Below are 51076 nucleotides of genomic sequence, written 5' to 3'. Positions count from 1 at the left end.
GCGGCTGTCAAGGATGGCCGTCGCTCTTTGCCATCCCGTCCTCCGCAGCTGCCAGGCCGTCCTTGACGGCCGCGAGCACGGTGTCACGCTAGACCAGTACGGGCGATCACACGTTCTTATGGTTGCTACGATCCACGGTCAGTACGCCTCAATTCTTCATCGCCGGAATTGTTTCCATCGGCTGCTGCTGACCCTGCTGCATCATAGCGAGCGCCTTGTCGAGCGCTTCGCGCAGGGCGATGGCGGCGGCCGGGCTGCAGCGGATGTGTCCGGTCTGGATCACGTCGACCCGCACGCCCGGGCCGACCGGCAGCAAAAGGTTCGCGGCGAGCTCGATCTGGATCGCGCCGTTGTGGTGGCCGAAGCAGGAGACGCCGTCGAAATAGATGAACGGCGCCCGCTCGGCGCTTCCTGTGGAGATGGTCACGCCCCCTGGATTGGTCGCCGGCGCGTCGGGGTCTGCCATGAGGTTCCTCGTCGTTCTTTCAAACAGATAGACCCGCAGCATCGTTGCTTCGCACGCGCCTGTCGAGCCCCGAATGACGCCTGACATTTTTGCGGAAGCCACCAGAACGGTCTAAAAGGTGACCATGTCAAAATCGCAAAACACGACGCTCCCGTTCGACGCGCTCGTCGAGGTCATCAAGGGCCGCCGCTCCGATTATGGTCATATCAGCGGGCTCAAGCTCGACCGCGCCGCGCCGGGCGAAGTCTGGTCGAGCCTGCCCTACCGTCCTGTCTTCGTCGGTGACACCGAGACCGGCGTGCTGCATGGCGGCGTCGTCACCGCGATGCTCGACGAGAGCTGCGGCATGGCGGTGCAGCTCGCGCTCGGCGGCACCGGCCCGATCGCAACGCTGGATTTGCGCATCGACTACCAGAGGCCAGCGACGCCCGGACTCGACATCAAAGCGCATTCGATCTGCTATCGCACCACGCACTCGATCGCGTTCGTGCGCTCCACCGCCTATCAGGAGTCGGAGGACGATCCGGTCGCAACCGCGACCGGCTGCTTCATGATCGGCGCCAACCGCGCCAACATGCTCGCCGACCGCGCGACGGACCATCGCAGCATCCCGGCGCTGGACGCGCCCGAGGATCCGGCAGGCCCGTTCGTCAACAGCCCGTTCGCGCGCTGTCTCGGCATCCGCATCCAGGACGACGGTACGCTGATGATGCCGTTCTCGCCAAAGATCATCGGCAACCCGATCCTGCCCGCGATCCATGGCGGCATGACCGGCGCATTCCTGGAGACCACCGCCATCATCGGCGTGACGCGCGAGCTCGGCACCTCCGCGCCACCCAAGCCGATCGGGCTGACCATCAACTATTTGCGCTCCGGCCGCGCGCTCGACAGTTTTGCCAACGCCTCGATCGTCAAGCAGGGCCGGCGCATCGTCGCGTTCGAGGCAAAGGCCTGGCAGGACGACCCGGACAAGCCGATCGCATCCGCCTTCGGCCATTTCATGCTGCGGCCGACGCCTGGAAGCGACGAGGAATAGGCGCATTGGGGCTTGACGATCGGGGCGCGCGCCACAACGATAACGCGGTCTCCCAGGAGCGGTATCCGATTGCGGCACCCGATCGACATCATCGCCATGTTCGCCGCCATATGGCTGTTGGCGTCGATGGTGCTGGACGCGCTGACGCCGAAGGAGCTGACGGCGGTCATGATCGGCATCGCGATCGGGCCCGCTGTCATCATCACCGCGATCTTCTATTATCTGCGCTTTCCGCGGACCGATTTCGCGGTGCTGTTTGCCGCGCTGTGGCTGATCTCGGACATCGCCATCGAGTTCATTTCGCCAAAACCGCTGCCGAATTTCCTCGTTGTCCTCGGCTTCGTGCCTGCGCTGCTGGTCGGCGCGGTGCTGCACTGGCAGCGCTTTGCGCGCCGGCACGAACGACTGGTGTGGCCTTCGGCAAGATGAAGCTGAGACGCCCCGCTCTCACGCGCCCCCAATCGCGAGATCATAGGCCGCGATCGTCGCGTGTGCGCGCGCAGCGACATCGGCTGCGGTCATGCCCGGCTTGTAGAGGCTGCTGCCAAGGCCAAAGGCACGAACGCCGCTTTTGACGTATTCGGCAAAGTTCTGGTCGGAGACCCCGCCGACGGCGGCGATCATTGCGCTGGCGGGCAACACGGTGCGGATCGCGGCAATGCCCGCGGCACCCAGCACGCTGGCCGGAAAGAATTTAAGGCTCGATGCGCCGGCGCGTGCCGCAAGCAACGCCTCGGTTGGCGAGAACACACCGGGCATGGTCACCATGCCGTGCTCATGCGCACGCGCAATCACCTGCGTGTCGACATTCGGGGCCACCAGCAGCTTGCCGCCGGCCTCATTGAGCCGGTCGACGTCGGCGGTCGTGAGCACCGTGCCTGCGCCGACCAGAACACCGGCCGGCGCGCGCTTGACCGCGATCTCGATCGAGCGGAACGGATCAGGCGAGTTCAGCGGAATTTCGATCGCGGTCATGCCGGCCTCGATCAGCACGCTGACGATATCGTCGGCCTCGTCGGGCTTCACGCCGCGCAGGATTGCGACCAGCGGACGCTTCATGGTCGGAAATGGCACGCTCATGCGAAGGATCCTTCTATCTCGCCCAGATGGCGCGCGCCGCCATCGCAAGGCCGCGGCGCACCGCCTCGTCGGCGTCGATCGGCTCGACCGCAACGCCAAGTGTTTCAAACGCCAGCCGATACAGCATCTCCAGCCGCCCCGATGCAACCAGCCTGATGCCGCTCTGCGGCCGGCCGTGCGCGAGTCCCGCCGCGAGCTCGATCCCGATCAGGGTGCCCGAGATGGTCTCGCGCGCCGCAGCCGGCGTGCCGCCGAACAGGAGCTGCCGCGACCGCACCTGGAACAGAAGATTGGCCGCGGATGCCGGGGTCTTGAACCCAGCCGCAACCGCTGACCTGAACGCCTCACGGTCTTCCGTGTCATCGGCACCGGCGACCGCGTGCGAGAGGATCGTCTCGCGCGAGACGACGCTGAAGAGCTCGCCCGTCATGAAGGTGGCAAAACGCGCAACCGTTCCGCCGCTGACGCTGACCCATTTCGAATGCGTGCCGGGCATGCAGACCAGCGCTTCGCCGGCAGCATCGAGACCGAGCGCCCCGAGCAACTGGGTTTCCTCGCCTCGCATCACATCCGGTGCGCCGGCGTCACGCTGCGCAATTCCCGGCAGAATGCGAATGTCGCGCGACTGTCCGGCAACCGGAACCGCGCGCGCGAGGATCGCAGCAAGCGGCGCCGGGGTATCGACATAGCCGGCTTCAACCCAGCCCTGGCGGGCGCCGGCCATGCCGCAGATCAGCACAGGCAGCTCGCTTTCCGCACCGACCGCATCCAGATGCGATTGCAGCACGGCGGCAAAACCTGACTTGGCCGATGCCATCATGCCTTCGCTGCTGCGGCGCTCAGCCAAAACCCGGCCGTCGCGGTCGACCAGCCAAAGCCGGAAGCTCGTGGTGCCCCAATCCACCGCGACATAGGCAGCTTCCGTCATGATACCCCGCGTCCCCTGATCTGATCGTCTGGTCCTGACATCATGGCTCGCCTTGTCTCACCGCCAAGACATCGTCTCGCGACAATGAGACGATCACTCGTGCATCCGTCCCCCAGATATCGACTATTGCTCGCGCAAACCAGCCCTTTCTCGCCCGGCTGCATGCCCGCATCGCTGGCACACCGCTTGCTCATTTGCCGGAACCGCGCAGCCAAGACGCGTCAACAACTGAACGAGGAAACACCATGGAGATCGGCTATTTCACGATGCCTTCGCATCCGCCGGAGTGCGGCTTGAAGGAAGGAAACGACTGGGACCTCCAGACGATGCGCTGGCTCGACGAGCTCGGCTACCAGGAAGCCTGGATCGGCGAGCATCACACCGCGCCCTGGGAGCCCAATCCCACGCCCGACCTTCTGATCGCGCAGGCGCTGTTGCAGACCAAGAACATCCGCATCGGGCCGGGCGGCTTCCTGTTGCCCTATCACCACCCGGCCGAGCTCGCCAATCGCGTCGCGATGCTCGATCACCTCTCGGAAGGGCGTCTGAATTTCGGCGTCGCGGCCTCGGGCCTGCCGAGCGACTGGGCGATGTTCAACGTCGACGGCATGAGCGGGCAGAACCGCGAGATGACGCGCGAGGCGCTGGAGATCATCCTAAAACTCTGGACCGAGCCTGCGCCCTTCACCCACAAGGGCAAATACTGGACGGTGACCAAGCCGGACACGATGTTCGATTTCCTGAAACCCCACATCAAGCCGGTGCAGGCGCCGCATCCGCCGATCGGCGTCGCCGGCCTGTCGAAGAACTCGGACACGCTCAAGCTTGCCGGCGAGCGCGGCTTCATCCCGATGAGCCTCAATCTCAATCCGGCCTATGTCGGCAGCCATTGGGACTCCGTCGAGATCGGCGCCGCCAAGACCGGCCGCAAGCCGAACCGCAGCGATTGGCGGCTGGTGCGCGAGGTGTTCGTCGCCGACACCGACGAGGAGGCCTGGAAGCTCTCGACCGGCGACATGATGGGCCGGATGATGAGCGAATATTTCCTGCCGCTGCTCGGCCATTTCGGCTTCAAGGACTACCTGAAGCACGCACCCGAGGTACCCGACAGCGACGTCACCGTCGAATATTGTGCCAAGCGCAACTGGATCGTCGGCTCGCCCTCGACCGTGGCCGAGAAGATCGAGAAGATCTACGAGGAGGTCGGCGGTTTCGGCGTGCTCCTGGTGTTCGGCTTCGACTACAAGCACAAGCCGGAAGCCTGGCACCACTCGCTGGCGCTGCTGAAGAACGAGGTGATGCCGCGGCTGAAACATCTTGGCAGCGCGCGCAAGGCGGCGTGACGACAGCGCGGGTGCGGGACGACCATTCCGCACCCGCTCTCATTCGTGGAGATCATGCGTGACCATCGATGCAAAAGACTTCAAGCAAGCGATGCGGCAATGCGCCGGCGCGGTTGCGCTGGTGACGGTCGGTACTGACGACGGCAAGCGCACCGGACTGACGGTGACCTCGGCGTGCTCGCTGTCGGACAATCCGCCGTCGCTAATCGCCTGCGTCAACCGCAATGCCAGCGCCCATGCGCGCATCCGCGAGGACGGCGCGTTCGCGGTCAACTTCCTCAGTGAGGACCACGCGCTGCTGGCGCTGACCTTCAGCGGACAGAAGGGCGTCAACGGCGACGACCGCTTTGCGTTCGGGCAATGGACGCAAGGCGTCACGGGCACCCCGCTGCTGATGGATGCGGTCGCCGCATTCGATTGCGTGCTGGCGCAGGAGTTCGAGACCAAGACGCATTCGATCTTCGTCGGCGAGGTGCGCAGCGTCACGCATTCCGCGCTGGCCACGCCGCTCGTATATCTCCGCAGCGCGTTTCATACACCGCAGGAGATCCGCGATGCCGTCACGCTCGGCGATCTCGACGCGCGGCACCTGAGCTGGAGCGATTTCTCCTAGCCAATGCACGCTTCGCCGACGTTCACCGTCCGAACGCAATCGTCGAGAACCACGCGTCCTTGTTTGCCTTCCGCGCCGCGGCCATCGCAGCTTCGAACTGCGATTTCCGCTCCTTGCTCGCCCGCTTGAAGGCCGCCTTCAGCTCATTGGTCAACTCGGCAATGACGGGCGATCCCTGCGGCGGCGTCCCGTATTCGCGGCCCACCGGCGGCAGCGCTGCCGCATAGTTGGTGAGCGCCCGGGTTGCATCGTCGAACAGTCCGGCGCGGAAGAACTCCAGGAAGGTGCGGATATTGGCGCGGGCCTCCGTGGTGGCCGAGACGTCGGCCGCGATATCCACCACGAGTTCGGCCTCCGCAGCGGAGAGCCGCGGAGGCTTCTTCGCTGCCTGCTCATCGATCCACTTCTGGAAATATTTCAGACCAGGCCCGCCGACGAACATGCGCTTGGTCTCGGTCTGGTAGAGATCGACCCATCGCTGCGCCATCTCGAAATCCTTGAGATGCGTGACTTCGTGAAACAGGGCACCTTGCGCGCGGGTGGGCGTATCGAGATCGGCCTTGTCGATGTCGAAGGCGGTGATCATGCCCGGCTTGAAGCCCGGCTCCTGGCCGGCAGCAGCCCCGTGCCGGGCATCGGAATTGGCGCCTGGTCCGGGATTCTCCGTCAAATTGATCTTCCCGGCCTCTCGCTCGGACGGGCGCTTGTGGAATGCGATCTCGGACTCCCCGACGCCGAGGACATACGCCGCGCGCGTCGTATCTGGGCCCTTCTTGGAGGCTTCGATGCCGCTCAGCGATGGCAGGAATTCGACCTGCTTGAAGGGGATGCCCTTGCGCGCGCGCGCCTCGGCGGCCTTGGCAACGGGATCGTTTGCGCTGGCGGCTTCGACATCGATCCCAGTCGTCGTCTCGAACGCATGCCATTTGTCGCTCTTGTCGAGCGCGACCGCGGCAGGTTCGGCCTTGCCCAGTCGCGCTACCGCGATGGCTTGCAGCCTGTCGTCGTAGCCGCCGGGATCGCCGACCTCGCGCTTGACCAGGATCTGCCTGTCCTGACGGTCGTTGCCGAGCAGCGCGCCATCGAACGCCGAACGCACGACCTCCGGCCCGGGTGTTTCGGGGTCGGGCTTCAGCGCCAGCTGCGGCGAGGTTGCGGCCTGCTGGACGGTGTGCGCCAGCTCGTGCGCCATCAATTGCGAGGCGCCGGATCGAAACCGATCGCGCGCAAAGGCGATGTGATGACCGAATGTAAAGGCCGCCGCACCGAGCGCAGCCGCGGCGCCTTCTGCCGGTGCGTCCTTATGGATGCGCACGCGACCGAAGTCGTGGCCGAAACCCGGCTCCATGACAGCGCGCGTTGCGGCATCCAGCGGCTCGCCGTGCGAGCGCAGGACGTCGCGGACGATGGGCAGCGTCTCGGGCCCGGACGCCGCGCTGGCAGCCACGGCTTGCGACAATACCGGTGCCGGGCCCGCGCCATTCACGATCTGATCGGCCGCGCGATCGGCCTCGTGTTCGAGGGCATCGCCGGTACAGCGCGGACAGGTTCCGCCGCAGGCGCAAGCCGACCGCATCAGCCGTCGCGGCTCTCGTGTCGCGGAACGAAGCGAGGACGTCGGCCGGCGAAGGCCTGAAGCCGGTACGCTCCCCCGTGATGTTGCGGCACGCTTGAACATGATGCGAGCACGCTCCTCAGATCTGACGCATTCGCCAGCGCTACTGCGCGGTGTCGATCTTCAACTGCCTGATCTTGCGATAGAGCGTGGCGCGGCTGAGGCGGAGCGCCTTTGCTGCCTCGGTAACGCGGCCGCCGTGCCTGCGCAGCGCCTCGACGATCGTCGCGCGTTCGGCGGCCATAAGATCCGGCTCACTGGTACGGCCGCCGAACGGCGGCAGATCGAGATCGGTATCGCTGATGACGCCGTCCTCGGCGGTGCAGCCGGCGAGCCGCAGCACATGGCGGAGCTGACGCATGTTGCCGGGAAACGGATAGGCCAGCAGTGCCGACCACGCTGCGGCCGACAGCCTGCAACCCGATGCCTCCTCGACCGCGATGTCGGCGATCACATCCGCCCTGTCGGCGCGCTCGCGCAACGCCGGCAGCCGAATCTCCATGCCGCGCAGTCGGAAATACAGATCGGTGCGGAAGGCGCCCTCCTCCGCCATGCGGCCGAGATCGCGATGGGTGGCGCTGATCAGGCGGATGTCGACGGCTGTGGGCTTGAGCGCGCCGAGCGGCCAGACCTCGCGGTTCTCCAGGACGCGCAGCAGGCGGGTCTGGAGCGCGATCGGCATGTCGCCGATCTCGTCCAGGAACAGCGTGCCGCCGTCGGCTTGTACGATCAGCCCCTTCGAGCCCTCGCGCCGCGCGCCGGTGAAGGCGCCGGCCTCATAGCCGAACAGTTCGGCATCGATCAGGCTCTCCGGCATCGCCGCGCAATTCAGCGCGACGTAATTGCTGCGCGCGCGGCTGCTTGCCGCATGAATGGCGCGCGCGAAGGCATCCTTGCCTACGCCGGTCTCGCCATGCAGCAGGATCGGCAGATTACGATCGCCGATGCTCCTCAGCCGCTTCACGCTTCTGACCAGGCCGGGATCGCTGCCCGCAAGCCTGTTCAAGCCCTCGAACCGGCCCGCGGGAGCCTCGCGGCGCGCGACCGGCTGACGACCGGGCGGTCTTGCGCGCAGCGGCGGCGCCACATGCCCCTGGCCCAGCGGACGACCGTCGGCGCGACGCAGCTCGACAATCTCGTCCATCGCGCGCGCTGCATCGAATTTGACGTAATGCGACAGCTCGATGCCGGATGCGATCAGGCCATCGGTCAGCCCTAGCATCGCGCGCGCCGAACGGCAGGCGCCGACGATGCGGCGGTCGTCGTCATAGGCGACCAGTCCGCTGCCGCCATCACCCGGCACGGTCGCGATCCAGGCGTCGCGGAAATGATTGCGGAAGACCACATCCTCGATCCGCCGGGTCGCCTTCATGGTGACCGCGAGTGCAAGCTGATGAGCCGTTCGGCTCAAATCATCGCGGCAGGAGGTGATGTTCACCGCACCCCCAAGCCGTCCGGCCTCGTCGAAGAGCGGCGTCACCGCGCAGGAGAAAATGCTCCACTGCGCGCGGAAATGCTCGTCACGATGCACCAGGATCGGCTTCTCTTCCGCAAGCGCTGTCCCGAGGCCGTTGGTGCCCTCAAAGGCCTCGGAAAAATTCGAGCCGGTATAGACCTTCCACCGCAAGAAGATCTCGGTGTCGGCCTCGCCCGGCAGCCGGCTCCAGAGCATGGTGGCATTGGGATCGGCGAGGTTGACGCAATAGCCGGCCTCGCGCAGCACGCGCGCGAGATCCTCGAGCTCCGGCGTCGCGAGCCGGATCAGCCGTTCCATCGGTTCGGCGACGTTCCGCACCTCGGCTTCGGTGAGCGTCTGGGGCGGACCCTGGCGGGCGGGATCGAGCTTGTGGTTGATCAGGCAGCGCCGCCAGGAATTGGCGATCCGCGACTCCGCGTCGACGTCGGCCGCGTGAGTGGCGACGGACAGAACCCGGGCGACATGATTCGAGGCCGACAGGCTGGCCATCGCGGACGTCTCCACCCTGCATTATTGCGCAAAGTCTGGCAGTACAGGCGGGGATGTCAATCGGGAACCGGCTCGGCCGAGACACCTCAAACGGCGGGATCGCGATGCCGCAGCGCATGGCTTCCCTCAAAATATCGAAAACAACCCCATGCAAAGGAGTCGACGGCTGCCGGCGTGACGAACTTCGTATTTCACGAAATCATTTGACACGTCGGGCAAATCACTGGCAATATGCCATCATCGAGACGGCTACGAGGGGCGGGCAAAGCGCAACCCATCAATCGCCGCGCCTACTCACCACGCATCGATGCAGGGCCGCTTCTTCCCCGTGCGCTCGGGCGGATTCGGCACGGAGCGCAGGCCCGCCATGATCCAGCGCCGTGTCTCGGCGGGATCGATGACGTTGTCGATCTCGAACACGGATGCAATCGAGACCGCCTTGCCGTTGGCGTAGAGCTCGGCGACCTTGTTGCGATAGTAGGTCTCGCGCTCGACCGGGTCGGCGATCGCCTCCATTTCTTTCCTGAAGCCGAGCCGCACATAGCCTTCGAGACCCATGCCGCCGAATTCGCCGGTCGGCCAGGCCGCGGTGAAGAACGAGGCATGGAAGCCGCCGCCGATCATCGACTGTGCGCCGAGACCATAGCCCTTGCGCAGCACGATGCCGAACAGCGGGACGGTGAGGCTCGCACCTGTCACGAACATCCGGGACACGTGGCGCACGATCGCGGTCTTCTCTGCCTCCGGGCCGACCATGAAGCCGGGCGTGTCGCAGAGCGAGACGACGGGCAAGTCGAAGGCATCGCAGAGCTGGAGGAAGCGCGCCGCCTTGTCGCCGGCATCCGCATCGATCGCGCCGCCGAGATGGCGGGGATTGTTGGCAATCAGGCCGAACGGCTTGCCCTCGATGCGGATGAAGGCGGTGACCATGCCGGCGCCGTAGTCGCGGCGGAGTTCGAGCACGGAGTCCTTGTCTGCGATCAGATCGATCACGGTGCGGATGTCGTAGACGCGCAGGCGGTTCTCGGGAATCGCGCGGCGCAGGAGGCGCTGATCCGCCGCCTGCCATTCGCTCAGCGCGCCCTGGAAATAAGATAGATATTTCTGCGCGACCCGCGTCGCATCCTCCTCGTCCTCGACGAGGATGTCGATGACGCCATTGGGGGACTGGAACGAGACCGGGCCGACCTCGGCGGGATGATACACACCGAGCCCGCCGCCCTCGATCATGGCCGGACCGCCCATGCCGATCGAGGCGTTCTTGGTGGCGATGATGACGTCGCAGCAGCCGAGCATCGCCGCATTGCCGGCGAAGCAATAGCCGGACACGACGCCCACGACCGGCACGAGGCCGGAGAGCTTTGCGAATTGCAGGAAGGATGGACCATCGAGGCCGGTCATGCCGAGACGGTCGGTGTCGCCGGGCCGACCGCCGCCACCTTCTGCGTAAAACACCAGCGGCATGCGCCATTGCTCGGCAAGCGTCAGCATGCGGTCGATCTTCTTGTGGTTCATGTGGCCCTGCGTGCCCGCGAGCACGGTGTAGTCGTAGGCCACCACCATGCAGCGCGCATCGTCGGGGCCGAACTTGTCCGCGTTCACGGTTGCAACGCCGGTGATGAGACCGTCCGCCGGGGTATTCTTGATGAGGTCGTCGAGCTTGCGGCGGCGGCGCTGCGCCGCGATCGCAAGGCTGCCATATTCCATGAAGGAGTTTTCGTCGACGAGCTGCGCAACGTTCTCGCGCGCCGTGCGCTGATTGGTGTTGCGGCGACGCTCGACGGAGGCGGGACGATTTTCGTCAAGCGTGTTGGCCTGGCGCCCGATCAGCTCCGCAAGATCGGGACGGATGTGATCGAGGTCGATCTCGGCTTCCTTGGCGGCGCTGTCGGCTGCGACGTCGAGCGGCTCGAGATAGATGAGCGGCTCGCCGTGCAGCAGTGTGACGCCGTCGCCGGCGGCGAGTTTTGTCACCCGGCCGCCCTGCTCGGCCATCACCAGGTGCTCCATCTTCATGGATTCGATCACGGCGAGCTGCTGGCCGGGGCGCACGATCTCACCTTCCTTCACCTGGATCGTGACCACCGTGCCCTGCAAGGGCGCCGCGACCATCACCGTTCCCTCCGGCACCTCCTGCGCAGCGTGGGCTTGCGCCGCGTGATCGCCGGACTTGTCAGTCGCTGCGAAGAACAGTGGCCGCGCCGCACCGTCGGCCGCTTCCACGAGCTTTCCGATATTGCGATCGATGAAGTCGGTCGCGATGCGGTTGGTCTTGAAGTCGGGATGGGCGAGCACCGCCTGGAGGAAGGGGATGTTGGTGACGACACCATCGATCCGGAACTCACGGAGGGCGCGCGAGGCTTTTGCGACCACGTCGTGCCAGGCCTCGCCAGGCGTATGGACGATGACCTTGGCGAGCAGCGAGTCGAAGGCGGCGCTGGTCTTGTAGCCGGCATAGCCAAAGCTGTCGACGCGCACGCCGGGGCCGGACGGCGGCTCGAACACCGCGAGCACGCCGCCGGTCGGGTGCGTCGCGCCGGTCTCGTCCAGCGTCTCCATGTTGACGCGGAGCTGCATGGCGTGACCGCGCGGCTTCGGGATCGAAGCCTGGTCGAGACCGAGCGAAGCGAGCGAGCTGCCGGAGGCGACCGCGAGCTGGGCGCGGACGAGATCGACGCCCAGCACCTCTTCCGTCACGGTGTGCTCGACCTGAAGCCGCGGATTGGCCTCGATGAAGGCAAAGCTGTCCTCGGCAGCGCCGTCGACCAAAAATTCGAACGTGCCGAGATTGTCATAGGCCGCGTGCGCGGCGAGCTGCCTCGCCGCCTCGATGATGCGGCCGCGCAAGCCGTCGCTGAGCGAGGGGCTGGGCGCCACCTCGATCAGCTTCTGGTGCCGGCGCTGGACGGTGCATTCGCGCTCCCAGAGATGGCTGATCGCGCCATGATGGTCGCCGATGATCTGCACCTCGATGTGGCGCGCCTTGCGGATCAGGCGCTCGGCATAGACACCGTCGAAGCCGAAGGCGGCCTTCGCTTCGGACTGGCAGCGCGCATAGGCCTCGCTGAGATCCGCCGCCTTCTCGACGACGCGCATGCCGCGGCCGCCGCCGCCGGCCATGGCCTTGATCACGATCGCGGCAGCTTTGCCGAGAGAATCGAAGAACGCCTGGATCTCCCCGAGCGAGGACGGCCCGCTGGTGCCGGCGATGATCGGCACGCCGCAGCGTTTTGCCAGTTGACGCGCCGCGACCTTGTCGCCGAACAGCTCGAGCGCGGCCGCCTTCGGCCCGACGAAGGTGATGCCCTCCGTCGCGCAGGCCTTGGCGAAGTCCGCGTTCTCGCTGAGAAAGCCATAGCCGGGATGCACCGCGTCGCAGCCGGCTTGCTTCGCCGTCTTCACGACGCTTTCGATGTCGAGATAGGCCCGCGCGCCGCGGCCGGGAATTTCGACCGCCTCGTCGGCGACGCGGCCATGCAGCGACAGCGCATCGTCGGCCGGAAAGATCGCCACTGTCGCGATGCCGGCATCCGCCGCGGCCCGCGCGATGCGGATGGCGATCTCGCCGCGATTGGCGATCAGGAGCTTTCGGAACGACATTGAGCGGTCTCCATGCCCCGCGCGCGCGAGGATTGGCAGGTTCGAAAGCCCTGCTTCTTCACTTTAGCCGCAGCCGTCAAGGACAACAAAGCGGGAGTGGCGCGCCAGCTCCCGCGAGCCGGAATATCAGCGCGCGGAGCCGGCCTCCATCATGCGAATAATCCGCGCGACGGCAGACGGGACCGGTGCGATGATCGGCACCTCAAACATCGGCTGGAGCTCGCGCGCAGCCTGCGCAAGCGGCCCGCCGCCGATGATCACGGCCTCGGCGCCGTCCTGCGCGACGCATGTCCGGATCGTGTCGGCGAGCGCGGCGCGCTGTCGCGCTGGATCGCGCGCCAGCTCCAGCGGATCACCATCTGCGAAGCAGGCACCGGTCCAGAGCGATCGGAGGCCCAGCCCGTCCGGCAATTGGTCGATCTTCGGTCCAAGCAAGGGCGTCGTGGTTGCGACGCCGAAGCGACGGCCACCCTGGGCGGCCTCCAGCATCGAGGATTCACCGATGCCTGCCGCTGGCAGCGCCACGGCGGCCCTCACCTCGGCCAGCCCGGGATCACCGAACGCGGCGACGATCACGCCGTCGCATGTCTGCTTGCGCGCCTGCGCGATTTCCACGACCTCCGCCGCGGCCGCGTCCAGCGCCTCCGGCGTCACGATCATCGCAGGTGCACGCTTCGCCGTGGCGCCCAGGATATCGAGCCTGTCGGATGCGGCCGACCTTGCGATGGCGACCATCATATCGGTGGTCGCCTGCGAGCTGTTCGGATTGATCAGGAGGATGCGAGGCGCCGTCATGACATACGAACTCCTTGAGGCCTAACACCATATTCCGCATCGAGGAGCAAATCTGACAGCGCGATGCGTCTCGTCAAGCCGGCACGATCACCTTGCCGATCGGCCACAAGGCGATGCCGGCAAGCTTGAGATGCGCCCAGGCGAAAGGAATGCCGACGATCGTCAGGGCGAGGACGATTGCGGTGAGCACATGCCCGATTGCGAGCCACCAGCCGGCCAGCACGAACCAGATCAGGTTGCCGATCACCCCGAGTGGTCCGGTTCCGATGTCGCTCTGGCCGGTCAGCTCGTCACGACGCACGGCCCGCGACCCGAACGGCAGCAGCGTATAGACGGCGATGTTGAATGCGGCGCGCGCCCAGGGCAGGCCGATGATGGTGATCGCCATGATGACGGCGGCCACCAGCCAGCCGAACGCCATCCATGCGCCGCCGATCAAAATCCAGAGAATGTTCAGTAAGATAGAAACAGGCTGCATGGCACGACACCTTTGGCGCGGCGGGGAGACCCAGCTCCATGTAGGTCGCCGGCACCCAATGCGGTAGGTGTCGCCTGCCGCGCCCTGCTCGCGCGAGCATGCCTCCAGTCGGTGATCCGGACGGCGGCTCGCTTACGCCGCCCTTACGCCGGCGACGAAGGCGGTCACCTCGTGCTGGAGCGTCTGGAGCTTCTGCGTCAGCCGGCCGCTCGATTTCAGCACCTCGCCTGCGGCATGACCGGTCTCGGAGGTTGCCTCCGTCACGCCCGAGATGTTTTGCGAGACCTGGTTGGTGCCGGACGCGGCGTCCTGCACGCTGCGGGCGATCGCTTGCGTCGCAGCACCCTGCTCTTCCACGGCGGCCGCGATCGAGGAGGAGATCTCGTTGACCTCCATGATGGTGGTGCGGATGCTCTGGATGTTGCTGACTACCTGATCGGTCTCGGCCTGTATCGCCGAGATCTGCGCACCGATTTCGTCGGTTGCCTTCGCGGTCTGGCTCGCCAGCGACTTCACCTCGCTTGCGACGACGGCAAAACCCTTGCCGGCTTCGCCGGCGCGTGCCGCCTCGATGGTGGCGTTGAGCGCGAGCAGGTTGGTCTGCGAGGCGATCTGATTGATGAGATCGATGACCTCGCCGATCTTGTGGGCCGCCTGAGCCAGCCCCTGCACGGTGTCGTTGGTGCGCTGGCCGTCGGCCGCTGCCTTGTCGGCGACTTGCGCGGCCTGCGCGACGCGCTGGCTGATCTCGGTGATCGACGACGATAGCTCGCCGGCGGCGGAAGCCACCGTCTGCACGTTGCTCGAAGCCTGCTGGCAGGCACCGGCGACGATGCTGGCGCGCGCGCTCGCCTTGTCGGCGGTTTCCGACATGCCTTGCGCGGCCTGCTGCATCTGTTGTGCCTCGCTGAAGACGTCGCGGACCACGGCCTGGACACTGGCCTCGAACTTGCCGGCGAGGTCGACCATCACCTTGCGCTTCTCGGCATCCGCCTTCTGCTTCAACTCCTGCTGCTCGGCATGCATCTGGTGCACCGCCGCGGCATTGTCCTTGAACACGGCGAGCGCCTTGGCCAGCCCGCCCACTTCACCGCGGCGGCTCGTATAGGGCACGTCGAACGCGCTGTCGCCGGACGCGAGCCGCTCCGTCAGCGCGGTGATGTTCGCAAGCGGCCGGGTGACGCTGCGGCCGATCAGGAAGGAGGCGGCGAGAACCAGCGCAAAGACGGCAAGACACACCCATGCGAACGTCATCGCGGTCTGGCGGAACACGGCATCGACGTCGTCGAGATAGATGCCGGTGCCGATGATCCAGCCCCACGGCGCAAAGCCCTTCACATAGGAGATCTTCGCCACCGGCTGCTCGAAGCCGGGTTTGGGCCACAGATAGCTGTAGAAGCCCGCGCCCTGCCCCTTCACGACGTTGACGAAGCCCATGAACAGCGCATTGCCGGCGGGATCCTTCATGCCGGAGAGATCCTTGCCGTCGAGCTCGGGCTTGATCGGATGCATGACCATCCTGGGGGCCATGTCGTTGATCCAGAAATACTCGACCTTGTCGTAACGCAGGCTCTTGATCTCGGCCTGAGCTGCCGCCTGCGCCTGCTCGCGCGTCAGCTTCCCTTCGCTCTCGAGCTTCTGGTAGTGCGACAGGATGCCATAGCCGACGTCGACCATCTGCTGGGTCTTGGCCTGGCGGTCGGCAACCATCTGCGCGCGCATGGTGTAGAGCGCGATCGGCGCCAGTACAATCATCCCGAGGAGACTGATGGCGACAATCAGGACAAGCTTGAAACTGATGCGGGAAAACATTGGTGCTCGCATAGATTGGCAATATTGAAATGCCAACTTATCCCGAACCGCTTAGCAAAGATTTAAGCATTCGGGCTCCATCGCACCCGGCGTCGCCAGGGCTCGTGGCCTCAGGTCGCCGGCACCCCGTGCAAAAGGCGATTGCGATATTCCCCCGGCGAGGCCTTGAACCAGCGCCGGCAGGCGCGGAAGAAGCTGCTCTGGTCGGCGAAGCCGAGCAGATAGGCTGCCTGCCCGAGCGACAGATGCAGCCGTCCAAGATACTGGTCCGCCAGCTCCCGCCGCGTATCGTCCAGAAGCTGCACGAACGAGGTCGCTTCCTCCTCCAGCCGCCGCTGCAAGGTGCGCTCGCTCATGCAGAGCTCGACGGCGACCTCGTCCCGCCGCGGCTCGCCGTCAGGAAGCCGCCGCACGATTGACTCGCGCACTCGAAAACTCGTCAGCGCATGGTCGAAGTGACGCAGATATTCGCCGGCATAACGCTCGTGCAGCTCGGCAAGTTGCGGATTGAAGGTCGGCAGCGCCAGGTCCATGTCTTTGCGCGCGAGCACGACACTGTTGCGCTCGGCATTGAACGAGACCGGGCAGCGGAACGCGGCATGATAGGGCGAGATATCCGCGGGCGGAGGATAGGTGAGCGCGATGGCGCGCGGATTGACGTCGCTGCGCGCGATCCAGCGGCAGAAGCCGATCACGGTGACGAAGATGAACTCGATGCGCTGACGCGGGATCGGCCGGCTGCCGCCGAACAGCACGAAATCGATGCGACAGCAATCGTTCTCTTCCGTCATGCTCATGGTCAGCGCGTCGCTGAGGATGAGCAAGTACCGGTTCAACCGCTCGAAGGCGCCGCGAAGATCCGCGCAGGACATCATGGTGTAGCCGACCACGTCGAACGCCGCCGGCCGCGCGAGATGGTGCTGCGCAAGCGAGAGGGCCGGATTCTTCGACCGCTCGACCGCGAGTTCCCAGAGATGGCTGATCTTCTCGGTGGCGAGCCGTGCGCTCGGGCCTTCCAGCTCCTGCGGATCGATGCCGGCGGCCGCAAACAGGCTCGCAACGTCCAGCCCCTCGGCGGCAAGCATTTCAGCGATGCTCCGCACCCAGACCGCGGCCGTCGTCCGCTTCGACATCCCCAACGCTCCTCCAGCGCTTGTTGATTGATCGGCTCCGCGATTGCCGATGCGCGCGGGCCGCCTGACCGGCGAATATGACACGAAACGGCTGGCCGTGCCACCAAGGCAACGCCTCGCGCGATCGAACCTGAGGCGAGCAGAGCACTGTTATCCCGCAGTCTCGACATTGTCATCCCGGCGGGTTCTTATCTCCGCAAGACGCCATCTTGATGTGAGCATGGAGCCTGCCGTCGGCGGGTGTATCGGAGATCGTCATGGCGGATCTGGAAGGCACCGAGGGCATGCCCTGGCCGCTCGGCTGTTCCCGCAATGAGGCGGACCAGAGCTGCAACTTCGCGCTCTATTCCAAGCACGCGACTGCGGTCACGCTCCTGCTCTATCGTGACGGCGAGTTCGCGACACCGCTTCGTGTTCTGCCGTTCTCGTTTCCTGCGAACAAGACCGGCCGCGTCTGGCACATGCGGGCCTCACCCGGTGTGATCGCGGACGCCAAATATTATGCCTATCAGGTCGACGGCCCCTTCGATCCCGGCAGCGGGCAGCGTTTCGATCGCGACAAGATCCTGCTCGATCCATACGCGAAAGGCGTGTTCTTTCCGCCCGCCTTCAGCCGCGATGCGGCGATGGCGGCCGGATCGAACGCGGGCAAGGCGCCGCTCGGCCTGCTTGCCGATGGCGCGACGGCCCCGCCCCCGGACCGGCCGCCGGCGCCACGCCATGACCACGAGCTGATCATCTACGAAATGCATGTGCGCGGCTTCACGCGCCGGGCCAATTCGAACGTGCCCGAAGACCAGCGCGGCACTTTTGCCGGCATCGTCGCAAAAATTCCGTATCTGAAGGAGCTCGGCATCACCGCCGTCGAGCTGATGCCCGTGCACCAGTTCGAGCCGGGGACGAACAACTACTGGGGCTATATGACGCTCAACTTCTTCTCGCCGCACGCGCCCTACAGCGTGGCCGGCACGCCGGAGGGTGCGCTTCGTGAACTCCGCCTTCTGGTCGACGAGATGCACAAGGCCGGCATCGAGGTGCTGCTCGACGTCGTCTACAATCACACCGCGGAGATGGGCAATGGCGGGCCGACCTACTCCTTCCGCGGCATCGACAACTCGACCTATTATGCGCTGTCGCCGACCGACTTTTCGAGCTACATGAATTTCAGCGGATGCGGCAACGATTTGCGGACCGCGCATCCGGCGCCGCGGCTGATGGTCGTCGACAGCCTCAGATATTGGACGACGTCGATTGGCGTCGATGGTTTTCGCTTCGACCTCGCCTCGATCTTCGCCCGCAATGAGGACGGCTCGCTCAATTCCGACGATCCGCCGATCGTGGTTGAGATCTCCAGCGACAATGATCTCGCCGGCGTGAGATTGATCGCCGAGCCCTGGGATGCCGGCGGCGGCTATCTGATGGGGCGCGCCTTTCCGGGCCGGTCCTGGTGCCAATGGAACGATCATTTCCGCAGCACCGTCCGCGGTTTCGTCAAGGGCGATGGCGGCCTCGTCGCCGATCTCATGACCCGCCTCTACGGCAGCACGGACCTGCTTCCGGACACGTTGGCCGATGCTGACCGGCGCACGCAGAGCATCAACTTCGTCGATTGCCATGACGGGCTCAATCTGTGCGATCTCGTCAGCTACACCAATGACGACCAGCGCAGCTGGGGCTGCGGCCACGAGGGCACGAGCAACGTGCCTGCCGAAATCGCCGCGCTGAGGAAGCGGCAAGTCAAGAACTTCTGCTGCCTCTTGATGCTCTCGAACGGCACGCCGATGTTCGTGGCGGGCGACGAGTTCATGCACACGCAGAACGGCAATCCGAACGTCTACGACCAGGACAACGAGACGACCTGGCTCGACTGGGACCTCACTCAGACCAATGCCGACGTGTTGCGCTTCTTCCGCATGATGATCGCCTTCCGCAAGGCCCATCCTTTGATCGCAAGGAGTACCGGATGGGGCGCCGATTGCTCGTGGCACGGCACCGACGGCGATCCCGATCTCGGCAGCGGCTCGCGCTCGCTGGCGCTGCACTTGCGCGGCGCATCGACAGGAGGCGCCGACATTTTTGCGATGTTCAATTCCTATTGGGAGATGCTGAGCTTCAAGCTGCCGGCCTCATCGATCTGGAAGCGCGTGGTGGACACGTCGCTGGACAGCCCGAACGATATCGTCGAGGATGCGGCGGCGCAGCCGTATGTTTCCACCTCATACAGCGTCGGACTGCGATCGGTCGCGGTGCTCATTTCGAGCGCGTCGACCTAAAGCGCGATGAGATTAGGATGAATCGTCATCGCGCTTTAGGTCGTTGTTTGCGCATGATCTTTCCGGAAAACCGCTTCACACTTTTCCGGATCATGCTTTAGGAAGGATAGTCCGCGCGCTCACTGCAACTTTCTCGCCTCAGCAGGTCCACATCCGAATGTTTAACCGTACCCTGTATTCGGCGGCAGGTTCAGTCCCGGATAGTCGCCGGGTGGACGTGGATTTTGCGGCTTGTCCAGTTCAACGCGCGTCACATTGACCGACGCGCCGCCGGAATTGATAGTGTCACGTGTCATCGTCCGGTGAATGGTGAAGGTGGGGCCAAAAAATTGGCCGCCGCAATCGTAGCGCTGACGGCAGGAATGCTCGCACGAGGTCAGGTTGTTTTGATGAAGGATGCTCGGTTTCACCGCGAACATGTGGAGATCGTAGAAGGTGTTCTTCCGCGAGGGCAGAGCCATTCCAAGCGTGTTTAGGGGATCGCCGACGGTGAACGTGCTGCCGCCGCCGCCTCCCTGGCCCTGGCTATTGGGGCAGGCAGCTGTCCCTGGCTGGCATGTGTTCGTGCCGGTATCGATGTTCTCGTGAATGGCTGTACCGGCCCAATCGCGTCCGCTGGAATCACCGACCTCCATCACTGCAATGCCGCCGACACCGGTGTGGAAGCCTGCCGCGACGTTTGCTGCGGTGAGCGTAATCGGGAATATGTTCACCACCCTGATCCTAGTCGGACAAGCGGCGGCGGGCGTGGCGGATGGCGTGCCTCCTACGGGTTGAGGTGCAGGAGCGTCGACGGCAATCATGTCGTCGGCCTCGTCGAAGTCGGCGACGGCGGGACTGCCATCGAGCTCCACCCCTCTATGATGTACATCACCATCGGCCGATAGTCCGCTGCAACGCGGGCAACTCCCGCCGCAGGCACAGGCCGCACGCATCAGAAGCGATGGCGGCCGCTGCATAGAGGTCAGGGTCATGGCCGGCGGCTGACGAGCGCGTCGCGATGGCTCCGTCTTTGGCGAATGTGCGTGGGTTCTCATGCCTGCCCTTCCTTCGCATCGCTAAAACAGGAGCGCGGCTCGCCCCACCACGACGAGCTTGGTGCGATCGAAATCGGTTTCAGGCACGAGCGCGCGCGCCTGCGCCCCCAGCTCCAGATGCTGCCAGCGCCATCCCACACCAGCGGTCGCGGTCACGCCCTTCGTGAACTTGCTCGACGGATCTCGCGCCGGATCGATGTCAAAGCCGGCAAATCCACCGGCCGAGACGTCGAAATAGAGACCTTTCAGCGGCTGCTGGATCCGCAATCCGATGTCGGCTGTCGCCGCTTCAAGCGTCGATGGATTGTTTGCATTTGACGGGAGATAAAGCAGATTGACGCCGATGACGGGATTGAACACGACGTACTCGCCGGTGCGCAGCGAGACCTGACCACCGAGAGCGGCGGCCAATCGCTGCGCCCGGGGCGATACATCGCCACCTGCGCCGCCTGAAATCGACCAGCGTGGCGCCTCGGGCGCTGGCGCCTTCCCAGCTGGCGGGTTCACGGTGACCTCGTGAGCTTCCGTTCCCGAGCCATAGAGGCAGTTGGCCAGAATGTCGTAAGCGTAGGCGTTACGCGCGGCGACGTGGTATTCGAGGCCGAGCGCCGCGTCGCAGTTGAACTGCTGCACGACGCCGCCTTGATGAGCGATTCCGAGCGCGCTATGCGCCAGCTCGTGCAGCAGCGTCTGCCCGCGGCTGGTCGGGGTCATGTGCTCCTGGAAAAACGACGGACATATGAAGACGTCCGTCTTGTTGCCCGGAATCACGAACGCCGCGTACTGGTCACATTCGTCCTTGTCGACCGCGACTTTGCTGAGGTCGCAACGCAGGTGACGGTTCGACTGGAACGCACCCTTGATCGTTTCGTATCGCTTGATGAGATCCGGCAGATGCGAGAGATCGCCTGCGGCGAACCCGACGTCGCTTCCGAACGTGTTGCGGATCGGCTGGGCGATATCGCCGGGGACGGCGCCGAGGTCACGCATGAGGGCGACGGCCCTTTCGAGATAACCGATCGTCTGCTCGGTGAGACGGAGCCCCTCGGCCCAGGCCTCCGTCAAGACCTTGTCGTCGTGCCCGCCACAATCCTTGTCGATGGTCTGGCGGCGCAGGATGCGGTCTCTGCCTGAATCCTGCTGCACCACGTGAGCGAGCTCATGCGCCAACAGCGCACGTCCGGCCTGTGTGGCGGGCGAGTAGGCGTGCTGACCCATCACGATCGCGCTGCCATAAGTGAACGCGCGGGCGCCGACGGATTGCGCCGCCACGCTCGCCTTGTCGCCGGTATGAATGCGGACATCGGAAAAGCTCCGGCCGAAGCGCGGCTCGAAGAAGTCGCGATCGGACTCGTGCAGCGGCTCGCCGCTGCCGGGCACATCGAGCCCGGAGGGGATCGCCGCGCCCGCCGGCGGGGTCGATGCCGGGCTTTCCTTGCGCTGAAGCGCGACCGTGGTCGCAAGGCTCCGTTCCGGCTGGGCAAGCTCCGTCTCCGGTGTTCGCATCACGGCGTCGGCGACACGATCGGCCTCCTGCTCGAAGACATCACCCGGCTCGTTGACGGTGAGCTTGGGCTGAAGCTTGTCGAACTTCCCGCCGGCACAGCGCGGACAGGTTCCGCCGCACGCGCAAGCCGAGCCATCAGGCGCGGGATGCCGGTGACGTGGTGACGCGGCGCGGGCATATGCCGCCCAGGACCGGAGGCCCGCACGGTCGATCGCGACGATGTGGCGTGCTGGAACATGGCGCAATCAGGGCTCCTCGACAGACGAACGCGCCATCAGGCATTCGCATAGCAAGTGGCGCAATCCGTCGGACTCAAGACGGTACCGCCCGACGCTCCCATGAGATTCGGTGCAGTCGTGTGGTCTCCGCTGTTGAGGAGAATATGGCCGAATTCGTGCGCAAGGGGATTGATCGTGTTCGTAACCGCGTTGGACAGAACGACGTGATTGACGTAAGGCGCGGCCGGTCCGGTGGCGCAGAATGGCGGCGTGCTGTAACCCGCCGCGGAATTGGGAGTCATGGTGTCGACGAGATAGACCCGCATACGGCTCGACAGACCGTGGCTGCTCATGCCGCCGTCCCACATGGCCTTCTCCTCGGCCGTAACGCTGGCGCATCCAGTGCTCCACGACAGGTCCGTATCGCCACCGAGCCAGCCTTGTGTCGTTGCGAGCGTTTCCCGCGGAGGTGTGGCACCGGTCACGAACCGGATGCAGCAACTGCTGAAGAGCCGATTGGCGGCAGCGAGCTCCGTCGCTGCGGACGTTGTGGCACCAGCCAAGGTGACGAAATCCACCGAGATCGTTCTAACCCCGTTCGGGCATTGCGCGGTGCTCGCGGAGTCGTAGACGTAGTTGGGAGGCGTGTCGCCTGCCTTGCTGCCTTCCGCAGTCGGCGAATGCGCGTTGGGTCCAGCCGCGCTCGGCGTCCAGCGCCGCGGCGTGAAGGTCGCGTCATCATGATGTGGCGTCGAGCAGCTACCCCCCTGTCTGTCCTCGACGCGGTAGAATCCGCCGCCGCACGTCATGCCGTCGCAGTCTTCCAGCGCGCCGGTGCAATCACCCGGCTCGAGCTTCTTCCAGACGCCGTCCCCGACCAGTGCCCATTCGACTCTCATCGCCGGATTGCAGCATTTCCCGCCGAACAGCCCGGAGCTGCCGCGCTGCACGTAGCCGACGCCAGCCGATTGCTGCACCGTATGCGTCAGCTCGTGTGCCATCAACCTGCGCCCGGACGTCGAAGCAAAATCATGCTCGCCGTCGGCGAAAGCGATGTTGCTGCCGATGGTGAAGGCTCTCGCATTGATGGACTTCGCGGCTCTGTCCGCCGCGCCGCCGGTGTGAATTCTGACGTCGCCGAATGATCGGCCAAAGCGCGACTCGTAGTACTGCGCCTCCGGTCCGGACAACGCGGCCCCTCCGTTGGTCATCGACTGGATGTAGGATTGTGTGCCCGGGGAAATCGCGATATCGGCACCGGAGCCGATTTTTCGTTGCACCAATTGCAGTTCTTCCTCGTCCTCGCAATCCGCGCACATGCGTTGAATTCGGCTCGATCCATGGCCGGCCTCCGTCAATGGGGGGGCAACCCCACTGACGATGTGATCGGCGACACGATCGGCCTCCCGCTCGAACGCGTCGCCCGGTTCGTTGACGGTGAGCTTGGGCTGCAGCTTGTCGAACTCCTCACCGGCACAGCGCGGACAGGTTCCACCACACGCGCAAGCCGACCGCATCACGAGCTGCTGCCCGCGCGCGATCGATGCAACGCGCGGCGGCGGTCGCACGCTCGACGAGCGATTTGCCGAACGCGCCAACTTGACGAAACTCTGCATGCGACCTCCCAAACATTCGGATGACTTGCTCCCGATCACTTGCCCGGCGGCTTCAAGGTCGCCGCGTAGCGGAGCGCCTCCCGCTCCAGAATCGCGATGACATCTTCCGGGATTCCCGCTCTTCTCATCGCGAGTGCATTCTGCTTGATGACCTCTTCGGCACTCATCTTCGCAAGCTTGTCGCGATCGAACAGACCGAGGTCTCTTTGCTCGCGTCCAACCGCGACGTGCTCGTCGTGCGACAATGCCACCGCCGGATTCTTGCGGGACGCTGCGGTTTTCAGGCGCTCGCCATAGCCTTTGACCTCCAGCCACAAGTTCTGGAGCATCTCGTGCCCGGCAAACTTGTCACCTGGACGATTCGAATAGGTGCCGTACTCATCAATGCCGTATTGGCCGAGATCGCTTTTTCCTGGCTTGAGCGGCTCATTGCCGCTCGTGATGACATCTGTCCCCGCACGCGGCGGGGTTGTCTTAGTCTTGGGCGCGGACTTTGGCGCGGACTTGGCCGTAGAGGACTTGGCCGTAGAGGGCTTGGCCTTCGTCTTGACGGCGGCGTCGACCTTCTTGTTGGTCTGAGCATCGACCTTCAGGCCCTTCTTGCATGGCCGGGGCGAGCATCGTTCCCAAAGCTGCGATTCCTTGTCACGATGAAACTCGTGGCCGTCCGACGTCGCCATCTCAGCGTCATAGGGTGAACTCGGATCGGCCGGCTGGTGCACCTTGGCGGGATCGCCCGCATCCTTGCGCAATTCATCGACCTCGGCGGCAAGCTGCTTTGCATCGATTTCGTTGGCAGCGACCGCTTCGGCAATTTCCGATGGCTTGGCACCGGCCGGCTCCTTCGGGGCGGTGTCGGGATGGGCCGGTGCCTGCTCGGAGGCCTTTGGAGTTTCGCCGGCGGGCGGCGATGCGCCACCTTTGCCGCCTCTTCCGCCCTTGGCGATGTGCGGAGCCGCATGAAGAAGAATGGGTAGCGCGCAATTTCCGAACGACGGATTGACTGTCAGGCTGCCATCCTCGTCGACCTCCGTGCAAGGCACCGGATTGACCGCATTGGCGAGGCTCTGCATTCCTTTCCGAATGTCCTCGATCTTCTCCCCGAAATCCTTCCTCAAGGCCGGCCAGAGATCGTGGTAGTGCGGCATCGACGTCTTCGAGAACGACGTCGGCATGATGACGCCAAAATCTCCGGTGTAGAACGTATAGTAGTCGAAGTTGGGATCCGCCTTCGCCCAGTCCTGCACGGTTTTTTCGGCCTCGACCTTGCTCTTGTGCAGCTTCCAGATCGGAACGTTGATAAGTGACTCGTCCTGCCGCAGATCAGTCAGGGGAACCACGATCTTGCGTTCTGTACCGTTCTCCGTCCAGTAAAAGGCGGTGGCGCCGTTGAGCCCGAAAAACTGCACGCTCTCGAAAATGTTGTCGATGTAGCGCGGTGCGGTGCTGAAATCGGTGCCTTCGGGCGCGGTATCGGCGCCCGGCTGACGCTGGATGACTGAAGGCGCTGCGCCCGCCTGCTGCAGTGTGTGTGCCAGCTCGTGCGCGAGCAGGCGCCGGCCCGAATCCGCGCCCGGCCGGTACTCGCCGTCGGCAAAGGCGATGGCCTGGCCGACCGTATAAGCGCACGCGCCGACGGCACGGGCGGACTCCGCGGCCGCGTGGTCGCTGTGGATGCGCACGTCGCCGAAGTCGTGGCCGAAGCGCGGCTCCATGAAGCTGCGCGTTGCCGCATCGAGCGGCTGGCCGGGCGAGCGCAGCACGTCATGGACGATCGGTGGTGCCATGGTTGCACCGCCCGAAGATGTAGCTTTCCGCCGCAGCTTCATGTCGTCGTCGGCCCTGCAGCTCGCACAGCCAGAGGCGCCGCCGCCACATGCGCACTTGCGCTGGAGCGTTGGCAATTCGCGCGACGATCCCGATGCCGGCCTTGCAGACGGATCGGCAAACGCCTGCGCGTCCGGATCGGGCATGCGCATCACCTGCTCGGCGACGCTGTCCGCTTCGCGTTCGAAGGCATCGCCCGGCTCGTTCACGGCGAGCCTCGACCTCCGCATTGGCGCCGACGCGTCACCACAATGCGGGCAGCTTCCGCCGCAGGCGCAGACTGCGCGCATCAAGAGCGGTTGCGCCTGCACGGCGGCCCGCGCCATGGCCGGCGGCTGACGCGCAGCAGACGCGCGATTGACCGAACGATGTGCCTGGGCCAAGCCGTGCATGTAGTCTCCTTCTGCCGCCGCGCGGCGGCACGAGCGACGTCTCAGCGCTTCCGGGGGCTCCTCGGTTTCCTTGCAGGCTTGTCCTTGGCTTTCGCCTTGTCGGCCGCAGTTTTGCCGGACGCCACCTCATCCGCAGCCGCGTTGGTCGGACCAGCCTGATCCTCCGACTTGGCCGCAGCCGTGGTCGCGTCGCTCGCGTCCGCTGCGCTCTCCTCGGCCGTCGTCGCCCGAGCCGCCTGCACCTTCACCGTGGTCTTGTCCGGGGCGATCGGCAGCCGCAATCGCAGCCGCTCGAGCTCGGCTGCGCTCAGCGACACGTCCATCATGAGCGTTGCGCCCGGCGTGACGGCGACGGGCTCGACTACGGCGGGGACGAGGCGGATATCAGCGGCGCGCACCAGCACCGACAGCTTCGACTGTGCCGCCTTCACCATGTCCGGCGTCAGCTCGAAGGCGAAATAACCGGAATCGTCGGTCGTGACCGGCTCGATGCCCGCCACCGGCTGCCCCTTCTCGTCGATCAGCTGCACGATGACCTGGCCCGCGGTCCGCTGCGTCATGTCGGTGACGCGCCCCTGAATCAGGGCGCCGGTCGTGGGCGGCGGCGGCGTTCGCACCAGCGCGATCTCCTGCTCGACCGTGAGCGCGTCGACCCGCGCCGCGGCAGCGGCGCTGCGATCGCGCAACAGCTGCACGCGCGCGTCATTGGCACCATATTTCTGCGCCAGCCGGTCGGCCTCGGCGCCGGCCAGGAGGCCGATGCCAACATGGACATCGATGGTCGAACCGAGGAGATCGCTGCGCTGCTGCTGGAGCATCTCCAGCATGTTCGTCGAGGCAGACTCGAAATCATCGTTTCCGAGGTTGAGGATTGGCATGGCTTACCCCTGGTTTCTGACGAGTCTGCCGGCGATCGCCTGGAACGACTCGCAGAGATTGCTCGGATTGAGCACCTGGTTGCCGATCTGGACCGTCGCCATCGACGGATTCTGGTCCACCGCGACGATGCAATGGTCACCCTGGTTGAAGCTGGTGTTGTTCATCCGCGATCCCAGCGAAAGCAGCGACAGCAGCGTCTTCGAGCCGGCTTCGACCAGGCGATTGCCGGTCGCTCGCAACGTCAGCGCGTACAGCAAGGCGTTGCTGAGCACGCCGTCCGGACGATCATTATGCGACTGGTTGTCCTGATAGGCCAGATCGTCGAGTGTCATGATGATGTGACTGGTGGCGCTGACATTCGCCGCCCCCGTACGCGACTGGTTGTCGTTGAACATCGTGTGCCCGCGCGGCAGCAGGAGCACCGCCTCGGCGTTGCGCGTGAACTGCACCTCGGACAGCTTCGCATCCCCGACCGAGTTGCGCGAGGCGGTGCCGAACCGCGTGCTGGCCGGTGCGAACTGGGTTCCACCGAGATTGATGATCAGCACCGTGCCGGCCGCGAGCTCGAGCGCGTTGGTGCCCGACAGCTCGCTGTTCAAGCTGTTGTCGGTGCAGGTCACGGGCCCGAACGCGGCGGCGTAAAGCGCAAGGCCCGCCGGCTGATCCACGAGGTTCTCGTGGATGCGCGCCGCCGGCCGCGGATTGATCAGCGCCGTCGATGAGTTGTTGCCGGTGCCGCCCGCATTGATGGCGCCGAGGATGTTGAAGCTCGCCACCGCCATCAGCACGATGCCGCCGCGGATGCCGGGCTGCCGCGCCGGCACGTCGCCCGCGGGCAGCGGCCCGTTGCCGATGATGTGGTTGGCGGTGACGTCGACGCCCTCGCCGTAGACGATCGCGACGCCGCAGACGGGATTGGCCGCGCTGGTGCCGTTCGCCTCGATGCGGTTCTCGACGATGACAACGTTCTCGCAGAGCCCGAGCGAGATGCCGCCGAGCCCGTGCAACTTCGTCTCCGCCTGCATGGCGTCGTCGAACGGGTTGAGCAGGCAGCCGAGGATGAGGTTGAGCCGGATCTCCAGGCCGACGACGGGGGCGCCGAGCGTCGCGCGCGCCGCGGTCAGCGCCGAGAGCCGGGCGAGCTTGGTCGTCACCGCCGATGCGAGAGGCGGCATGCCGACGCCCGACAGGCCCATGGCCGAGATCCGGTTGCCTACGATTGATATCTCGTAGAGGAAGGCCAATGCGTTCGGCTGCGGCGCCTGCTCGGCCTTCTTCATCCTGATGATCAGTTCGGAGACTGCCTCCTGCCGCTGGACCAGTTCGACCTGGTCGATCACCAGCCCGCTGACGGTGGCGGCCACCGTGTATTTGCCCGTCGGCAGACTGATCAGGAAGCGGCCGCCTGCATCCGATGTCGCACTGAAGACCTTGCCGTCCTGCTGACGCGTCAGCGTGACCTTGGCGGAGGCAACGCCCTGCTTGTTGGGATCGATGACCGCGCCGATGACGCGGCCCTCCCTCATCGTGACGACCGGCGCGGGCGGCGGATCGGGCGGGGCCTCGAAACCGTCGCCGAGCGTGATGCCGTTGCCGGCGCCGCCGATGATCACGTTCTCGGCCACCCGCACGCGCTCGGAACCTCCGCCGAGCTGGATGCCACCCAGCGCCCGATACGGCTGCACCAGTATTGGCAGGATCAGCAACGGAATCTGCCAGACCTTGTCGACATATTTCTGGAAGATCAGCGGATTGACGTAGACGATCTCGAGCCTGGCGCAGGGATCGTTGGGGTCGACCGGATCCGGCTGATCGGGCGGCTCGAACGGCGACATCTGCGGCGCCGGCAGCAGGCGGACGTCGTTGCGCTCGATCAGGCTGTCGTCGGCCGCAAGATAGATCGCAACGCCGCTGCCGCGCTTGTCGAGCATCCGGATCAGATTGTGATGGATCCACACCTCAGTGCCGTCGACGACGCGGATGGCACTCTGGCAAGCGAGGATACGGTTGCCCGCGATCTCCAGGCCATCGACCGCGCCGGGCTTGCTGCTCTCGCTGAGGATCGCCGTGCCGCCCAGCGTCACCATGTCCATATCCTCGAACGCCACGTCGGTGGAATCGATGACGTGGAAGATCGGATCGGTTGATGTGTCCTTGCGCGGGATCACCCGGGTCCGGGTCCGGCAACCGTGGATGCGCACATGCGCGCGATTCTGGATCACGGCATTGGTCTGATGCAGTCCCGGCAGCAGGCAGATCTCGCCGCCGGCGGCCGGCAGCGCCTTCAACGCGTCCTCGATCGAATCGAAATCGCCATGGCTGCGAACGCCGTCGCCGACGAAGAGGCTGCAACAGCAGCCGCGATTGTCGGGAAACGGCTGGAACACGTGGCGGCAGTCGCTGATATCGTCGGGCCCCGCGGCCGGGCCCGCGTTCCAGGTGATGATCGCCAGAGCCACGCGATGGTGGTGCACGCCCTGCGGCGGCGCATCGGTCGGCCACAGCCGCGGATCGAACGGCGTGCCGGAGACGCGGACCGGAAAGGTCCAGTAATCGCCCGGCGTGTAGTTGCTGTTGTCGGCGGCCGGCGCCTCGAATGCGAGATGGATGCCGTTCTCGAGCGGGTTGGGCGTCGCCTGGACCGGGAAATCGGTGATCGGCCTGATGCCGTTCCACAGCCGGAAGAAGACGGCGCTATCGGTGGGATCGGGCGGCGGCATCGTGCCTTGCAGGTTGGTCAGCGCCAGCGTCCCGCTCTGCGGCAGCGTCGCATCGGCAGTCGCCACGACCGACCAGGTGCCGAACTCGTCGTCGCGCACCAGCGCCTCGAAATAGAAACCGGGTAAGCCGCAATGATTGATCATCTGGTCGTTGGCGGTGATCGCGATGCTGCCGGTGCCGGGGCTGCCGCCCGCGGTGAAGACGCCGCGGCCATGCAGGCCGCCGTTGAACTGCGAGTACTTGAACTGCGCCACGCCGCCAATCGGCTCGGTGATCTCGATGCGGTAGAGATAATGCTCTAGGCCGGTGTAGCCGCCGGCGGCCGCGACCGGGCAGTCTCCGGTGATGATGATCGCCGGATCCGGCGAGACCGTCAGCTTGCCCTTGGTGGAGAAATCATCGGCGGCGTTCGCCACAGCGCTGCAATCATCGTTGGGGCCAAGGCGCATCAACTTCACATCCGCCGAGACGCGCGCGCGCTCGGTCGTGTCGGGGCCGCCGAGCGCCGGCTCGATCAGATGCAGCGGCTCCTGGAAGGCGCTGATGCTGTCCTTCCATACCTCCAGCACCACGAGATCGCGCACGCCGACCGCGATGCTGCCGACCGTCGCCTGCGGCGTCTGGAGCGGCGGGGCCAGATAGCTCACCGTCGTATCGAGCGGGCCGGTGCCCGCGAGATTCAGCAGCAACCCATCGGCCCAGAGCCGGCCGGGATTGAGCGTCACCGTGACCTGTCCGCCGACGACCTTCGCCGCCACCACCTTCAGGCTATCGGACACTGATGCCGGAACCATCGCGCCGGAGCCGAACGCATCGCGCGCGGCACTCTCGCGCCAATAGGCATCGATGAACAAGGCGTCATTGTCGTCGACGTCGGTGCGCACGCGACCTTGCTGATGCAGCACGCCGGCATAGTTTGCGGCGGGGTCGAAATGCCATCGCGAAAAATCGCCTTTCATGGTCGCTTCTCCCCAGCTCAGGTGACGGGAATCACGATCGGCCGCACGCCAATCGGGGTGTATTCGCGCAGGCGGATGCCGACGTTCTTCGATTTGTGGGTGTTGAGCAGATAGCCGAACGCACCCATCTCGTCGTCGGACGGGCCCTGCTCGCGGATGTGCCGGTCGCTGCCGTCAGCGAGCTGCGCGTAGCCCGGCGAGCCGAAGCTTTCGCTGGTGAAGCGCAGCGGGCTCGTGGTTGCGAACACGCAGGCATGGTTCGGCGGAATGCGATCGGCATCGCCGCTGAAGCAACTGAAGCTGATGCAGCCGGCCTGGTTGTCATGCGCCTCGAGCCGGCCGGTCCAGATGCCGCCATTGCCGGTCGCGCGCGTGACGCGCATGCGGCCGAAACAGGTCATGCCGTTGACGATGAGCTCCGGACCCCAATCATCCTCCGGCGTGACGGTCGGTGCGCAGACGGCGAACGCGCCGGGCGTCTCGCCAACACCGGTACCGGCATCGACGATGCTGCCGGAGAGTGTGAGCGTATAGGACACGCCGATTGCAAGCCGACCCGTGATCGAGCGCTCGACCTGGATATCGGGGACCTGCTGGAACGCGGCGAGCTTCGTGGCCGAGGTGAAGCCGAAATCGTCGGTGAGGTGCATCCCGCTCCAGAGCGGCGCGCGGCTGCCGTTGACATCGAGAAAGCCGCCGGGATCGAGCGTGCAGCCGAGCACGTGCAGCTGGTTGAGCGCGGCCCGGCCGATCAGCGGCGCATCGGCCGGAAAGCCCGTGTCCCGTGTCAGGTAAAGTCCTTCGAGCCGCACCATCAGCATGCCCATCATGGCCTGGTCGGCATCCGACAGCGAGACATTGAGCGGGGCGAAGCCGAGCGGCTGCTTCAGCATGATCACCGGCCGCTCGCTACTCGCGGCTCTGATCCATAGCGAGGCCCCGAGCAACAGGACGGGATTGCCACCCTCGCTGCCGATCCCGGAGACGGCCGTCAGATCGAGCTCATGCGTCATGCTGTCGTCGATCTCGATGATCAGCGGCCTGTCGAGCGACGGCAGATCGGCGAGCGCGTTCTGGAGGCCGGCGATGTCGTCGTGGAAGTTGACCCTGCGCAGGATCGCGGTCTGCTCCTGCCATGACGTCGGCGTCGATGGACGGCTGATCGGATGCGCCCCGGTCGGCCCGGAAAAACCGTAGCTTGCCGACACCAGCAGGAACTGATCCAACAGGTCCGCTTCGGCTGCGCCAACACCGAACAGCAGCCGACCGCGATCGGGATCGATGACGATCTCGCTGAGCCGCGGGGGCGGCTGGAGGCCGCCATCCCACGCGCAGAGATTGGCGCCGCGGAACGTCCAGGCGGTGCCGGCGAAATCCTGCGGCAGATGCAGCACCAGACCGACGTCATCGGAGGCGGGCTCGGCGGGACGCTTGGGCGCCGTGGTCTGGTCATAGGTCGTCACGTGGACGTAGGCCTCGGGGTGGCCCGCGACACTGTCCTGCGTCAGCCGCGCCGCCGGCATCGGCCCGGGCACGGCATCGAGGCTGGCGAGCAGCGGCGGGTCCGCATCCGCCGTGAAGCGATGGCTGTTGAACAGCACCATCGGCTCAGCCATCGGATGCAGCTTGAAGCACGCCGCGAACGGCGCGAAACCCGGCTTCCCCACGGTGTTGATCGCGTAGAAGGCCGGCTGGCTCACCGGCACGCGATAGGATTTCAGCCGCCACAGGAAGATCGCAAGATCCGGCAGATTATAGGCGCCGCCCGGCGGCTTGAGATCGACGCTGTGCGCGAACGGATCGAACGGACCGCCGATCAGGCTGAGCAGCGCCGGATCGCGCAGCGTGACCGAGCCGCCGCGCCGCGCCGCCGTGATGTCGGTCAGCAGCGATAACGGCGGGACGCCACCTGCATCGGGCCGCTGATGATTGAGATGCTGCGCCCAGAGCAGGCGCTCGCGCATCTCGACCGCCGAAACGGCCCAGCCCGACAGCGCGAACACCACCGACTCGACCGCGCCGAGCGTGCCCTTGCGCCTGCGGTTGCGCACGGTCCGTGCGACGTCGGCGCGCAGATCGTGCGGATCGCCGGCAAGGTGCGAGGTGCCGACGAGATCGGCGATGTAGGGAATGACCCAGGGATTGCAGGTCTCGATGAAGAAATCGAGATAGAGCGCGGCGATGTCGTCATGCAGCGCGGTCTGCACCCGGTCGATCGCCCCGAGATAGGCCTGGAGCTGGCCGGGCGGATCCTGCTCGGTGTCGCGGATCCGGTAGATCTCCGGCAATCGATCGAACATCGCAAGCCGCGGTGTACCCATCTCACGCCTCACTCACATTGGCCGCCGACAAGCCCAGCACGAGATCCGCTTCGTCGAGCGCCAGCATGCTGTCCGTCGGACATCTGATCGCGCGCCATTCGGCCGACGGCAGCCGGATCCGATGGAATTGGGTCAACAGCAGATGGTCGAGCCCGACTCTCACACTCGTGAGTTCGACCCAGCGCACGCCGGGCGCGTTCTGGATCGCGCCGACGATCTGCGAGCCGTGCGCGCCTTCGCCGAACCGGCGCTGCTGCCAGCTGAACAAGCCGTTCGCCGACGCGCTACCATCGGCGGCCGCGGCGCCGAGCGCTGCGACGATGCCGGCCCCGACATCGTCTTCCAGATAGCTCGCGTCATAGCCGACGGTCGCGGCCATGTGCACTCGCAGGCGCTTGCCCGCCACGACGCGGAGCGGGTAGCGCGCGGCCCCGCGCGCCTGGTCGAGCGCGCGCAGCGTCTCGGCAACGGCATTGGCGTCGGCTGCGCTGCGCGACTGCGTGAGGATCGTGACGGTCACGCATGGGAGACCGGTGGAGATGTCCCACACGGCCGTCGCCTTGAGCACGCCTGCGATCGCCTGCGCCTCGGCCTCGATGTCGGCGAGGCTGACCATGCGCGCCAGGCTCTGCATGCGGCCTGGCGCTGCGATGCGCGCGCTGTCGCCGTCCTCCGGCGCCGCGCCGCCGGTCACGGGCTCCGGCATCAGCGCCTTGTCGATGCCGGCCAGCCGGTCGGCCTGCGGCTTGGCGCCGGCCTTGAGCGGACCGTCGCTGCCGCTGCCGGTGCGGAAGATCGCGGTCACGTTGCCGCGGCCGCTCGGCAGCCGCGCCCCGGTCTTGCCGTCGCCGAACTGCACGAAGCTGTTGCCGCCCGCATCCTCGCGCACGACATAGACCTGGTCGCGCGGCGAGGACGTGAAGAAGGAATCGACGCGCGTCCAGCGCCGGCCGCCGACATAGACCGATAGCTCGGGCGCCTGCGGTGGATCAGACGTCGGCGCGAGCAGATAGGTCAGCGGCGGCTTCGGCAGCGCAAACGTCTGGAACGTCTGCCGCACATCGCCATCACCGAGCGTGATCTGGTCGCCGGTCTTGCCTTCGGTCGCCGCGACCAGATTGCCGTAGACCGTGACGGTCGGCGCGTCGTAACTGAAATCGGCGTAGTTGACGGCCATATCGAGATTGACGCGATGGAATCCCGCGCTCGGCCCGTCGCCCAGAAGGCTCGCCTGCGTTTCGGCAAGCGTCTCTCCGGGGCCTGCGATCAGCACCGTCCGTCCGTCGAGCACGGCCGCATCTGCATCAGAACCGTAGAAGTAGAGCTCTCGGCCGTGGGCAGCGCCGGTCGGCTGCGGCGCGGCGACGAGCGCGAAGGCTTCACCATCGACCTGATGGAACGCGATGTTACGAATGTCGGCTCTGATCGCGGTCGCCCGACCTTCCCTGATCGCGAGCGTGTTGTCGAGCGTCAGCACGATGCTGCCACCGGTCTGCCCGCCCCAGGCCAGCGACCGGTGCGCCGCCGCCACGATGCTGCGCGCGACGACGCGCGAGGCGGAGCTGAATGCCGCCCCGCGCGCGCTCAGCGATGAAAAGAAGATGAAAGGCGCTTCCGTGAGCAGCGTCGTGCCTGCGGTGATCGAGGCGGCGTCGCTGTCGAGCGGCATCTCCAGCGCGGCCAGTTCCGGGTCGACCGAGGACGTGGTCGTGCCGGTGAGACTGCGACCATAGTCGACGCTCTGCGCCTGTGGATGTCCGTCCGCATCCACCGTCATCTGCAGCGCCGGCGCGGCATGGCCGAAATGGCGGTACGACTGCGCAATCTTGTAGGCCCGCAGCTCGCCGGCATTGGTGATGGTTCGTTCCGCCGAGCCGAATTGCGGAAGCAGCGCCACGAATCCGCTAGGCGCTGTATCGAGACAAGTGATGACGCCCTTGGTCTTGACGTAGCGAAGTCCAAACGAGGTCCAGGACTTGTCGACCACGACGATCTGGCTGTGATCGAGGCTGTCGTCATCGGATCGCGCCGCGCCGACCATCAACTTATCGCCCGCCTTGAGCGACAGCGTATCGGCCGCACCCGAGACCACGAACGTATCGATGCCATTGACGACCGACGGGGTGTAGCGCGGACGATAAAGCTGGAACGCGCTCAATCCGGGATAGGCCACGATCGCCGCGCTCGACTCGAAACTGGCCGGCTTCGGCGCGCCGTCGAGCTGCGCCTTGAAGCCGAAACCCTGCGGCACTGCGACCGGAGCGGCGCCGGTTGCCAGCAGTGCAAAGCGCGCATGACCGCCGAGCCCCGGCGCCAGCCGGTAGCCCAGCAGCTTGACGAGATCAGCGACGCTGTCGCGCCATTGCGCCGTGCGCAAGAACGCTTCATTGGCGTAGAGCTGCTGATAGAACGACAGGATGTCGCCGACGATGGCGGCGGATTCGAGCAGCGCGATCGCGGGGTCGTCGGGCTTGCGGTGCGTGAAGCGCGCAAGCTCGGGCGCCGCGTTGATCCGGCCGAGCATCTCGGTCAGCATGTCGGCATAGCTGCCGATCCGGTAGTCGATGGAATCAAGGCCGGCGCGATTGTCGATCACGCGGGGGAATACCGGCGGGCGCTCGCAATCGTGCTGGCAGCTCATTGCCGGCCTCCCAGGATGTCGAACTGGATGCGACCGGTCTCGAGGCGGCTCGGATCGTTGTTGACCTCGATGATCTCGAAGGCTGCGACCGGAATCTTCTCGACGACGTTCTCCGGCATCATGTCCGGCGTCAGCGTCACGGTGACGAGGGCCCCGCCGAGGCCGGCATTCCAGCGCCGCATCGACAGCGACAGCACGCGATCGACGCCGGTGATGCGCAGCGCGCGGCCGATCACCTGGCTCGCATGCAGCGCCTGGCCGAAGGTCCATTGATCCGGATTGAAGAAGCCGGGACGGCCGTCCGGCGTGAATCCGGTGGAGAATTCGTTCTCCAGCACAGCCCAGAGATCGTCGGCCCAATAGTCCGGGTCGGCGCAGAGCGTGAGCTTGATGTCGAGCGGCACATATTGCGCCGGCCGCACCTCGAGATCCTCGCCGATCAGCCGCAGCGCGTCGAGATGATCGGTGATGGTGCGGGCAAACGCGGGATCGAGCGTGGTCCGGCCGAGCGGATCGATCGCGACCCGCACGGTGCGCCAGCTCCCGGTCCAGGCATATTGCGCATGGGCGCGTGCGACGCCGGGAATCTCCTCGGCCCGCGCCGCGTAGTCGGCGAGCGTCACCGCGCGCTTCTGGATCCGCCGATAGGCCTCCGGCACCGCGCGCAGGATCTCCTGCGGCGGCTGCGGCGAGCGGCCGTCGACGACGTCGAGCGGATTCCACACCGCCGATACCGCGGCATCGTCGATGTGAAGCAACTGGTCGGCACCGACATTGCCGCTCTCGCCCTGGCCGAGGCGATATTCGCAACTGACTACGGCATCGTCTGGCAATGCTGCGCCGTTGATGCCGTCGCCGAAGCGGATCCTGCTCACGCCGAGCTCGTCGGTCTCGACGACGAAGTGCTGAGCGCTGCCGTCGCTCTCGATCAGGTCGCTCTGCTCGTCCCAGGCCCCCGCGATGCCGCCGACGGTGACGCGCAGCGTGCTGCGGGTCGGCTCGTCGCCGCCGGGCGCCGTGTTGCGGAACGCCAGCGGCAGCTTGGTCAGCCGCAGCGCGGTACCCCAGGGCTTCTGCTCGGGGCCGATCTGCCTCGTCAGCGCCTCATACTCCGCCGCGTCCTTGCTTTCAAAACTGAAATCATCGGGACTGGCGAGGATGCTGCCCGGCGCGCTGAAGGTCGTCACATGGGGCCGGCCCTGGGTGACGCGCAGGAGATTGCCGTAGAACCGGCTGACGCCGGTGATCAGCTGACCGTCGCAGCGAGTCTGCGTGGCGTAGCAGCGCGTGAGCGCGTCCGCGGCAAGCCAGCGCACGCGCACGAACCAGCGGTCGGCCGAGGTGACCGGATCAGGCCGCGGGTCTTTCATACTCTCCGCGCGCGCCACCGCCCCGCCGAGCGGCAACAACTGCATCACCTGGCGCGCGGCTGGATCGCGGCCATTCACCGTGCCGGTCTCGGGATTGAGATCCTGCTGGATCAGGATGTAGCTGACTATTGCCGCGCCGCTTGCATCCGTCGCCAGGAACGCATCGCGCAGTGCGTCGGCCTCTCCTTGCGACATGCCCGCGACGTTGGTCGTCAGATCGGCCTCGGTGCTACCGGCCTCGATCGCGCTGACCGTCTCGTCCCAGCCATAGACGTCGAGCTGGTTGAGCACGGCAAAGCACGCCTGATCCGCCTCGCTGGCGAAGATCACGGCGCGGGCATCGCGCCACTGATCGCCGGTCCACGCCCCGATCTTGGCGGGCAGCGTATGGTCCATCAAGACCTGGACGGCGAGCCAGGTGCTCGCCTGGTTGCCCTCGTGAATATGGTAGTCCATCAAGCGGGCATAGCGGGCGAGCGACACGCGCTTGCGCGCGGTCGCGAAATACGCCTCGTTCATCACCCGGTCCTGATAGTCGGCGAGCTCGTCCGCATCGGCGGCGATGAGGTCGATCAGCACCTGATCGAGGTCGGCCTCGCTGGTCGGCTGCCAGTTCGGCACGCGCTGCATCATCGCGGCGATCAGCACATGGCGGAAGGAATCGTAGTCGCGCGCGAGATAATCGATCGCCGGTTCATCTGGTGGCGGCGAGAAATCCGACCCGGGTGCGCAATTGAGGTTGAAGCAGCCGGGCCGAAACTTGAACGCGATGCTGGCGAACAGCGGGTCGAATTCCGGCCGCGTGATCCCGAGCGTGTAGGTCGAGTAGTCGCCGATCGGCTCGACGCGCAGCCTCAGCACGTTCGGCGTGGCGCCCGCGCTGACCTGGGTGACCTGCACCTCGCCCGGATTGAGTCCTGCGCGCAGCCGCGTGCCGCCGGTCAACGTGAAATCGGTCTTGGCCGGAAGCGGCGACAGCGCGTTGGCGTTGTAGAACTCGACATCGAGCAGCGCGAAGGCGGGACTGGGCGGCACGTCCAGCGTCACGAACAGCAGCTTCATGCCGTTCAGCGTACCGAGATTGCGCGCCCGCGCCGCCAGAGCCTCGCTGTCGAAGCGTACCGTCATGCCGCCCCCACCTGACGCTGGAAGCGCACCTGTTTGGTCTCGCCGGTCGCGATCACGCTGTAGCGCAGGTCGACATTGAGCGTGGCGTCGTCGGCGGTGACCTCGAGCCGCTCGACGTTGATGCGCTGGCCGAGCCACAGCGACAGGTTCTGCGCCAGCACCGACTTCACCATGCCGGCGGTGACGTCGTCGTTGCGGTTGAACACCATCCGCCTCAAGCCACCGCCGAACCGCGGCAGGAACGGCCGCTCGCCGGAATTGGTGAGCAGGAGCTGGATGATCTCCCCGCGCACGTGATCGTCGAGCGATAGCGGCGCGGCGATCCGCCCGTCGGTGCCGACGCGGAAGGGAAAGGCCATGTGCCGTCCATCCATGGGTCGCTCCTAGCCCAGATCGAAATCGAGATGATGCTTGTGACCGTCCACCGTGTCGTGAACGACGGTGGTTTCCAGCGCGGCCAGATTGTCTCGGAGATAGCCGAGCACGCCGTTGGCGATCGCGACGAACAGCACCTGGCGGTCGCGCTTGCCCTGATCCGGCAGCGACTGGCCGAAGGCCGCCGGCCACGCGACCTGCATCGCCTGGTCAATGGCCTCAGCCATGCTGTTCGCCATGTCGTCGATGCTGCCGGGCTTGAGCTGACCCATCGTCGTTACCCCGTCGTGACCTTGACCGAGAGCATGTCCGGCGTTGCCGGCGGAAACGGCTGCACCGGAATCATCGGCGTCACGGGAATGCCGAGACACGTCTCGCCGGCATGCGTGTGGGTGGAGAAAACCGTGACGAGATTGTTGAGGTAGCTGAGCAGGCTGTCGCCGAACACCAGAGGATGCGTCGAGCCATCGACGAGCTGGATCTGCGGCGCCTCGACCACGACCTTGGCGGTGGCCTCGACGCGCACCTCGCCGTCATTGGCCTTGATGGTCACGAGATTGTTGCCGTTGCCGTCGGACAGCGTCGCCGTGCTGCCGTCGTCGTCGAACGCGAGCAGCAGACCCTTCTCGCTGCGCCAGATCTTCAACGGCGGGCTCGCCGCCGATCCCGACTGGTCCTGCGGCGGATCGTTGCGCCCCCACCATCCGCCGGTCCAGATCGGACGCGACGGATCGCCCGCCTCGAACTCGACCCACACGCCGGCGCTGGCCGGCGGAATGGCGAAGAAGCCGACGCCGGAACCGGCATAGGGCGCGCAAGGCAGCGCCCAGGGCGACACCACGCTGCCATAGACTTCCGGCACCCGAACCTTGATGCGTCCGAGCTGCTCGGGATCGTCGACGTCCTCGACGGTGCCGCGATATTTGCCGTAGAAGCGCTCGCGCGCCTCGCTGGCGAGTTCCACAACCACGCGCTCCATGGTGCCGCCGTCCATCAGATGATCCCTCCGGGAATGCCGCCCCCGCCGCTGCCAGAGCGGGCGTTGCGGATCAGGGCGAAGTTCTGCTGATAGCTCGCGTCGGTCAGCTTGTGACTGACGCGGCTGACCACATAGTTGCCGCTCAGGCGGCCGCCGATGCCGGCGACGCTCACGACCTGGTAGGGCTGGATGATGCCTTCATAGAGGTCGTTGTTGAGCTCGCCTTCCGCGCTGTAGGCGAATGCGGACAGGTCGACGGCAGCCTGCGTCGCCGCGTCGATGTCGGCCTGCTCCTCGCGCGTGCGCGCGAGCATCGCGGTGCCGGTCGGGTTCAGGACGCCGTGCAGCGCCTCGTCGCCAAGCGGGGCGAGGCTCGCGCTCTCGGCGTCGCTGGTCAGTTCCGAGGTGTCGGCGATGGTGACGCTGCCGGCCTGCGCCTTGAGCGGCCGCAGCGCGTCGAACTCGACCGTGAACACGTCGATGTTGCGATCGGGTCCAAGCAGCAGGATCTCCGGCAGCCCGCTCGGATCGAAGCTCGGGCGCGCAAACACGCCGATGCTCTTGCCCGGCCGCGGGCCCGGCTTCACATAGGCCCACATGCCGTTACGCCGCGCGAGCTGGCGCAGCAGCTGCATATTGGTGCCACGCTGCACCACATAGCGCGTCAGCGCGCCGCCGTCGGCCGGCGTGTCGTCGACCTCGGAATCGAGGCCCGGCTCCTCGATCAACGTCCTGGCGATGTCGCTCGCGCCCCTGTCCTCGAATACGACGACTTTCTCGTCGCGATTGAGCAGCACGCTGTCGTCGTGCACCACCAGCGTCACCTGGCTGTCGTCGGGCTCCGCCTTCAGCGCGAAACGCTGCGCCACGACGGGCCCGTCGATCAGCGGCACGAAATCGCCATCGCCTATCTGCACCTCGATACGGATGCGGTGGAACGGGGCGGAGAAATCGTCGTCCTGTCCCGACCACACGCCGGAATCATCGGTCGACACCGGCAGATCGAGCTCCGCCTCCGCGACAAGGCCGATGGCCTGATCGATCCGGATCTCCGTGAACTGATCGATCCGCGCCTGCTCGACCGGCGCATTATCGAAATAGAGGCGGTATTGCACGTCGGCCATGGTTTTCAAGCCCGGGTTCTCAACTCTTGGGGACCGCAATGACGCGTCCGGCGACGCGAACGAGCTCGTCCGCCTCGAATTCGGTGTTGGCGTCGGCGATGTGCCAGTAGCGCGTGGCATCGCCGTATTGCAGGTCGCAGATGACGTCGAGGCGGTCGTGCCCCTGCACGGTGAAGGGATCGCCCACGACCGCGGGCAGGCGGCGCAGCTTCACGGCAACGACCTCGTCGCCGCTGCGGTCGTGCGCGATCACGGTGGGGAGGCCATAATAACGGGAGTTCTTCAAAAACATTGATGCCTCTAGAACGGGATGATGTCGACGGCGAGCACGGCCGCCTTCGCCAGGTTGAGCGTTGCCTGCGTATCCTTGATCAGGTTGGTGTAGGTGAGCGCACCGTTGGCCACGACATCCTTGGACGGCGGCGCGCTCGCCACTTCGAGGCCGAGGCTGACCTCGGCCTGTACCGGGTTGAGCAGGAAATCGAATTGCTGCTCCGTGATCGACATCGTCTTGAGCGTCACCGGCAGCACGCGGGTCGGCCCCCAGATGAAGAGCAGTGTCGGCACTTTTTCGCGCGGCACGCTGCGGGTGGCGGCTTGCGCGCCGCCGCCCAAGGCCGCGCCGACGGCATCGATCGCCGCGCCGATGAGGCCGCCCGGCGTCTTCGGCGGGTAGACCATCTTCTCCAGCGCCGCGAGTTGCGGCGCGATGCCGAACAGCCGCGGCACGACGGACAGCGCATCGCCGCGACCGAGATCGTCGGCGGCGGAGAACTGCGCCGTCACGCTGATGCTCTCGGTCGGCGGTGCCGAGGCCTTGCCGGTTTCCGTCTTCTGCTTGCGCGAGGTCGGGGTGATCGCGGGTGGCGGCGGAATGTTGATCGTGCGCGAGAGTTTCTCTGGGTTGAACTGGAAGATCACGATGTTCGGGATCGGTCCCAGAAAGGCACCGCTGTACTCGACCAGGGCTCCGCGCATCAACAGGGCCATCACACGTCCTCCGTTGCAGCGGTCGGACGAGCGAACGCCCGGTCGAGCTGGGCGATCAGGCGGTCGGCGATCAACGTCGCGAGCGCCGGTGCGTCGAGCCGCGCGGCGGCGTCGACACGGCCGAGATCCAGGTTGCCGAGAGCAACGGGCGCGGTGCCCGCGATGTCCGGACGCCATCCCGCGAGCCGCTGGCGCAACAGCGCTTCGAGCTCCGTCGCGGCCGATTGCGCCGCCGCCGGCGAGACACCGAACAGTGTCAATTCGATGCGGTCGATGTCGATCGTGCTCATGTGTCCCTCACGAGATCCGCGTAGCGGCCGAACTGCCCGGGGGTTGAGATGCGATCGAGCTTGTCGAGCTCGCGCCGGATTGCGACGAGGACGTCGGCCATGGTGAGCCGCGCGTCGCTGTCCTTTGCGGCGCGGCTGAGACAGGCGTTGAAGGCCGCGGAACGGATATGCCCGCCGGCAAGCTCGAATTGACCGGCCAGGAAGCCAAAATCGAGATCGCCGACGTCGACACCTCCCGGGAATACCTGGCGCCAGATGCGCTCGCGCTCGGCCAGCCCCGGCAGCGGAAACTCGACGACGTAGCGCAGGCGGCGCGTGAAGGCGTCGTCGAGATCCTTGCGGCGGTTGGTGGCGAGGATCGCCAGGCCCTTGAAGCGCTCCATCCGCTCCAGCAGGTAGCTGATCTCGATATTGGCGAAGCGATCATGGGCATCCCTGACGTCGGTGCGCTTGCCGAACAGCGCGTCGGCTTCGTCGAAGAACAGGATGCTGTCGCTCTCCTCGGCGGCATCGAAGATGCGCGCGAGGTTCTTCTCGGTCTCGCCGATATATTTGTTGACCACCTGGGACAGGTCGATGCGGTAGAGCGGCAGGTTCAGCGCCTGTGCCAGCGCCTCCGCAGCCATGGTCTTGCCGGTGCCGGACGAACCGCAGAACAAAACGGAGAGTCCGCTCTCGTTCCAGACCCGCGCCGTGCCCCATTCATAGTGCACGCGGGTCAAGGCGCGCATCGCATCGGCGATGGTCTGAAGCTGCGCGGCCTGTTGCTTCGGCAGCACCAGCTCATCCAGCGTGAAGCGCGGCACCACGGGCTGCGTCAACGCGCCCATGCGGCCGCCCGCCTCGGCACGGCACAGCGCGATCAGTTCGGTCGCGCTCAGGGGTCCCGGCCGTGCGCGCAGCATGTGCGCGACATTGGCGAGCGGGCGATCGTCGAGCCGGAAGCGCCGGGCGGCCTCCCGCACCGTCCCGTCGAGTGCCGCCGCACGCGAGCCGAGCGCCGCGGTGAGTTGCGCGACGCGGTCGGCATAGTCGGGCGCTGGAAGACGAAGCGTCGGCAAGATGTGGCTTGCAGGCGGCTCCGCCATGCCGTCGCCGACGGCCACGTAGCAGCGCACCGGCTGCGACAGGCTGGCGGCGAACCAGCACTCGGATGTCGCCGCGTGACCACGGCTCTGCCAACCGTCAGGGACGACCAGGTCGACGTCACGGAGCCAGCACAGTGCCAGCACGGCCTGCACATGCGCGCGATCGGGCGGCAGATGAGCCGCGAGCGTGACGACACGCCGTCCATGCGATGCTGCAAGCGCTGCGGCCCATCCGGCAATGTCGGCGCCCCGCGATCCCGCCAGCGCAACGATTTGCAGTGCCGACGGTGGCTCTGTCGCGAGGCGCGCCACGAGGCCAAGGGCCGTGTCGGGGAGCCGCCTGCCCGCCGCGCTGACCGGAACAAGGCCGGCCGGCCCGCAGCTTGCGGGATCGGCGAGCGCGCCGACGAGCATCGGCGACAGATCGAGCGGCTGCATCCAGTCGGTCGTGTCATGGCCATCGATGGCACCACTGAGAAGACCGTAGCGCCGCAGCGGATGTGCTGGATCGGCGCAAGCCGTCACCGCGCGCGGCTCGTCCCACAGGCGCTGCGCCAGCGCGAGCGTCGGGCAGGTGCGCGACGGATCGTTGTGGCAGCACGCGAAGACCGGACCAAGCGCGGCGTCGAGACGCGCCGCCAGCGCGAGCGCAAGCACGAACTGCGCGGCGTCATCGAGACCGGCTTGCCGCGCAATCCAGTCCCAGCTCCCGCTTGCCTGTGACGCCGCCGGACGTGCCGCGCCGGCGAGCCGCTCGCTGAGATGCCGCGCCGCGACGTCGGTGGCGAAGAAGGCGCGCTTGTCACCGATGTAGCGCGTCAGATCGAGGCTCTCGGCAGCAGAATCGGCGAAGGGGGGCATGCCGCCCGCCGACGGCCTGCCCTCGCCGCGCAGATGCCAGCACCACGCCACTTCGCGGCGCAGCCGTAGCGTCACTTGATCGAGCCACCACGCGACACCGGCATCGGCAACGCCGAGATCGGGATTGAGCAGTACGGCTCTCGGGACTGCAGCGATCGCGGTCATGACCAGTTCACCGCGATGGCATCGTCAGCCTGCTCGCCGTTGACGCGCAGGATGATGCGATAGGTTCCGGGATCGAGCGCTTTTGCAATGGGCACGTCGATGTCGAGGGCATCCTGGGTTGCTGTCCCCGGCGCCTCGAACATCGTCGCAGAATCGCCATCGCCGAAGAAGGCAATGAAGATCGAATCGCCGGGGCCGCCGAGACGGGTCCCCGTGAGACTGAGATGACCAAACAGGCGCGGGTCGGAGGCAGAGACGGCCGTGAGCCCGCTTGGCGTCGCTGTGGCGAGCTCAGGCAGAACATGCAGCAGCAGCACGTTGCTGCTGATGGTGTGACTGGCGAAGGGACGGCTTACGATCACGGGGTAGGCGCCGGCGGAGAGCGTAGCTGCGGCTGAAATCGTCGCGGTCACGTCGCCTCCCGGCGCCGGGCTTGCGGCAAGCGTCAACGGGCCGACCTGCACCTGATCGACCTCGCCCAGGTCGTTGCCATCGAGCGTCAACGTGACGGGAAGTGTCGTGCGCGCGGGCACGATCGTCTCGAGGCGCGGCCCGAGATTGGGCAGCACCCAGACGCCGGTCTGGTCATAGGGCGGCGGGTTCGGCAGCGGCGGCCCGACCGTCTTCACCAGCGGCGCATAGGACGACGGCTGGTCGCCCATGATCATCACGGGGCGGATCTGGAACGCCGCCGAGACGCGGTACTTCTCGTCGGAGCCCTGCATCAGCTTGGACAGCAGCTCGACGTCGGCTTCGTCGAAGGTGATCTTCAGCGACTCCGGGTTCTGCGCCAGCTCCTTGGTCGTCGGACGCAGGAAGTTCAGTTCCTGTAGCGCCAGGATTCCCCGCCCGAACAGGGTATGCGCATCCGTGCTGTCGCTCTCTTTTTGACCGTCAAACGCCGTCAACAAATAATACAGCACGAGCCAGATCGGCGGTTGTTGACCCGGATCGAGCGGCAGGTTGCGTAAGGAGGCGTCGAAGCCGATGCGATAGAGAAACAGATTGAGACGCGGCCCGTTGCTCTTCGCCGCCTCTTCCGGCCGCCCGACCGAGACGGCCATGCTACTGAGGCGCGCGCTGATCTGTTCCTGCAGCAGGCCGCTCACCGCACCGATCGCTCCCTGGCTGTCGACGAGCGGCATGGCGTCACCACGTCCGCAGATAATGACGATGCGGCGCGAAGCTGGCGCGCGCCGGTGCTTGCGGCGCGGCAGCCTGCGGCGGCGCATGAACTTCGAGCGTCACGACACCGATGCGGACCTCGACGGAGCGATCGCGCACGGCGGATCCACGGGGCGCTGCTGCGATCGCGCGATCAGGCCGCCGTGCCGACCCATCGCGATCGTCGCGGCTGCGTGCATCCGGCGCGCGCGACAGGGACGCCTCGACGCCTTCCTTGCTCGCCTGCACAGAACCCGGCCGTGACAGGTGCATCCGCGCCGCGGCCTCGCCCGGCCCGTCAGGTGCCGCGCGGGATTGGGTGCGTGGCAGCACCTCGAGACCAGACTTCTCGGCGATGGCAGATTCGACGACGGCCAGCCGCGATGGTCGTCCGCGCGACGCGGTCGCGGCTTCCGCCGGCGATCGAGGCGCGTCGGATGCGATCAGGTCCATCTTCATCGACGAGACCTCGTGCACGATCTCCCGCGCTTCGGATGAAGCCGGAAACTCCATCGCCGTCCACTCACGCGGCGCGGGCGCTATCGTCTCTCGCGCGACATCGCGCGAGTCTTTGTCCGGCGCGACGCGGTCATCATATTGGCTTGGCTGGTTTGCGGACGCGGCCGCTTCCGTTGGTTCGGCGCGCGCGCCCACCGAACTTGCGGCCATCTGCGTGTTCGTCGCCGGCGCGCCGGCGGCCGGCAGCTCGACGATCGACTCTAGGGAAGCAGCGCCAACGATCGCATTCGCCGCCGCGGCTGCGCGCGGCGATGCCACGGAGCCGACACGTTGTGCGAGACGGCTGAAATAGGTCATGCCACCGTCTCCCGGTCGATGCGGGCAAGATAGGCGCGGCGCCGCCATGGCGGCAGCGCAGCGATCGCAGCTTCGCTCCAGTGATAGGCGCCGGCGAGCCTGTGCACGTCGTCGATGAGGTGCTGCTGCTCCACAGAGCACAGACCGAGCAGCCAACCTTCCAGATCGAAATCGATGACGTTGGCGTGGCCGCAGCCCGGACATAGCGCCTGCAATTGCAGCACGGTCAGCGGATCGACCTCGGCGAGCGCGTCGGCCAGCGGACCGAGCCAGTCCGGCGGCAGCCGCCAGCCCGGCGCCGGTGTCTCGCCGTCGACATCCTCGACAAGCATCGTCGCGATCGCGCACGCATCGCTTGCGTTTGCGTGCCAGGCACGCGCGTCATCGCCACGCGGCAGGCGCGCCGTGACCAGATGTCCGTCGAGAGACCGGCAGGTGATGGCGTGCTGACGCGGCGGCGCGGCGAACGCCTCGAGTGGAACATCGATCTCGATCGCCACCTTGCAATGCGCACATCGCGTCTGCCAGGGCGGGTTGGTCGCGCCGCCCGCAAGCACGACCGCGATCAGTCCCTGGAGACGCTCCGCGAGCGTCCACGCCCAGACCGCGCGGGCCGCAGCCTCGCGATCGGCAATACCGTCGAGACACACCGCAAGCACGGACGTGACCACCGCGGGGCGGTCGGCGTCGTCGAGGCGAATGTCGAGGTCGCCGCCGGCAAGGCCGAAGGCCCGCATCCTGTGCTGGCGCCCCGGTGGGCGCGCTTGACCGGTGACGTCCAGGCTTTGCTGAGATGATCCATGCCCGGCTTCCATCGGACTGTTCCAGGCTTTCTCACTGCGACTGGTCGGGCTCGGTGGTCGCTTCGTCGCGCTGCCAGCCTTCGAGCTCGACCTTGATATGCTCGATCGCAACCGCATTGGCGTTGGCGTCCAGATCGGGCACTGCGGCGAATTCGCTGACCCAGCAGTTGAACATGTGGTAGCGCAGCGCCACCTGCCCCTTCTCGTTCATCACCTCGAGGGTGAGGTCCTTCTTGTAGCCGTTGAGATCCATCGCCGGGTCGCCCTGGAACGAGTGGACCTTGTTGGCCCATTTCTCGAATTCGAGATCGTGGGTGATGCCGCGCTCGAGCGTAATCGCGTCATAGCTGCTGCGGCCCGGGGATTTGTGATCGTAGCTGTTCTCGCCGCCGCTGCGGTGCTTGACGACCTCGGTAGTGCGCTTGAGCGAGCCCACCTTGGAGATGCCGAGCACCGGCTTGCCGTCCCACAGGACGCGGAATTTGAAGTTCTTGTAGGGGTCGACGCGCGTGGCGTTGACGACGAAACCGGTATTGGCCATGGGTTAGTCGCTCCGGTGCTCAGAGTTGGCCAGCGATCTGCTGGATGCCGATGACGACGAATTCCGCGGGCTTCAGCGGCGCGAAGCCGACGATGATGTTGACGATGCCGTTGTCGCGGTCGTTCTGCGTCGTGGTCTCGGCGTCGCATTTGACGAAGAACGCGTCCTTCGGGCTCGTGCCCTGGAACGCGCCCTGGCGGAACAGCGACATCATGTAGGCGCCGACGTTGAGCCTGATGTTGGCCCATAGCGGTTCGTCATTCGGCTCGAACACGACCCATTTGGTGCCGCGGAACAGCGATTCCTCGATCATCAGCGCGAGCCTGCGGATCGGGATGTACTTCCATTCCGATGCCAGTTGGTCGGCGCCCTCGAGTGTGCGCGCGCCCCAGCTCACGCGGCCGATCACCGGGAACGAGCGCAGGCAGTTGATGCCAAGCGGATTGAGCTGCCCGTTCTCGCCGTCGGTCATGTTGACGGTCAGGTCGGACACCCCGCTCAACGTCGCCTCGATTCCAGCCGGCGCCTTCCATACGCCGCGCGAAGCGTCGGTGCGCGCCATCACGCCGGCCATCACACCGCAAGGCGCGAATGGTTCAAGCTGGCTGTCGCGGAGCGGATCGGGCGAGATGATCCGAGGGAAGAACAGCGCCGAGTTCGGGCTGCGTGCGAGGCCGAAGATCGAACCGTCGACGCCGGTCGGCGCCGTGAGATCCGAAGGCTTGTCCCAGTCGGACAGGGGATCGACGAGGAACAGCGCGCGCCGCTTCGTGCAATAGGCGTCCGCCGCCGAGCGCGTCTGCCCGCTGATGTCATCGCCATCGTCGAGGGTGAGCGGCGGAATGCACAGCAGGTTGAACAGGTCGGCCTTCTCCAGCGCCCAAAGCCCCTCCTTGGCGCCTTCGAGATTGGGGTGAGAGATGTCGTCATCGTCGATCGCCGCGCCGTCGTCGCCATTGGTGAACACGCCGGCAGCAAGCGGATCGGACCGCGTTGCCGACGTGGTGCCGACACGCACGAGGTCCGACCGGCCCGCCAGCACCTTGTCGACGAATTGCGGCGAGGCGCTCGAGATCGAGACGTTGAGGAATTTCTCGGTCCGAACCGGCGGCGCGGTCGCCGCAAGCGTCGGATCGACTTCGTTGATCACGAGATTGAACAGGTTGGGATCGGCAGGATCCCGGGTCTGCAGATCGACGGTGGCGCGCAAATTATTGCCCCACGCGCCCGGGCTGGCCGCGACCAAGACAGGTCCGCTCGCGCCGGAATCGACACCGGCCCGCGTCGTGCCGAGTGCCGCCGCGTCGAACACGTTGCCGGCTGCGGCGAAGGTCTCCGTCGTGGCGATGCTGTTGCCGGCGATGCCCACCGTCTTGGCGGTCAGCGTCAGGTTGTTGCCCGCAAAGGCACCGGCTGAGACCGTCGGATGAATGGTCGTGGCCGCAGCGTATTGCGTGCCTGGAACGCCAGTGCGATTTATCGCGGCGGCGACATTGGCCTGTGTGTCGGCGAGGCTGGCGCCGATGACGGTATGACCGTCTACATTGTCCACGCCGGAGTCCGCACCGTGCCGCGTGGTGCCGATCGTCGCTGCGTCGAAATGGTTGCCGGCCGCCGCGAAGGTCGCCGTTGTCGCGATGCCGTTGCCTGCCGCCCCGGCAGCCTTGGCGGTGAGCACCATGTCGTTGGCTGCAAACGACCCGGCCGAGACATCGGGATTCACCGTCGTCGAGGCGGCGTAGTCGACGCCGGCATTGCCGGTCAGGTTGATCGCTCCGACGATGTTGGCCTGCGTTGCCACAAGGGTGGCGCCGATTGCGATGTTGCCATCGACATCGGTCAACACCGCCTGGAAGGTGTAGGTCTTGCTGCCAATCGTCATCGTCTCGCCATCGGCGGGATTGGCGGCAAGCGTCAGCTTGCCTTGCGCGGCGATCGCGGCGGGATCATCGAACGTGTAGACCTTGGCGCCGATAGTCATCGTATCGCCATCGATCGGATTGCTGACAAGCGTGAGCGTTCCCTGCGCGGCTACACCGCCGCCTGGCAATGTCAGCGTCGCGACGCCGTCGCCGACGGCCGGCTTGTGATAGACGCGGACGATCAGCGCATCGGAGCCGCCGTTCTGGAAGAACTGCTGGACCGCGTAGGACATCGAGCTGTCGAGCGACAGGCCACCGAAGATGCGGACATAGTCGCCGAAGCCGAAGATCTCGACCGGCTCGTTGACGTCGCCGCGCGGCGCGCGGCCGATGAAGGCGGTGATCGAGGTGGCGACGCCCGTGATGGTGTGCACGCCGCTCGGAAGCTCCTGAATGTAGACACCGGGATAGCTCACCTGGACCATTCAACTCTCCTCACGGCTGTTGCCTTCATGGGCGTGTGTTGCGGACGCGGCGGCAGTCAGCCGGACGGGCCGGCGCGGGCATAGATCACGGTGCCGTCGGCGAGCACGATGCGCGACAGGCGAACGTTCTCGACGAGATAGTCGAGTGCCTGCTGCAACTGGTCGAGCGAACCGCCATGGCCCTCGAGCCACCATTGCTGGATGCCGTCGACCGTGTCGCCAGCCTCCGGATGCTCGCTCAAATAGCGCTCGATCAGATTAGCCATCAGCATGATCTGCTCGTCGGGACCGGCCACGATCGGAACCTCTCGCGGATTCCACGCAGCCCGGTGCACGCGCCGTGCCAGCGACGCGCGCGCAGGATTCATTGAGGAATTTGCGCACGCGTGATTTCTTTTTGCCTCATGCATTGCGTCGCACCGCCTCGCCATCCGCGCGCGTTGCGATGAGGCATTTCCGACCCGGTGTGGAGGAAATGACTCAGGTCGTGCGTGAGGAGACGATGACATGCGGATGCCGCGCGCACGCGATCGCGCGCCTTGCGGGATGTCATCGTGGAACGGAGGAGATGAGCGAAGGAGCTCAGCGGGCAGGGCTGCGGAAGCTCACCATGTCGAGGCCGTGCTTCTTGACGAGCTTGTTGAACGCACCGCGATCCTTCTTCGCAAGCCGCGCGGCGAGCGAGATGTTGCCGCTGGTGCGGGCGAGCATTTCGTTGAGATAGCTGCGCTCGAACTCCGCGACCGCGCAGGCCTTGGCGAGCTTGAAGGTCTGGCCCTTGGGGGTCTCGCGGGCGCGTAGTGCCGGTAGCGCCTCCACCATCGGCTCGATCGACACCATGTCGCCATCGGCGCGCAGGAACTCGCGCAGCATCAGGTTTTCCAGCTCGCGCACATTGCCCGGCCAGGCGTAGAACGGCAGCCACGCCGCGGTATCGGGATGCAGATGCTTCCGCGGCCGGCCATGCTGCTGGGCGAAGCGGCCGAGCAGATGCTCGGCGAGATCGACCACATCGCTGTCACGCTGCCGCAGCGGCGGCATCCGGAGCGACACCACGTCGAGGCGATAGTAGAGATCCTGCCGGAACCGCCCGGCCCGCGCTTCCATGGCGAGATCGGCATTGGTGGCGGCGACGACGCGCACATCGGCCTTGATCTGCCGCTCGCCGCCGACAGGACGATACTGGCGGTCCTGGAGGAAGCGCAGCAGCGTGACCTGCGCCTTCTGCGACAGGCTGTCGATCTCGTCGAGCAGAAGCGTGCCGCCGGCGGCCTGCGCGACCAATCCCTTTTGCGCGGCGTGGGCATCGGTGAAGGCGCCGCGCTCATGGCCGAACAACTCGCTCTCGACGAGCGAATCCGGCAGGCCCCCGCAATTGACGGGAATGAAGGCGTGGGCCGAACGCCCGCTCAGATAATGCAACGCGCGTGCGACCAGTTCCTTGCCGGTTCCGGTCTCGCCCTGGATCAGGATCGGCGCGTCGCAATCGGCGTAGCGGCAGATGAAGCGAAGCATCTCGATGAAGGCAGGCGAGCGGCCGATCAGGTTGAAGGACGCGAAGGCGCGGATCAGCGCGTCCGGCGGGTCGCTGGGCAACGGCAATTTCGGTCGATGGATCGCCATTCGCGCACTTCCAACCGATAAGACAGGACGTCGACGAAGCGGCTCTCGAAGCCGTTCTCCTGGTGCGCCCAGCTCAGCCCGTCAGCCTCTTCGCAGATGAAGCTGATTTCCGGGCCTTCACGTCGCTCTGTCGAACTTTGCCCAGAATTTCTTCAA

Annotated in this window: 40 protein-coding genes; 6 read left to right on the top strand and 34 right to left on the bottom strand. The window is 66.0% G+C overall.

Features of this window, described 5'->3' with window-relative positions:
• Positions 1 to 148: 148 nt before the first annotated feature.
• Positions 149 to 466: a hypothetical protein gene (locus QQL28_RS23630; RefSeq protein WP_284269134.1), complete on the bottom strand. Its 318-nt coding sequence runs from the start codon at positions 464 to 466 to the stop codon at positions 149 to 151.
• A 124-nt stretch (positions 467 to 590) separates the two neighbouring features.
• Between QQL28_RS23630 and QQL28_RS23625 the strand changes: the two genes are divergently transcribed.
• Positions 591 to 1502 carry a PaaI family thioesterase gene (locus tag QQL28_RS23625; RefSeq protein WP_284269125.1) on the top strand — a complete coding sequence of 304 codons (912 nt, stop codon included), beginning with the start codon at positions 591 to 593 and terminating at the stop codon, positions 1500 to 1502.
• A 69-nt stretch (positions 1503 to 1571) separates the two neighbouring features.
• Complete coding sequence (locus tag QQL28_RS23620; RefSeq protein WP_284269123.1) at positions 1572 to 1931, top strand: hypothetical protein; 360 nt, start codon at positions 1572 to 1574, stop codon at positions 1929 to 1931.
• An 18-nt stretch (positions 1932 to 1949) separates the two neighbouring features.
• Here the strand turns inward: QQL28_RS23620 and QQL28_RS23615 are convergent, their stop codons facing one another.
• On the bottom strand, positions 1950 to 2582 hold the full coding sequence (locus QQL28_RS23615) for a 2-dehydro-3-deoxy-6-phosphogalactonate aldolase (protein ID WP_284269121.1): 633 nt from the start codon (positions 2580 to 2582) through the stop codon (positions 1950 to 1952).
• Positions 2583 to 2595: 13 nt separating this feature from the next.
• Positions 2596 to 3510 (bottom strand): 2-dehydro-3-deoxygalactonokinase, encoded by a 915-nt coding sequence (locus QQL28_RS23610; RefSeq protein ID WP_284269119.1) that lies wholly within the window; start codon positions 3508 to 3510, stop codon positions 2596 to 2598.
• A gap of 245 nt (positions 3511 to 3755) precedes the next feature.
• Here QQL28_RS23610 and QQL28_RS23605 point away from each other — a divergent pair, with 245 nt between their 5' ends.
• Both QQL28_RS23605 and QQL28_RS23600 read left to right on the top strand, forming a co-directional pair.
• Positions 3756 to 4853 carry an LLM class flavin-dependent oxidoreductase gene (locus QQL28_RS23605; protein ID WP_284269117.1) on the top strand — a complete coding sequence of 366 codons (1098 nt, stop codon included), beginning with the start codon at positions 3756 to 3758 and terminating at the stop codon, positions 4851 to 4853.
• A 58-nt stretch (positions 4854 to 4911) separates the two neighbouring features.
• Entirely contained in the window at positions 4912 to 5466 is a 555-nt protein-coding gene (locus tag QQL28_RS23600; protein WP_284269116.1) for a flavin reductase family protein, read from the top strand.
• 22 nt (positions 5467 to 5488) lie between these two features.
• On the opposite strand, the gene QQL28_RS23595 is transcribed toward QQL28_RS23600, so the two are convergent.
• From QQL28_RS23595 to QQL28_RS23565, 7 genes are all read right to left on the bottom strand, one after another.
• Positions 5489 to 7042, bottom strand: a complete 1554-nt coding sequence (locus tag QQL28_RS23595) for an eCIS core domain-containing protein (RefSeq protein ID WP_284269114.1) — start codon at positions 7040 to 7042, stop codon at positions 5489 to 5491.
• 142 nt (positions 7043 to 7184) lie between these two features.
• Positions 7185 to 9047: a sigma-54-dependent Fis family transcriptional regulator gene (locus tag QQL28_RS23590; RefSeq protein ID WP_284269112.1), complete on the bottom strand. Its 1863-nt coding sequence runs from the start codon at positions 9045 to 9047 to the stop codon at positions 7185 to 7187.
• Positions 9048 to 9341: 294 nt separating this feature from the next.
• A complete protein-coding gene (locus QQL28_RS23585) occupies positions 9342 to 12647 on the bottom strand; it encodes an acetyl-CoA carboxylase family protein (protein WP_284269110.1) in 3306 nt (1101 codons plus the stop codon).
• A gap of 126 nt (positions 12648 to 12773) precedes the next feature.
• Positions 12774 to 13442 carry an aspartate/glutamate racemase family protein gene (locus tag QQL28_RS23580; protein WP_284269108.1) on the bottom strand — a complete coding sequence of 223 codons (669 nt, stop codon included), beginning with the start codon at positions 13440 to 13442 and terminating at the stop codon, positions 12774 to 12776.
• 73 nt (positions 13443 to 13515) lie between these two features.
• Positions 13516 to 13920: a YccF domain-containing protein gene (locus QQL28_RS23575; protein WP_284269107.1), complete on the bottom strand. Its 405-nt coding sequence runs from the start codon at positions 13918 to 13920 to the stop codon at positions 13516 to 13518.
• Positions 13921 to 14052: 132 nt separating this feature from the next.
• Positions 14053 to 15732, bottom strand: a complete 1680-nt coding sequence (locus QQL28_RS23570; protein WP_284269104.1) for a methyl-accepting chemotaxis protein — start codon at positions 15730 to 15732, stop codon at positions 14053 to 14055.
• A gap of 110 nt (positions 15733 to 15842) precedes the next feature.
• On the bottom strand, positions 15843 to 16865 hold the full coding sequence (locus QQL28_RS23565; RefSeq protein WP_284269102.1) for an AraC family transcriptional regulator: 1023 nt from the start codon (positions 16863 to 16865) through the stop codon (positions 15843 to 15845).
• Positions 16866 to 17122: 257 nt separating this feature from the next.
• Between QQL28_RS23565 and QQL28_RS23560 the strand changes: the two genes are divergently transcribed.
• On the top strand, positions 17123 to 19138 hold the full coding sequence (locus tag QQL28_RS23560) for a glycogen debranching protein (protein WP_284269100.1): 2016 nt from the start codon (positions 17123 to 17125) through the stop codon (positions 19136 to 19138).
• Between the two features lie 161 nt (positions 19139 to 19299).
• Here the strand turns inward: QQL28_RS23560 and QQL28_RS23555 are convergent, their stop codons facing one another.
• The 4 genes from QQL28_RS23555 to QQL28_RS23540 all read right to left on the bottom strand — a co-directional run bounded on the left by QQL28_RS23555 (position 19300) and on the right by QQL28_RS23540 (position 25303).
• The gene (locus QQL28_RS23555; RefSeq protein WP_284269098.1) at positions 19300 to 19851 is read right to left on the bottom strand and encodes a hypothetical protein; all 552 of its coding nucleotides are present in this window, start codon (positions 19849 to 19851) and stop codon (positions 19300 to 19302) included.
• Positions 19852 to 20196: 345 nt separating this feature from the next.
• The gene (locus QQL28_RS23550) at positions 20197 to 21927 is read right to left on the bottom strand and encodes an eCIS core domain-containing M35 family metalloendopeptidase (RefSeq protein ID WP_284269096.1); all 1731 of its coding nucleotides are present in this window, start codon (positions 21925 to 21927) and stop codon (positions 20197 to 20199) included.
• A gap of 29 nt (positions 21928 to 21956) precedes the next feature.
• Complete coding sequence (locus QQL28_RS23545; protein ID WP_284269094.1) at positions 21957 to 23516, bottom strand: eCIS core domain-containing protein; 1560 nt, start codon at positions 23514 to 23516, stop codon at positions 21957 to 21959.
• 35 nt (positions 23517 to 23551) lie between these two features.
• On the bottom strand, positions 23552 to 25303 hold the full coding sequence (locus tag QQL28_RS23540) for an eCIS core domain-containing protein (RefSeq protein ID WP_284269092.1): 1752 nt from the start codon (positions 25301 to 25303) through the stop codon (positions 23552 to 23554).
• On the opposite strand from QQL28_RS23540, the gene QQL28_RS23535 reads away from it, so the two are divergent.
• Complete coding sequence (locus QQL28_RS23535; RefSeq protein ID WP_284269090.1) at positions 25302 to 25682, top strand: hypothetical protein; 381 nt, start codon at positions 25302 to 25304, stop codon at positions 25680 to 25682. The two genes, QQL28_RS23540 and QQL28_RS23535, sit on opposite strands and share 2 nt — an antisense overlap.
• 94 nt (positions 25683 to 25776) lie before the next feature.
• Here QQL28_RS23535 and QQL28_RS23530 read toward each other — a convergent pair whose 3' ends face one another.
• From QQL28_RS23530 to QQL28_RS23435, 20 genes are all read right to left on the bottom strand, one after another.
• On the bottom strand, positions 25777 to 26613 hold the full coding sequence (locus tag QQL28_RS23530) for a hypothetical protein (RefSeq protein ID WP_284269088.1): 837 nt from the start codon (positions 26611 to 26613) through the stop codon (positions 25777 to 25779).
• 3 nt (positions 26614 to 26616) lie between these two features.
• Complete coding sequence (locus tag QQL28_RS23525) at positions 26617 to 30294, bottom strand: DUF6519 domain-containing protein (RefSeq protein ID WP_284269087.1); 3678 nt, start codon at positions 30292 to 30294, stop codon at positions 26617 to 26619.
• 17 nt (positions 30295 to 30311) lie between these two features.
• A complete protein-coding gene (locus QQL28_RS23520; protein WP_284269086.1) occupies positions 30312 to 32615 on the bottom strand; it encodes a hypothetical protein in 2304 nt (767 codons plus the stop codon).
• 1 nt (position 32616) lies between these two features.
• Entirely contained in the window at positions 32617 to 35256 is a 2640-nt protein-coding gene (locus QQL28_RS23515; RefSeq protein WP_284269083.1) for a baseplate J/gp47 family protein, read from the bottom strand.
• Positions 35253 to 37754 (bottom strand): baseplate J/gp47 family protein, encoded by a 2502-nt coding sequence (locus QQL28_RS23510; RefSeq protein ID WP_284269081.1) that lies wholly within the window; start codon positions 37752 to 37754, stop codon positions 35253 to 35255. The genes QQL28_RS23515 and QQL28_RS23510 overlap by 4 nt, the downstream gene beginning before the upstream one ends.
• Positions 37751 to 38128 carry a GPW/gp25 family protein gene (locus tag QQL28_RS23505; RefSeq protein ID WP_284269078.1) on the bottom strand — a complete coding sequence of 126 codons (378 nt, stop codon included), beginning with the start codon at positions 38126 to 38128 and terminating at the stop codon, positions 37751 to 37753. The genes QQL28_RS23510 and QQL28_RS23505 overlap by 4 nt, the downstream gene beginning before the upstream one ends.
• 9 nt (positions 38129 to 38137) lie before the next feature.
• Complete coding sequence (locus QQL28_RS23500; protein ID WP_284269076.1) at positions 38138 to 38401, bottom strand: hypothetical protein; 264 nt, start codon at positions 38399 to 38401, stop codon at positions 38138 to 38140.
• A gap of 5 nt (positions 38402 to 38406) precedes the next feature.
• On the bottom strand, positions 38407 to 39123 hold the full coding sequence (locus QQL28_RS23495) for a phage baseplate assembly protein V (protein WP_284269074.1): 717 nt from the start codon (positions 39121 to 39123) through the stop codon (positions 38407 to 38409).
• On the bottom strand, positions 39123 to 40232 hold the full coding sequence (locus QQL28_RS23490; protein ID WP_284269072.1) for a hypothetical protein: 1110 nt from the start codon (positions 40230 to 40232) through the stop codon (positions 39123 to 39125). Before QQL28_RS23490 ends, QQL28_RS23495 begins: the two co-directional genes overlap by 1 nt.
• Positions 40233 to 40251: 19 nt before the next feature.
• Entirely contained in the window at positions 40252 to 40524 is a 273-nt protein-coding gene (locus QQL28_RS23485; RefSeq protein WP_284269070.1) for a LysM peptidoglycan-binding domain-containing protein, read from the bottom strand.
• Positions 40525 to 40532: 8 nt separating this feature from the next.
• Positions 40533 to 41222, bottom strand: coding sequence for a hypothetical protein (locus QQL28_RS23480; protein ID WP_284269068.1), 690 nt, complete (start codon positions 41220 to 41222; stop codon positions 40533 to 40535).
• Positions 41222 to 41512: a hypothetical protein gene (locus QQL28_RS23475; protein ID WP_284269066.1), complete on the bottom strand. Its 291-nt coding sequence runs from the start codon at positions 41510 to 41512 to the stop codon at positions 41222 to 41224. The genes QQL28_RS23480 and QQL28_RS23475 overlap by 1 nt, the downstream gene beginning before the upstream one ends.
• The gene (locus QQL28_RS23470; RefSeq protein WP_284269064.1) at positions 41509 to 43626 is read right to left on the bottom strand and encodes an ATP-binding protein; all 2118 of its coding nucleotides are present in this window, start codon (positions 43624 to 43626) and stop codon (positions 41509 to 41511) included. Before QQL28_RS23470 ends, QQL28_RS23475 begins: the two co-directional genes overlap by 4 nt.
• Positions 43623 to 44771, bottom strand: coding sequence for a Pvc16 family protein (locus QQL28_RS23465; RefSeq protein WP_284269062.1), 1149 nt, complete (start codon positions 44769 to 44771; stop codon positions 43623 to 43625). The genes QQL28_RS23470 and QQL28_RS23465 overlap by 4 nt, the downstream gene beginning before the upstream one ends.
• 4 nt (positions 44772 to 44775) lie before the next feature.
• Complete coding sequence (locus QQL28_RS23460; RefSeq protein ID WP_284269045.1) at positions 44776 to 45606, bottom strand: hypothetical protein; 831 nt, start codon at positions 45604 to 45606, stop codon at positions 44776 to 44778.
• On the bottom strand, positions 45603 to 46421 hold the full coding sequence (locus QQL28_RS23455; protein ID WP_284269044.1) for a hypothetical protein: 819 nt from the start codon (positions 46419 to 46421) through the stop codon (positions 45603 to 45605). Before QQL28_RS23455 ends, QQL28_RS23460 begins: the two co-directional genes overlap by 4 nt.
• 19 nt (positions 46422 to 46440) lie before the next feature.
• Positions 46441 to 46950 carry a phage tail protein gene (locus QQL28_RS23450; RefSeq protein ID WP_284269043.1) on the bottom strand — a complete coding sequence of 170 codons (510 nt, stop codon included), beginning with the start codon at positions 46948 to 46950 and terminating at the stop codon, positions 46441 to 46443.
• A gap of 19 nt (positions 46951 to 46969) precedes the next feature.
• A complete protein-coding gene (locus QQL28_RS23445) occupies positions 46970 to 49297 on the bottom strand; it encodes a phage tail sheath C-terminal domain-containing protein (RefSeq protein WP_284269042.1) in 2328 nt (775 codons plus the stop codon).
• A 56-nt stretch (positions 49298 to 49353) separates the two neighbouring features.
• Positions 49354 to 49665 (bottom strand): hypothetical protein, encoded by a 312-nt coding sequence (locus tag QQL28_RS23440; RefSeq protein ID WP_284269041.1) that lies wholly within the window; start codon positions 49663 to 49665, stop codon positions 49354 to 49356.
• Between the two features lie 214 nt (positions 49666 to 49879).
• On the bottom strand, positions 49880 to 50920 hold the full coding sequence (locus QQL28_RS23435) for a sigma-54 interaction domain-containing protein (RefSeq protein WP_284269040.1): 1041 nt from the start codon (positions 50918 to 50920) through the stop codon (positions 49880 to 49882).
• Positions 50921 to 51076: the final 156 nt, after the last annotated feature.

Origin of the sequence: Bradyrhizobium iriomotense, from assembly GCF_030160715.1 — a bacterium.
GTDB classification, from domain to species: Bacteria; Pseudomonadota; Alphaproteobacteria; order Rhizobiales; family Xanthobacteraceae; genus Bradyrhizobium; species Bradyrhizobium iriomotense.
The sequence above is the reverse complement of the archived record's forward strand: the minus strand, read 5'-3'. Positions and strand labels throughout refer to the sequence as shown.

What these genes read in the sequence shown, in the direction of transcription:
- QQL28_RS23615 (WP_284269121.1), bottom strand. Translation starts at nt 2,582, where the DNA reads ATGAGCGTGCCATTTCCGACCATGAAGCGTCCGCTGGTCGCAATCCTG.
- QQL28_RS23535 (WP_284269090.1), top strand. Translation starts at nt 25,302, where the DNA reads ATGGTTGCACCGCCCGAAGATGTAGCTTTCCGCCGCAGCTTCATGTCG.
- QQL28_RS23460 (WP_284269045.1), bottom strand. Translation starts at nt 45,606, where the DNA reads ATGACCTATTTCAGCCGTCTCGCACAACGTGTCGGCTCCGTGGCATCG.
- QQL28_RS23450 (WP_284269043.1), bottom strand. Translation starts at nt 46,950, where the DNA reads ATGGCCAATACCGGTTTCGTCGTCAACGCCACGCGCGTCGACCCCTAC.
- QQL28_RS23580 (WP_284269108.1), bottom strand. Translation starts at nt 13,442, where the DNA reads ATGACGGCGCCTCGCATCCTCCTGATCAATCCGAACAGCTCGCAGGCG.
- QQL28_RS23505 (WP_284269078.1), bottom strand. Translation starts at nt 38,128, where the DNA reads ATGGATGGACGGCACATGGCCTTTCCCTTCCGCGTCGGCACCGACGGG.
- QQL28_RS23565 (WP_284269102.1), bottom strand. Translation starts at nt 16,865, where the DNA reads ATGTCGAAGCGGACGACGGCCGCGGTCTGGGTGCGGAGCATCGCTGAA.
- QQL28_RS23440 (WP_284269041.1), bottom strand. Translation starts at nt 49,665, where the DNA reads ATGAATCCTGCGCGCGCGTCGCTGGCACGGCGCGTGCACCGGGCTGCG.
- QQL28_RS23595 (WP_284269114.1), bottom strand. Translation starts at nt 7,042, where the DNA reads ATGCGGTCGGCTTGCGCCTGCGGCGGAACCTGTCCGCGCTGTACCGGC.
- QQL28_RS23545 (WP_284269094.1), bottom strand. Translation starts at nt 23,516, where the DNA reads ATGCAGAGTTTCGTCAAGTTGGCGCGTTCGGCAAATCGCTCGTCGAGC.
- QQL28_RS23485 (WP_284269070.1), bottom strand. Translation starts at nt 40,524, where the DNA reads ATGTTTTTGAAGAACTCCCGTTATTATGGCCTCCCCACCGTGATCGCG.
- QQL28_RS23585 (WP_284269110.1), bottom strand. Translation starts at nt 12,647, where the DNA reads ATGTCGTTCCGAAAGCTCCTGATCGCCAATCGCGGCGAGATCGCCATC.
- QQL28_RS23630 (WP_284269134.1), bottom strand. Translation starts at nt 466, where the DNA reads ATGGCAGACCCCGACGCGCCGGCGACCAATCCAGGGGGCGTGACCATC.
- QQL28_RS23625 (WP_284269125.1), top strand. Translation starts at nt 591, where the DNA reads ATGTCAAAATCGCAAAACACGACGCTCCCGTTCGACGCGCTCGTCGAG.
- QQL28_RS23575 (WP_284269107.1), bottom strand. Translation starts at nt 13,920, where the DNA reads ATGCAGCCTGTTTCTATCTTACTGAACATTCTCTGGATTTTGATCGGC.
- QQL28_RS23500 (WP_284269076.1), bottom strand. Translation starts at nt 38,401, where the DNA reads ATGGGTCAGCTCAAGCCCGGCAGCATCGACGACATGGCGAACAGCATG.
- QQL28_RS23455 (WP_284269044.1), bottom strand. Translation starts at nt 46,421, where the DNA reads ATGGAAGCCGGGCATGGATCATCTCAGCAAAGCCTGGACGTCACCGGT.
- QQL28_RS23515 (WP_284269083.1), bottom strand. Translation starts at nt 35,256, where the DNA reads ATGAGCTGCCAGCACGATTGCGAGCGCCCGCCGGTATTCCCCCGCGTG.
- QQL28_RS23435 (WP_284269040.1), bottom strand. Translation starts at nt 50,920, where the DNA reads ATGGCGATCCATCGACCGAAATTGCCGTTGCCCAGCGACCCGCCGGAC.
- QQL28_RS23470 (WP_284269064.1), bottom strand. Translation starts at nt 43,626, where the DNA reads ATGACCGCGATCGCTGCAGTCCCGAGAGCCGTACTGCTCAATCCCGAT.
- QQL28_RS23495 (WP_284269074.1), bottom strand. Translation starts at nt 39,123, where the DNA reads ATGGACGGCGGCACCATGGAGCGCGTGGTTGTGGAACTCGCCAGCGAG.
- QQL28_RS23480 (WP_284269068.1), bottom strand. Translation starts at nt 41,222, where the DNA reads ATGGCCCTGTTGATGCGCGGAGCCCTGGTCGAGTACAGCGGTGCCTTT.
- QQL28_RS23475 (WP_284269066.1), bottom strand. Translation starts at nt 41,512, where the DNA reads ATGAGCACGATCGACATCGACCGCATCGAATTGACACTGTTCGGTGTC.
- QQL28_RS23590 (WP_284269112.1), bottom strand. Translation starts at nt 9,047, where the DNA reads ATGGCCAGCCTGTCGGCCTCGAATCATGTCGCCCGGGTTCTGTCCGTC.
- QQL28_RS23520 (WP_284269086.1), bottom strand. Translation starts at nt 32,615, where the DNA reads ATGGGTACACCGCGGCTTGCGATGTTCGATCGATTGCCGGAGATCTAC.
- QQL28_RS23530 (WP_284269088.1), bottom strand. Translation starts at nt 26,613, where the DNA reads ATGCCAATCCTCAACCTCGGAAACGATGATTTCGAGTCTGCCTCGACG.
- QQL28_RS23610 (WP_284269119.1), bottom strand. Translation starts at nt 3,510, where the DNA reads ATGACGGAAGCTGCCTATGTCGCGGTGGATTGGGGCACCACGAGCTTC.
- QQL28_RS23540 (WP_284269092.1), bottom strand. Translation starts at nt 25,303, where the DNA reads ATGGCACCACCGATCGTCCATGACGTGCTGCGCTCGCCCGGCCAGCCG.
- QQL28_RS23445 (WP_284269042.1), bottom strand. Translation starts at nt 49,297, where the DNA reads ATGGTCCAGGTGAGCTATCCCGGTGTCTACATTCAGGAGCTTCCGAGC.
- QQL28_RS23490 (WP_284269072.1), bottom strand. Translation starts at nt 40,232, where the DNA reads ATGGCCGACGTGCAATACCGCCTCTATTTCGATAATGCGCCGGTCGAG.
- QQL28_RS23560 (WP_284269100.1), top strand. Translation starts at nt 17,123, where the DNA reads ATGGCGGATCTGGAAGGCACCGAGGGCATGCCCTGGCCGCTCGGCTGT.
- QQL28_RS23525 (WP_284269087.1), bottom strand. Translation starts at nt 30,294, where the DNA reads ATGAAAGGCGATTTTTCGCGATGGCATTTCGACCCCGCCGCAAACTAT.
- QQL28_RS23605 (WP_284269117.1), top strand. Translation starts at nt 3,756, where the DNA reads ATGGAGATCGGCTATTTCACGATGCCTTCGCATCCGCCGGAGTGCGGC.
- QQL28_RS23570 (WP_284269104.1), bottom strand. Translation starts at nt 15,732, where the DNA reads ATGTTTTCCCGCATCAGTTTCAAGCTTGTCCTGATTGTCGCCATCAGT.
- QQL28_RS23510 (WP_284269081.1), bottom strand. Translation starts at nt 37,754, where the DNA reads ATGACGGTACGCTTCGACAGCGAGGCTCTGGCGGCGCGGGCGCGCAAT.
- QQL28_RS23465 (WP_284269062.1), bottom strand. Translation starts at nt 44,771, where the DNA reads ATGCCGCTCGTCGACAGCCAGGGAGCGATCGGTGCGGTGAGCGGCCTG.